Origin of the sequence: Nocardioides sp. LMS-CY (assembly GCF_018732145.1) — a bacterium.
Classification (GTDB): Bacteria; Actinomycetota; Actinomycetes; order Propionibacteriales; family Nocardioidaceae; genus Nocardioides; species Nocardioides soli.
Genome location: NZ_CP076104.1, coordinates 1,136,540 through 1,194,210, shown reverse-complemented (window position 1 = coordinate 1,194,210; position 57,671 = coordinate 1,136,540). Strand labels below are relative to the sequence as shown.

49 protein-coding genes (2 of these 49 running past the window's edge) are annotated in these 57,671 nt (G+C 71.5%); 12 read left to right on the top strand and 37 right to left on the bottom strand.

Features of this window, described 5'->3' with window-relative positions; genetic code table 11:
• The 3 genes from KM427_RS05745 to KM427_RS05735 all read right to left on the bottom strand — a co-directional run.
• On the bottom strand, positions 1-816 hold the 5' portion of the coding sequence (locus KM427_RS05745; protein ID WP_215526577.1) for a sugar ABC transporter ATP-binding protein. Its footprint begins 690 nt before the window's first position; the window shows 816 of its 1,506 coding nt (coding positions 1-816); its start codon is at positions 814-816; its stop codon lies off the left edge, out of view.
• Between the two features lie 37 nt (positions 817-853).
• Positions 854-1,918, bottom strand: coding sequence for a sugar ABC transporter substrate-binding protein (locus tag KM427_RS05740; protein ID WP_183593038.1), 1,065 nt, complete (start codon positions 1,916-1,918; stop codon positions 854-856).
• Positions 1,919-2,056: 138 nt separating this feature from the next.
• Entirely contained in the window at positions 2,057-3,484 is a 1,428-nt protein-coding gene (locus KM427_RS05735; protein WP_215526576.1) for a GMC family oxidoreductase, read from the bottom strand.
• 301 nt (positions 3,485-3,785) lie between these two features.
• On the opposite strand from KM427_RS05735, the gene KM427_RS05730 reads away from it, so the two are divergent.
• The gene (locus tag KM427_RS05730) at positions 3,786-4,691 is read left to right on the top strand and encodes a MurR/RpiR family transcriptional regulator (RefSeq protein ID WP_246390902.1); all 906 of its coding nucleotides are present in this window, start codon (positions 3,786-3,788) and stop codon (positions 4,689-4,691) included.
• Between the two features lie 369 nt (positions 4,692-5,060).
• Here KM427_RS05730 and pruA read toward each other — a convergent pair whose 3' ends face one another.
• The 16 genes from pruA to KM427_RS05650 form a co-directional block, all read right to left on the bottom strand.
• Positions 5,061-6,692 (bottom strand): L-glutamate gamma-semialdehyde dehydrogenase, encoded by a 1,632-nt coding sequence (gene pruA, locus KM427_RS05725; protein ID WP_215526575.1) that lies wholly within the window; start codon positions 6,690-6,692, stop codon positions 5,061-5,063.
• A gap of 2 nt (positions 6,693-6,694) precedes the next feature.
• Entirely contained in the window at positions 6,695-8,086 is a 1,392-nt protein-coding gene (locus tag KM427_RS05720) for an NAD(P)/FAD-dependent oxidoreductase (protein WP_183593034.1), read from the bottom strand.
• Positions 8,087-8,090: 4 nt separating this feature from the next.
• Entirely contained in the window at positions 8,091-9,401 is a 1,311-nt protein-coding gene (locus KM427_RS05715; protein WP_215526574.1) for a type I glutamate--ammonia ligase, read from the bottom strand.
• On the bottom strand, positions 9,398-10,609 hold the full coding sequence (locus KM427_RS05710; protein WP_215526573.1) for a M20 metallopeptidase family protein: 1,212 nt from the start codon (positions 10,607-10,609) through the stop codon (positions 9,398-9,400). The genes KM427_RS05715 and KM427_RS05710 overlap by 4 nt, the downstream gene beginning before the upstream one ends.
• Positions 10,602-11,735, bottom strand: a complete 1,134-nt coding sequence (locus tag KM427_RS05705; RefSeq protein ID WP_215526572.1) for an amidohydrolase family protein — start codon at positions 11,733-11,735, stop codon at positions 10,602-10,604. Before KM427_RS05705 ends, KM427_RS05710 begins: the two co-directional genes overlap by 8 nt.
• 303 nt (positions 11,736-12,038) lie before the next feature.
• Positions 12,039-13,400 carry an MFS transporter gene (locus tag KM427_RS05700; RefSeq protein WP_183593030.1) on the bottom strand — a complete coding sequence of 454 codons (1,362 nt, stop codon included), beginning with the start codon at positions 13,398-13,400 and terminating at the stop codon, positions 12,039-12,041.
• A 374-nt stretch (positions 13,401-13,774) separates the two neighbouring features.
• Positions 13,775-14,749, bottom strand: a complete 975-nt coding sequence (locus KM427_RS05695) for a carbon-nitrogen hydrolase family protein (RefSeq protein WP_215526570.1) — start codon at positions 14,747-14,749, stop codon at positions 13,775-13,777.
• The gene (locus KM427_RS05690; protein WP_215526569.1) at positions 14,749-16,146 is read right to left on the bottom strand and encodes a flavin monoamine oxidase family protein; all 1,398 of its coding nucleotides are present in this window, start codon (positions 16,144-16,146) and stop codon (positions 14,749-14,751) included. Before KM427_RS05690 ends, KM427_RS05695 begins: the two co-directional genes overlap by 1 nt.
• Positions 16,143-17,264 (bottom strand): histone deacetylase-like amidohydrolase, encoded by a 1,122-nt coding sequence (locus KM427_RS05685; RefSeq protein WP_183593027.1) that lies wholly within the window; start codon positions 17,262-17,264, stop codon positions 16,143-16,145. Before KM427_RS05685 ends, KM427_RS05690 begins: the two co-directional genes overlap by 4 nt.
• Positions 17,261-18,238, bottom strand: a complete 978-nt coding sequence (locus KM427_RS05680; protein WP_183593026.1) for an NAD(P)H-dependent flavin oxidoreductase — start codon at positions 18,236-18,238, stop codon at positions 17,261-17,263. Before KM427_RS05680 ends, KM427_RS05685 begins: the two co-directional genes overlap by 4 nt.
• A 29-nt stretch (positions 18,239-18,267) precedes the next feature.
• Positions 18,268-19,425 carry an acyl-CoA dehydrogenase family protein gene (locus tag KM427_RS05675; protein ID WP_215526568.1) on the bottom strand — a complete coding sequence of 386 codons (1,158 nt, stop codon included), beginning with the start codon at positions 19,423-19,425 and terminating at the stop codon, positions 18,268-18,270.
• A gap of 39 nt (positions 19,426-19,464) precedes the next feature.
• Positions 19,465-20,871: an aldehyde dehydrogenase family protein gene (locus KM427_RS05670; RefSeq protein WP_215526567.1), complete on the bottom strand. Its 1,407-nt coding sequence runs from the start codon at positions 20,869-20,871 to the stop codon at positions 19,465-19,467.
• On the bottom strand, positions 20,868-22,931 hold the full coding sequence (locus KM427_RS05665) for an acetate--CoA ligase family protein (protein WP_215526566.1): 2,064 nt from the start codon (positions 22,929-22,931) through the stop codon (positions 20,868-20,870). The genes KM427_RS05670 and KM427_RS05665 overlap by 4 nt, the downstream gene beginning before the upstream one ends.
• A gap of 122 nt (positions 22,932-23,053) precedes the next feature.
• Complete coding sequence (locus tag KM427_RS05660) at positions 23,054-24,490, bottom strand: cytosine permease (protein WP_215526565.1); 1,437 nt, start codon at positions 24,488-24,490, stop codon at positions 23,054-23,056.
• On the bottom strand, positions 24,487-24,657 hold the full coding sequence (locus KM427_RS05655) for a hypothetical protein (RefSeq protein WP_183593021.1): 171 nt from the start codon (positions 24,655-24,657) through the stop codon (positions 24,487-24,489). Before KM427_RS05655 ends, KM427_RS05660 begins: the two co-directional genes overlap by 4 nt.
• Before the next feature lie 50 nt (positions 24,658-24,707).
• Positions 24,708-25,811: an alcohol dehydrogenase catalytic domain-containing protein gene (locus tag KM427_RS05650; protein WP_215526564.1), complete on the bottom strand. Its 1,104-nt coding sequence runs from the start codon at positions 25,809-25,811 to the stop codon at positions 24,708-24,710.
• 218 nt (positions 25,812-26,029) lie between these two features.
• On the opposite strand from KM427_RS05650, the gene KM427_RS05645 reads away from it, so the two are divergent.
• On the top strand, positions 26,030-27,472 hold the full coding sequence (locus tag KM427_RS05645) for an amidase (protein ID WP_215526563.1): 1,443 nt from the start codon (positions 26,030-26,032) through the stop codon (positions 27,470-27,472).
• Here KM427_RS05645 and KM427_RS05640 read toward each other — a convergent pair.
• From KM427_RS05640 to KM427_RS05615, 6 genes are all read right to left on the bottom strand, one after another.
• Entirely contained in the window at positions 27,469-28,074 is a 606-nt protein-coding gene (locus tag KM427_RS05640) for a TetR/AcrR family transcriptional regulator (protein ID WP_215526562.1), read from the bottom strand. The two genes, KM427_RS05645 and KM427_RS05640, sit on opposite strands and share 4 nt — an antisense overlap.
• A gap of 85 nt (positions 28,075-28,159) precedes the next feature.
• A complete protein-coding gene (locus KM427_RS05635) occupies positions 28,160-28,501 on the bottom strand; it encodes a hypothetical protein (RefSeq protein ID WP_215526561.1) in 342 nt (113 codons plus the stop codon).
• Between the two features lie 34 nt (positions 28,502-28,535).
• Positions 28,536-28,706 carry a hypothetical protein gene (locus KM427_RS05630; protein ID WP_183593016.1) on the bottom strand — a complete coding sequence of 57 codons (171 nt, stop codon included), beginning with the start codon at positions 28,704-28,706 and terminating at the stop codon, positions 28,536-28,538.
• Positions 28,706-28,876: a hypothetical protein gene (locus tag KM427_RS05625; protein WP_183593015.1), complete on the bottom strand. Its 171-nt coding sequence runs from the start codon at positions 28,874-28,876 to the stop codon at positions 28,706-28,708. The genes KM427_RS05630 and KM427_RS05625 overlap by 1 nt, the downstream gene beginning before the upstream one ends.
• Positions 28,877-28,930: 54 nt before the next feature.
• Positions 28,931-29,950: a Rho termination factor N-terminal domain-containing protein gene (locus tag KM427_RS05620; protein ID WP_215526560.1), complete on the bottom strand. Its 1,020-nt coding sequence runs from the start codon at positions 29,948-29,950 to the stop codon at positions 28,931-28,933.
• 102 nt (positions 29,951-30,052) lie between these two features.
• Positions 30,053-30,940: a hypothetical protein gene (locus KM427_RS05615; RefSeq protein WP_215526559.1), complete on the bottom strand. Its 888-nt coding sequence runs from the start codon at positions 30,938-30,940 to the stop codon at positions 30,053-30,055.
• A gap of 258 nt (positions 30,941-31,198) precedes the next feature.
• On the opposite strand from KM427_RS05615, the gene KM427_RS05610 reads away from it, so the two are divergent.
• Complete coding sequence (locus tag KM427_RS05610; protein WP_215526558.1) at positions 31,199-35,155, top strand: SdrD B-like domain-containing protein; 3,957 nt, start codon at positions 31,199-31,201, stop codon at positions 35,153-35,155.
• A 193-nt stretch (positions 35,156-35,348) separates the two neighbouring features.
• On the opposite strand, the gene KM427_RS05605 is transcribed toward KM427_RS05610, so the two are convergent.
• Both KM427_RS05605 and KM427_RS05600 read right to left on the bottom strand, forming a co-directional pair.
• Entirely contained in the window at positions 35,349-36,947 is a 1,599-nt protein-coding gene (locus tag KM427_RS05605) for an IS1182 family transposase (protein WP_215526557.1), read from the bottom strand.
• A gap of 130 nt (positions 36,948-37,077) precedes the next feature.
• Entirely contained in the window at positions 37,078-37,797 is a 720-nt protein-coding gene (locus KM427_RS05600) for a VOC family protein (RefSeq protein ID WP_215526556.1), read from the bottom strand.
• Positions 37,798-37,876: 79 nt separating this feature from the next.
• Between KM427_RS05600 and KM427_RS05595 the strand changes: the two genes are divergently transcribed.
• The 4 genes from KM427_RS05595 to KM427_RS05580 all read left to right on the top strand — a co-directional run bounded on the left by KM427_RS05595 (position 37,877) and on the right by KM427_RS05580 (position 40,549).
• On the top strand, positions 37,877-38,749 hold the full coding sequence (locus KM427_RS05595; RefSeq protein ID WP_215526555.1) for a hypothetical protein: 873 nt from the start codon (positions 37,877-37,879) through the stop codon (positions 38,747-38,749).
• Between the two features lie 85 nt (positions 38,750-38,834).
• Positions 38,835-39,494, top strand: coding sequence for a Type 1 glutamine amidotransferase-like domain-containing protein (locus KM427_RS05590; protein ID WP_183593009.1), 660 nt, complete (start codon positions 38,835-38,837; stop codon positions 39,492-39,494).
• A gap of 65 nt (positions 39,495-39,559) precedes the next feature.
• A complete protein-coding gene (locus KM427_RS05585; protein ID WP_183593008.1) occupies positions 39,560-39,856 on the top strand; it encodes a DUF6980 family protein in 297 nt (98 codons plus the stop codon).
• A gap of 297 nt (positions 39,857-40,153) precedes the next feature.
• Positions 40,154-40,549 (top strand): ASCH domain-containing protein, encoded by a 396-nt coding sequence (locus KM427_RS05580; protein ID WP_215526554.1) that lies wholly within the window; start codon positions 40,154-40,156, stop codon positions 40,547-40,549.
• Here the strand turns inward: KM427_RS05580 and KM427_RS05575 are convergent.
• The 8 genes from KM427_RS05575 to KM427_RS05540 form a co-directional block, all read right to left on the bottom strand.
• Positions 40,543-41,022: an aminoacyl-tRNA deacylase gene (locus KM427_RS05575; RefSeq protein WP_215526553.1), complete on the bottom strand. Its 480-nt coding sequence runs from the start codon at positions 41,020-41,022 to the stop codon at positions 40,543-40,545. The two genes, KM427_RS05580 and KM427_RS05575, sit on opposite strands and share 7 nt — an antisense overlap.
• A 379-nt stretch (positions 41,023-41,401) precedes the next feature.
• A complete protein-coding gene (locus KM427_RS05570) occupies positions 41,402-43,699 on the bottom strand; it encodes a heavy metal translocating P-type ATPase (RefSeq protein ID WP_215526552.1) in 2,298 nt (765 codons plus the stop codon).
• A 32-nt stretch (positions 43,700-43,731) separates the two neighbouring features.
• A complete protein-coding gene (locus KM427_RS05565) occupies positions 43,732-44,682 on the bottom strand; it encodes a DUF8832 domain-containing protein (RefSeq protein ID WP_215526551.1) in 951 nt (316 codons plus the stop codon).
• Positions 44,679-44,954 (bottom strand): heavy-metal-associated domain-containing protein, encoded by a 276-nt coding sequence (locus tag KM427_RS25425; RefSeq protein ID WP_183593003.1) that lies wholly within the window; start codon positions 44,952-44,954, stop codon positions 44,679-44,681. Before KM427_RS25425 ends, KM427_RS05565 begins: the two co-directional genes overlap by 4 nt.
• A 367-nt stretch (positions 44,955-45,321) precedes the next feature.
• Positions 45,322-46,248: an ABC transporter permease gene (locus KM427_RS05555; protein WP_183593002.1), complete on the bottom strand. Its 927-nt coding sequence runs from the start codon at positions 46,246-46,248 to the stop codon at positions 45,322-45,324.
• Entirely contained in the window at positions 46,248-47,387 is a 1,140-nt protein-coding gene (locus tag KM427_RS05550; RefSeq protein ID WP_215526550.1) for an ABC transporter permease, read from the bottom strand. The genes KM427_RS05555 and KM427_RS05550 overlap by 1 nt, the downstream gene beginning before the upstream one ends.
• On the bottom strand, positions 47,368-48,972 hold the full coding sequence (locus KM427_RS05545; RefSeq protein WP_215526549.1) for an ABC transporter ATP-binding protein: 1,605 nt from the start codon (positions 48,970-48,972) through the stop codon (positions 47,368-47,370). The genes KM427_RS05550 and KM427_RS05545 overlap by 20 nt, the downstream gene beginning before the upstream one ends.
• 14 nt (positions 48,973-48,986) lie before the next feature.
• Positions 48,987-49,997, bottom strand: a complete 1,011-nt coding sequence (locus KM427_RS05540; RefSeq protein WP_183592999.1) for a BMP family protein — start codon at positions 49,995-49,997, stop codon at positions 48,987-48,989.
• 271 nt (positions 49,998-50,268) lie between these two features.
• On the opposite strand from KM427_RS05540, the gene KM427_RS05535 reads away from it, so the two are divergent.
• The 3 genes from KM427_RS05535 (at position 50,269) to KM427_RS05525 (ending at position 53,554) form a co-directional block, all read left to right on the top strand.
• Positions 50,269-51,633 carry an acetyl-CoA carboxylase biotin carboxylase subunit gene (locus tag KM427_RS05535; protein ID WP_215526548.1) on the top strand — a complete coding sequence of 455 codons (1,365 nt, stop codon included), beginning with the start codon at positions 50,269-50,271 and terminating at the stop codon, positions 51,631-51,633.
• 22 nt (positions 51,634-51,655) lie between these two features.
• Positions 51,656-51,862 (top strand): acyl-CoA carboxylase biotin carboxyl carrier protein subunit, encoded by a 207-nt coding sequence (locus KM427_RS05530; protein ID WP_215526547.1) that lies wholly within the window; start codon positions 51,656-51,658, stop codon positions 51,860-51,862.
• Positions 51,863-51,943: 81 nt separating this feature from the next.
• A complete protein-coding gene (locus KM427_RS05525) occupies positions 51,944-53,554 on the top strand; it encodes a purine-cytosine permease family protein (protein ID WP_215526546.1) in 1,611 nt (536 codons plus the stop codon).
• Positions 53,555-53,939: 385 nt separating this feature from the next.
• On the opposite strand, the gene npdG is transcribed toward KM427_RS05525, so the two are convergent.
• Together npdG and KM427_RS05515 are read right to left on the bottom strand one after the other, a co-directional pair.
• Complete coding sequence (gene npdG / locus KM427_RS05520; protein WP_215526545.1) at positions 53,940-54,638, bottom strand: NADPH-dependent F420 reductase; 699 nt, start codon at positions 54,636-54,638, stop codon at positions 53,940-53,942.
• 8 nt (positions 54,639-54,646) lie between these two features.
• Positions 54,647-56,122 (bottom strand): aldehyde dehydrogenase family protein, encoded by a 1,476-nt coding sequence (locus KM427_RS05515; protein ID WP_215526544.1) that lies wholly within the window; start codon positions 56,120-56,122, stop codon positions 54,647-54,649.
• A gap of 144 nt (positions 56,123-56,266) precedes the next feature.
• On the opposite strand from KM427_RS05515, the gene KM427_RS05510 reads away from it, so the two are divergent.
• Positions 56,267-57,316 (top strand): LacI family DNA-binding transcriptional regulator, encoded by a 1,050-nt coding sequence (locus tag KM427_RS05510; protein ID WP_215526543.1) that lies wholly within the window; start codon positions 56,267-56,269, stop codon positions 57,314-57,316.
• A gap of 94 nt (positions 57,317-57,410) precedes the next feature.
• Positions 57,411-57,671: the 5' end (the start) of a 5-oxoprolinase subunit C family protein gene (locus KM427_RS05505; RefSeq protein WP_215526542.1), read on the top strand. Its footprint extends 699 nt past the window's final position; 261 of the gene's 960 nt are visible here — the first part of the coding sequence; the start codon lies at positions 57,411-57,413; its stop codon lies beyond the right edge, outside the window.

The following is a 57,671-nucleotide window of genomic DNA, read 5'->3' as shown; positions in this document are numbered from 1 at the left end:
GTCGACGGCCTCCGTGCTGAGGCCGTCGACGACGAGCACCGGATCGGCCGACCGGTCGACGGCACTCCGGTCGGGGAACACCGCCCCGACCGGGCGACCGAGCATCGCCTCGACGAGGGCCGGCACCGTGAGCCGGTCACGGTCCGGGCAGGCGACGCGCCGGCCGTTGCGCAGCACGGTGACGTCGTCGGCGATCTCGAGCACCTCCTCGAGGAAGTGCGAGACGTAGACGACCGCCACCCCCTCACGACACAGCCCGCGTACGACGTCGTGGAGGACCTCCGTCTCGCGGACGCCGAGGGACGACGTGGGCTCGTCCATGACGATGACCCGTGCCTCCCGGGCGACGGCCCGCATGATCTCGATCTTCTGCTGGTCGGCGATCGACAGCGTGCTGACCAGGGCCTGGGGGTCGAGCGCGAACGGCAGCCGCGCCGCGAGCCGCTCGAAGCGCTCGCGGAGCCGGCGTCGGCTCACCACCCCGACGCTCGGCTGCTCCTGACCGAGGAACACGTTCTGCTCCACGGTGAGCGTGGCCACCAGGGTCGGCTCCTGCTGGATGACGACCAGCCCGCGTGCGAGTGCCTCCCGGGGCGAGCCCTGGTGCACCGACCGGCCGTCGACCTTGAGGGTCCCGGTGCTGTGCGGCACCTCGCCCCCGATGATCCGCCCGAGGGTGGACTTGCCCGCGCCGTTCTCCCCGACCAGGGCGTGCACGCGCCCGCGCCGGATCTCGACCGAGACGTCGTCGAGCACCCGGTTGGCCCCGTAGGTCTTGCCGATGCCGTCCAGCTCGACGATGACGTCGCCGCTCACAGCTTCTCCTCGATGTCCGATGGCGGATGCCCGGCGACTACTGGGTGCTGTACTGGCCGACGAAGTCGGGGTTCTCGGCCAGCGACTTCTCGCTGGCCATCACGCCGATGGGGCTCAGGCTGTTCTGCACGATGCTGCGCTCGTCGTCGGACGGCTCCTCGCCGCGGGCCGCGGCGATCGTCAGCTCGGTGACCTTGGCGGCCATGTCCTTCGGCACGAGGGCGAGCGACTCGAACCACCGGCCGGCGCGGATCGCCTCCACCCCGTCGGTGGTGGCGCCGTAGCCGATGATGGTGACCGACCCGGCCTTGTTGCCGAGGGTGCGCCCGCTCTCGGTGACGGCCCGCGCCGCTCCACCGGCCATCTGGTCGCCGACGGTCACGAACAGGTTGATGTCCGGGTTGGCCTGGAGCATGTCGGTGGCGAGGTTGAACCCGTCGACCTCGAGGTAGTTCGCGTCGCCCTCGGCGACCAGCTTGTTGGCCGGGTCGAGGTCGTCCTTGAACGCCGGGACCTTGACCGCGTCGGTGGGCAGCTTCCGCGAGCCCCACAGCATGGCGACCTGGCAGCCCTCGTAGACCTCGCAGGCCCGGTTGGCGGAGTCGGCGATCGACTCGGCGCCGAAGACGACGTCCTCGATGACCTGGGTGGTGAGGCCGTCGAGCTGGAGGTCCACACTCGCGGGGTCCTTGCCGATGGGGTACTCCAGGGACGAGACCTTGATGCCCGCGTCGATCGCCTGCTGCGCGAAGGGCAGGATGCTCGCGGAGTCGTTCGGCATGATGATGAAGGCGTCGTAGTTGCCCGAGGTGATCGCGTCCTGGACCTGGCGGGACTGGACGGAGGCGTCGAACTTGCCGTCGAAGAACTGCACCTTCGCGTCCATGCCCTGGGCCGTCTCCTCGGCCTGCTTGAACATCGACTGGGTGTAGGTGTTGTTGGCGGCGAGGCCGAAGAAGGCGATGTCGACGGTGCCGCTGACGGGGTCGGCCGCGGCCGCGCTGCCACCGCTCTTCTCGGTCGAGGAGCAGGCGGTGGCGGTCGCGAGGACGGCGGTCAGGGCCAGGGCGCTGACGCCGCGCGCGAGGGTGCTGCGGTTCATGGGTGGTCTCCATCTGAGGTGTACGAAGGATGTGTCGGGGTGCCGCGGGCGCTGGGGCGTCGCGGTGGGACGCCCGGCGAGGGCGGTCGTGTGTTCGTCCGAGACAGTCGGCTCCGGTCGGGCCTGTGGGCCCGCTCCTCAGCCGGACAGCTGATCTGCGACGTGTCGTGCGAGTCGCTTCGCCACCATCACGGTGGGCAGGTGGGTGTTGGCGGCCGGGATGTCGGGGAGCACGGAGGCGTCGATGACGCTGACGCCGTCGTACCCGATGACGCTGCCGTGCAGGTCCACGACGGCGCCGTCGTCGGCGGGGTCGCCCATGCGGCAGGTCCCCACGGGGTGGAGGTAGTTGCCGAGGCGGCCCTCGAGCCAGGTGTCGACGAACTCCTCGGACCGCAGTCGGTCGAAGGTGGCGCCGGTCCCGGCCTCGACGCGCTCGACGGTCTTCTCGAAGGCGGGCGTGGCGAGCACCTCTCCGAGGATCTGCAGGCCGGCGAGGAAGGCCTGCTTGTCGTCGTCGGTGCTGATCAGGTCCAGGTCGATCGCGAGCCGGCCGGTCGCGTCGTCGAGTCCGAGGCCGCCGCTCGACGTCGCGGTCATCAGCGACATCACGAGGACGCCGGCCGCGCCCTCCGGCGCCCCGGCCAGGCTGCCGTGCATGGGCAGCAGGTGGATGTCGCTGGGCGTGCGACCGGACGAGGTGCGCAGCACCGAGCCGATGGTCGGGATCGAGCGGTCCTCGGCGGGCGCGTCCGCGTGCAGCACGAGGTCGACGCGGATGGCGGCGTGGTCCTTCAGGTTGCGGCCCAGGCCGGGCCGGGAGATGCCGGAGCGCATCAGGATCTCCGGGCTCCCGAACGCGCCCGCGCACAGCACCACGTGGTCGGCGTCGATCCGCGAGCCGTCCGAGAGCCGGACGCCGGTCACCTGCGGGCCACGGCACTCGAGCGCGACCACCGTGGCGTCGTCGCGGACCGTGACGCGTCCGTCGGCCCGGGCGCCGTCGAGGAACTGCTCCGCGCTCGAGCTGCGGCCGGCGTCGTCGGCGGTCAGCCAGAGGCGACCGGCGCCGTCCTGCTCGTCGAAGCGGAGATCGACGTCGTCGGGGATGCCGAGGTCGGCGGCGGCGTCGCGCAGGGCGCGGTCGACCACGGTGAGCTCGTCCTCGCGGACCTGGCGCAGCGTGGGGAACAGCTCCGCGAAGGTCGGGGCGACGTCGTCCCAGCCCCAGCCGGTGCAGCCGTACCGGTCCCGCCAGCGGTCGTAGTCCGCGGCGATGCCCGGGAGGCCGATCATCGCGTTGACCGCGCCCGACCCGCCGATGCCACGACCGCGCAGGTAGTCACGGGGCGCCTCGCCCCGACGGAACGACGCGACGACTCCGCTCCAGAACGCCGCGGGCTCGTCGAGGGCGTCCATGTACGCGATCGATCGGAGCCGGGCCGGACGGCTCTCCGGCGTCCGGTCGCTGCCGGCCTCGACGAGGAGCACCTCGCAGCCACCACCGAGCTCGGCGGCGACGACGCACCCGGCAGACCCGGCACCGACGACTACTACCCGCTTCATCAGACCCCTCCGCTCCATGACGACCCTGTGACGTCGATCTCGCTATCGTGGAGATCACGAGGAAGTTACATTCATTTCAGGTCGTCTGCCAAGAGGCTTGACTGAAATATTTCGATCGAATCTGCTTCTCCCCTGCCCCCACCCCGTCGCGGCGCGCGATTCTCGCTCGATCACGGTCGCGGACGGGCGAGAGATCGCTCTTGGGCCCCGCGCGAGCGTTCTGAACTATCTGTTTCAGGCCAGCCCTGATCTCGGATTCCGCAAGATCGATGTCACTTCCTGTTACGATGCGCGAGTGACGATGCCGGACGCTGACACCACCCCGGCCGGCGGCGACGCAGACGGCCCTCCGGCCTCGGTCCGCCGGGCCGTGCAACAGTCGATGGAGCGGCTCAGCAACAGCGAGCGGAAGGTGGCGCGCGCCCTGCTGGCCGGCTACCCCGGCTCCGGTCTCACCACCGTCGCCGACCTGGCCGCCGCGGCCGGCGTCAGCCCGCCTACGGTGATCCGGTTCACCGCCCGGCTCGGGTACGACGGCTACCCCCAGCTGCAGCGCGCGATCGTGCACGAGGTCAACGAGGGCATGGGCTCGCCGCTGGCGCAGTACGGCGACACCCGCCGGTCCGAGGGCGAGGAGGTCCTCGACCACGCGGTGCGGACCATCCAGTCGAGCCTCGAGCGCTCGTTCTCCGAGCTGTCCAGCTGGGACTTCAAGCGCGTCGTCCGACTGCTCAGCGACGAGTCCCGTGAGATCCGGGTCGTGGGCGGCCGCTTCAGCCGCCTGCTGGCCGACTACCTCTCCTCCCACCTGCACCTCCTGCGCGGCCGGGTGCAGCTGATGAGCGAGCCCGGGCTCGAGCGCCTGGCCGCGATCGCGGACGCCGGCCCGAGCACCCTCCTGGTGGTGTTCGACTACCGCCGCTACGACGAGGCGGTCGGGCAGTTCGCCGTCGACATGAAGTCGCGGGGGTCGAGCGTCGTGCTGCTGACCGACAACTGGCTCTCGCCCGTCGCGAAGATCGCCGACGTCGTGCTCACCAGCCGGGTCGAGGCACCCTCCCCGTTCGACTCACTCGTCCCCGCGATGGCCCTCACCGAGGCGCTGATCGCGGCCCTCACCGATGCCGTCGGCGACCGGGGCCGCGAGCGACTCGAGCGGCTGGAGGCCTTCGACCCCCAGGCCCGGCACCTCGAGGACCAGGCCTGACCCTGGAACCACCGGTACCGCACGGCGGGGTGGTTTCGAGGTTCGGGCCTGGCGGCCCTCACACCTCAACCACCGGGCTCACGCCGGTTGAGGTGCGAAGGCGCTCAGCGCCTGAGCCTCGAAACCCGGCGAGTCTGGAGGCTCACGCTGGTTGAGGTGCGAAGGCGCTCTGCGCCTGAGCCTCGAAACCCGGCGAGCCTGGAGGCTCACGCTGGTTGAGGTGCGAAGGCGCTCTGCGCCTGAGCCTCGAAACCCGGCGAGTCTGGAGGCAGCCGGGACCACGGCCGCCGGCTGATGCGCTCGCCGGGCACTGTCGCGGCCAGCAGGCGTCGCAGACCGTGCCGCCCGGGCGGCGTCCCGGCGGACCCATCACAGACCCTGATGCGGGTGGCGGTGCTCACGCGGCGGGTCGAGGTTCTCCTTGATCGCGCGCACGGACGTCCAGCGACGGAGGTTGTCGGGGGCGCCGGCCTTGTCGTTGGTCCCGGAGGCGCGGGCACCGCCGAACGGCTGCTGCCCCACGACGGCGCCGGTCGGCTTGTCGTTGAGGTAGAAGTTGCCCGCCGCGTTGCGCAGCAGGACGGTGCCGCGGTGCAGCGCGACGCGATCGGTCGCGAAGACGGCGCCGGTGAGGGCGTACGTGCTGGTGTCGGCGATGTGCGTGGCCATCGCCTCGAACTCGTCGTCCTCGTAGACGTGCACGGCCAGGATCGGGCCGAAGTACTCCGTGTCGAACATCGCGTGCTCCGGGGTGTCGATCTCGACGATCGTGGGCCGGACGAACCAGCCGTCGGCGTCGTCGTACGTCCCACCGGCGAGCACCGTGCACGCGTCGTCGGCGTGTGCGGCGTCGATCGCGGCGGCGTGCTTGCGGTAGGCCCGCTCGTCGATGACCGCGCCCATGAAGTGGGAGGGGTCGGTGACGTCGCCCATCGTCAGGGACTCGACGGCGCTGCAGAGGTCGTCGCGGATCGCGCTCCACAGCGACCTGGGCAGGTAGGCCCGCGAGGCGGCCGAGCACTTCTGCCCCTGGTACTCGAAGGCCCCGCGGATCAGGGCGGTGCGCAGCGCCACCGGGTCCGCCGAGGGGTGCGCGAGGACGAACCCCTTGCCCCCGGTCTCGCCGACGATGCGGGGGTAGGCCGCGTAGCGGCCGAGGCCGCCGGCGACCTCCGCCCAGAGGTGGCGGAACGTGGCCGTCGATCCGGTGAAGTGGATGCCGGCGAGAGCACGGTGCCGGAGCGCGACGTCGCTGACCAGCCGGCCGTCGCCGGGGAGCATGTTGATGACGCCGGGCGGCAGCCCGGCCTCCTGGAGCAGCCGCATCGTGTGGTGTGCGGCGAGCTGCTGGGTGGGCGACGGCTTCCACAGCACGGTGTTGCCCATCAGCGCCGGCGCGGTGGGGAGGTTCCCGGCGATGGCGGTGAAGTTGAACGGCGTGATCGCGTACACGAAGCCCTCGAGAGGCCGGTACTCGAGCCGGTTCCAGGTCAGCGGCGAGTTGGCTGCCGGCTGGCCCGCGATGATCTCGCGGCCGAAGGCGACGTTGAACCGCCAGAAGTCGGCGAGCTCGCAGGCGGCGTCGATCTCGGCCTGCGCCACGGTCTTGGACTGCCCGAGCATCGTCGCGGCGTTCAGGGTGTCGCGCCACCGGCCGGACAGCAGGTCCGCGGCACGCAGGAAGACGGCGGCGCGCTCGTCGTAGGGCAGGGCGGCCCACCCGTCGGCCGCGGCGGCCGCGGCCGCGATGGCGCGCTCCGTCTGCTCCTCGGTCGCGTGGCGTGAGGTGCCGAGCACCGAACTGGTGCGGTGCGGCTCCCGGACCTCGAAGGGCACGCCGGTCCCGGCGTCCCACTCAGCGCCGATGACGGCGGGTAGGTCGAGGGGTGTGGCCCGCTGGGCATCGGCCTCGCGGAGGACGGCCGCCAGCTCCGGGCTCCCGGCGGCGTAGGTGTGGACCGGCTCGTTGACCGGGGTGGGCACGTTGGTGATGGCGTTCATGGTCAGGCCTTGTCCTCCAGGCCCGACGGCGCGAGCGCGCTCAGCGCCGTCGAGATCCGCCCCGGCTCGATGCCCAGGGCCTCGGCACGCTCCTTGCGGACGATCGCCTCGCGGACCAGGTGCGCTCCGACGTACCGGATCGGGTCCGGTGGGAAGTGCTTCGCGGGGGCGGACACCAGGCCGGCGTTGCTCCACTCGTCGTCGCGCCCGAGCACCATCGAGGCGAGCATCTTGCCGCCGACGACGCTGGGTCCGACGCCGTTGCCCGACCAGCCGACGCCGACGGCGATCGTCTTCTCCCGGTTGAGCCAGTCGATGATCGGGAGACTGTTGTAGGTGCGGTCGATCGGCCCGGCCCAGTCGTGGGTGATCGGCGCCTGCCGCAGCATCGGGTAGTAGCGGTGGAAGTCGCGGGTGACCATCCCGGCGCGGCCGGAGTGCCGCTCCATGGCCGGCGGCAGGTAGCCGCCGATGCCAATGGCCCAGCCGCCCTTGCCGAACACGACCCGGCCCGACTCGGTCGTCCGGTAGTAGCAGACGAGCGTCTGGGAGTCGGTGATCGCGGGGCCCTCGCGCCAGCCGATCTCGTCGAGCTCGTCCGGGATCGGCGCGGTCGCCACGATGTCGCTGGAGATCACGAACAGGCGCGTGTGCAGCTCGCGCAGGCCGGCGGCCCACGCATTGGTGGCCACCACGACCTTCTCGGCCGTGACGCTGCCCTGATCGGTGCGCACCACGGGCCGGCCGCGACGGCCGAGCTTCCGGACCTTGGTGTTCTCGTGGATCGTGACACCGAGCTCGAGCGCGCGCTCCCGCATCGCCCGCACCAGGTGACCCGGGTGCACGATCGCGCCCGAGGCCTCCAGTACGCCGGAGAGATGCGTCGGGCTGCCCGACTGCCGGGCGACCTCGGCCGGTGTCAGCGGCCGGAACGCACCGGGCTGGGCGTCGTCCGCCAGCCGGACGACGTCTCGCCAGGAGTCGTCGTGCGCCGGCGCGGTGGCGGTCCAGAGCCAGCCGCTGCGCCGGAACTCGGCCTCGGGTGCGTGGGCGCGGCAGAAGTCGCCGATCTCGTCGATGGCGTCCTCGGAGGCGCGGGCCAGGCGGAGCGCCTCCTCCTTGCCGAACAGCGCGACGAGCGAGGAGAACTTGGGCCACCAGGACAGCACGAAGCCGCCGTTGCGGCCGGAGGCGCCGCCGCCGCAGACGTCGGCCTCGAGGACGGTCACGTCGACGCCGGGGTCCACGGCCTTGATCCGCAGTGCGGTCCACAGCCCGACGTACCCGCCGCCGATGATGGCGATGTCGGTCGTGCGGTTGCCGACGAGGCGGTCGGTGGCGGGGCCGGTGCCGGCCTCCTGCAGCCACAGCGACCGGTGCTTGGCAGTGGGCATGTCGTCAGTACCTCCAACGGAGCAGGTCGATGCGCTCTTCGAGACCACGAGCGCCGTAGGTGTCGTCCTCGTAGCGATGCACGCCCACGAACGAGTCGATGAGCTCGTCGCCGAGCGCCTTGCGGAGCACGGCGTTGGACTCGAGGCGGTCGAGGCTCTCGGCGAGGGAGCCGGGCAGCCGGCCGACGCCGAGCCGGGTGCACTCGTCGTCGGTCAGGGAGGCGGGGTCGGTGTCGATCGGGTCGAGGATCGGCGCCCCGCTGGAGATCGCGTCCTGCGTCGTCGCCATCACGGCGGCGACGACGAGGTAGGGGTTGGCGGCCGGCTCGATGACCTTGACCTCGCAGTTGGCGGCGGACTGGCCGTGCCCGACGGTGCCCTTGATGAACCGGATTCCGGCCTCCCGGTTCTCCGGTCCCCAGCACACCCAGGCGCCGCTCCACATGCCGGGCAGGAGGCGGTCGGTGCTCAGGACGCTGGGCGCGAACAACGCGACGGTGTCCGGCAGGGTCCGAGCGAGCGCGGAGACCATGGCCAGGCCCGCCTCGGTCATGCCGCAGGTGCGGTCCCCGTCGGTGAACACGTTGCTGCCCTGGTGCATCGCCGACACGTGCAGGTGCGCGCCGTTGCCGATGCCGCTGGCCGCCGTGATCGGGGCGAACGACGCGCGCAGGCCGTGTCGCAGCGCGGTTCGGGACGCCACGATCCGGGTGAAGACCGAGTTGTCGGCGGCGGTGACCGGGTCGGTCGGCCCGATCGAGACCTCCACCTGCCCCTGGCCGTACTCGGGATGGATCTGCTCGACCTCGATGCCGGCGTCCGCCAGAGCGTCGGCAAGCTCGAGGATGAACGGCTCGAGCTGGAGGAACGGCGTCAGCCCGTAGCCGGGGCCGCGGTGCGCCAGCACCGCCTCGTCTCCCCCGTCTCCCTCGAAGAGGGTGAACTCGAACTCGAAGGCCATCTTGTACTCGTAGCCACGAGCGGCCGCGTCGTCCTGGAGTCGCTGCGCCGCCGAACGCGGACAGGTCGCCATCGGCTCGAGGCTCTGGTCGAGCTGGTTCACGGGCGCCCAGTCGAGCGTCGGGGAGATCCGCCGGCGCGCGGCCAGGTCGGGGACCAGCCGCATGTCGCCGACGGCCATGTCCGGCCGGAGCGGGATCACGTGGTCGTCGACGCACATGCCGGCGAAGGCGGGCGAGAGCCCCATGCCCTTGCGCGCGATGCTGTCGACCCGCGCGGGGGGCACCATCTTGGCCCGGGTCACGCCGGCGTTGTCGACGATGGTGACGAGGAGGTTGCTGGACGGTGGGTTCACGACATGCTCCATTCGGCGAGAGACCCCGATGAACGCTGGCTCAACACGTGCTCGGCGGCGACGAAACCGGCGAGCAGGACCCGCGCGACGTCCTCGATGGCCTCGTCGGGTGGGAGGAACTTGGGGCTGTGGAGCCCCGGGGAGGTCGGGGAGCCGTCGCCGGTGCCGACGAAGGCCATGACCGAGGGCAGAACGTCGCTGTAGTAGGCGAAGTCGTCGGCGCCGCACGAGCGGAGGTCCTGGCCGACGGTGAGCCGGTGGCCCTCGAGCAGCGGCCGCATGACCTCGACGATCGCGGGATCGTTGGTCAGCACCGGCTCCCCGCGGGTGATGGCGAAGCTCGCCGTACAGCCGTAGCCGGCGGCGACGTTCTGCGAGATCGACTCGACATCGCGCTCGACCTGCACCCGATGGCCGGAGTCGAAGGTCCGGATGGTGCCGAGGATGCGCACGTCGTTCGGGATGACGTTCGCCGACTGTCCGCCCTGGATCAGGCCGATGGAGACGACGGCGGGCTGCATCGGGTCGGTACGCCGGGAGACGATCTGCTGCAGTGCGGTGATCATCGCGGCCGCGGCGAGCACCGAGTCCTCGACCGTGTGGGGGTAGGCCGCGTGGCCGCCCACGCCGGAGATGACGATCTCGAACTCGTCGGACGCCGCGTTGACCGGGCCCGATGCCGCCGAGGTGGTCCCGTGCGCGATGCGGGGCTGCAGGTGCGCGCCGATCACGGCGCCGATCTCCGCGGTCCGCCACTCCTCGGCGGCCAGCATGTCGACCGCGCCGCAGGGGTAGGTCTCCTCGCGCGGTTGGAGCAGGGCGACGACCGGTACGTCGGGCATGGTGGTGCGGATCGACCAGACCGCGGCGTACAGCGCGGCCATGTGGACGTCGTGACCGCACGCATGCATCGCGCCGTTCGCGGACGCCCACGGCACGCCGGTGGCCTCGGTGATCGGGAGCGCGTCGAGCTCGGCGCGCAGCGCCACCGCCTGGCCGCCGCGCGGGCCGAACCGGAGGATGCGGCCGTCGGCGATCGACGGCTGCTGCGGCATGCCGAGGCGCTGGGCCAACAGCTCGGCGATCTCGTCCTCCTTGCCGCCGACGCGCGGGTCCCGATGGATCACGTGCCGCAGCTCGACGGCGCTCGGGAGGATGGTCTCGAGGGCCGCGTCGAACAGGTGGTGGCGGGAGCGGATGTCAGACATCGGCGTAGACGTTCTGGGCGTTGCCGGAGGCGATCAGGTCGAGGTAGCGGACGGCGTCGCCGGCGCCCATCTCGTCGGCGTCGACCCACGCGGAGAAGATCCGGGTCACGGCGCGGCGCCAGAGCAGCGAGCCGCACAGGTAGAGCTCGGGGAGTCCGTAGGCATCGGTCGAGAAGAGGACCTTGTTGAACGGCGCGAGCTCGAGGGACTCGCGGACCACCTGCGCCGAGCCGAAGCCGGTGTAGTTCACCGCCGCCCCCGTGTCGAGGTAGACGTGCGGATAGACCTGGGCGAGGAAGGCCGCCTCCCGCTGGAACGGGTAGCAGTGCAGCAGTGTGATCGCCGTTCCGGTGCCGACGGTGCGCCGGATGAACTCCGTCATCCGCGAGGGGTCGCAGCGGTACAGGTCGATGTCGGAGTCGCCGTAGCCGACGTGGAACTGGAGCGGCCGCCGGCGATCGACGGCCTCCCACAGCAGGTGCCGGATGATCGTCTCGTCGGTGAGGCGGACCCGCGCGCCGTCCGTACGGCGAGCGACTACGGCGTCCGCCGCGCGGCGGACGTCGGCGAGGCCGGGCCGGGCCGGGTCGAAGTCGAGGCCGTGCCGGTAGGCGACGACCGACTTGAAGCCGACGGCGACCGCGGCGGACTCGTCGAGGCGGTCGGTGAGCCGGGTGACGAACTCGTCCCCGCCGCCGACCTGCTCGAGCAGGCGCTCGGCGATCACCTCGAGCCGGTGCACCTCGCGGTGGGCGGCGCCCGTCGCCGCTCCGATCTCCGCGGCGCCGAGCAGCTCGGAGCCGCCGACGCCGGTCTCGATGATGTAGGTGTCGATGCCGGTCGCCCCGAGCAGCCGCCGGTTGACCTCCTCGGGACCGAGCTCCGACCGACGGGCGACGTACGCCGCACCGGAGCTGTGCTTGGGCAGGTCGAGGAGGGGTGCGCACAGGGCGCGCACGGCCACCCCGAACGGCGTGTCGAAGTTCGACCCGCCGAACGGCGAGGGCCAGGAGGACTCGGTGGCGAAGCCCTCGAACCCGGCCAGGTCCAGGTCGGCCGACACCACGCCGTGGCAGTGATGGTCGACGAGACCGAGGCCGTCGACGTACGCGGCGATGTCGCTCATGAACTGAATCCTCACTCTGCCGACTTCAGGGGTCTCACACCGTCTTGTACTTTTTGTTACAGGATGGCTGGACAAAAGTAGTGGCGTAACGAGTGATTCGCAAGGGCCGCGCCGGATGGGTCCTCCGAGCTTCGCCATCACTCCTGCGACAGCGCCACGTATCGCCGGTGCCGAGAGTCGCCACTCGCCGTAACACGTATTCCAGTTTGCGATTGACTCATATGGCTGTAACGGTTAGCACATGACGCCACGGTCTGCGGACGGGATCCGTCCGCAGCCGGCCGGTGGCTCGTCCTTGACCGATCAGTGAGCGGGGCCGGTCGGCGGGCCGGCCACCGGCTCGTCGGTGTCGATGAGGGAGGGCGGCCCCATCGCGATCCCCTCCTCGGCGTCCGGGGCCGAGGCCCGGGCGTCGGCCAGCACGTCGGCGGGGACGTGCTGCTCGAGGAAGCGCCGCGCCAGCTGGGTGGAGGGATGGATGGCGATCGTGGCCACCACGATGATGCCGGCGATCACCAGCCAGCCCGCTGCTCCCCAGCTCATCGCGAGGAAGGTGTAGAGCGCCGGGGCCCACACCCGGCCGAGGGTGCCGCTCAGCTCGGAGGCCCCCTGGTAGGCCCCGCGTTGGCGCGGGTCCATCAGCTCGGCCTCGAACGCCCAGCTCGCGGCCGAGAGGTAGAGCTCGGCGCCGGTGACCGTGACGTGTCCCAGCCACACCAGTGCGATCGTCGTCCAGCCGACGGTGTCGTGGGTGGCCAGCGTGATCAGGCACGAGACCACGAAGAACGTGGACGAGATCCGGACCGCCTTCAGTGCGGTCGGCACGTCCTCGACGCCACGCGCCGCCGCCATCGGCAGGAAGATGCACATCACCGTGTTGGTGCCGAACAGGAACGCCAGCAGCACGTGCGGGGCGTCGGTCTCCTCCACCAGCCACAGCGGGATCACGATGTTGAGCAGCACCTGGTTGGTCCAGAACACGCCGGTGAAGAAGGTCGTGAGCAGCCACCCCGGGTTGCGCAGCGGCCCCGGCCCGGGGATCTTGACCTTCCGCTCCTCGGGCGTGCGCTCGTCGTGCGACGCCTTCGGCAGCCTGCTGATCGCGGTCGCGTTGACCAGGAAGACCGCCGCGGTGAACCACGGCACCGCCCTGAGCAGGTCGTCGGAGTGGAAGGCCAGCGCGATGCCGCCCACCAGCGAGCCGAGGGTGAACCCCACGTTGAGCGCGGAGTACATATAGGCGCGCGACCTCACCCGCTCGTCGGCCGGCAGCACGTCGATGGTGTACGCGCCGTGCGCGGCGCCGCCGAGGGCACCGATGACCTCCATGCCGACGGCCATCAGGAGGTACCCCTGGAAGTCGGTGATGAACGGCCACACAGCGAACATCGCGGCCTGCCCGGTCGCGCTGACCGCCCACATCTTCTTCGGCCCGAAGCGGTCGACCAGCTTGCCCATCGGCAGCGCGGCCAGGAAGGCGGCGATGCCCGCGAGGGTCAGGCCGAGGCCCACCTGCGCCGCCGAGAGGCCCACGATCTGGGTGAAGAACACCGCCGACCCGGTCATGAAGGTGCCCTCGCCGAGCGCGAAGAGGAGCGACTGGACGGCGAGCCGGCCCGCCAGCGGAGACGGTGGGCGTGCGTGGCGCAGGATCGCAACGGACATCACCGAAGACTCTGCCCCGCCACCCGACCGATGTCGTGCGATTTTCCCCGGGCCAGCCCAGTGTGGGGATGGTGGTTTCGAGACAGGCGCCAGCGCGCCTTCCTCAACCACCGTGCCCCCCGACGACGGTGGTTGAGGAGGTTGCGCTAGCAACCGTCTCGAAACCCCGCAACCCGACAGGCAAACGCCACCACAGGCGCCGCCAGCGCGGTGGCTTCGAGACAGGCGCCAGCGCGCCTTCCTCAACCACCGTGACCGGCTCGCCCTCGTACCTCAACCACCGGGGACCGACGCCCCCACGACGGTGGTTGAGGTGCGAAGGCGCCCTGGCGCCTGAGCCTCGAAACCACCCAGGACCCGATCGGCCGGGTGGCTCAGCCGGGCTCGCTGCGGGACACCGCGCTGGTGGGGCGCCGGGTGGCGTCGACGGCGAGGTGGAAGAGGTCGGGGCGCTGGTAGTGCCCGGCGACATCGGCGGCGAAGCGCCACTCCCCCAGGGTCGCGGGGTCGATGTCCGCGATGACGAGGCCCGCACGCTCGCGGACCGGGCCGACGAGCCAGGCGCCGTCGGGGCCGATGACGCCCGAGCCGCCGTCGAAGAGGACGTCGGCGGCGGCGTCCTCGCGCGCGCCGTCGCCGAGCGCGAGGCCCTGGCGGAAGGCGGCCCGCATCTCCTCGGGAACGTCCTCGGTCCGCGCGATGTTCGCAGCGACGACCACATAGCAGCGACCCTCGATCGCATACGTGCGGCTCGCGAGCTCGTGCGCCTCGGCGAGGTCCGGCCACGACGCGACGTGGACGTCCTCGTGCCCGGCGTGCAGGACCTGGCGCGCCAGCGGGTTCCAGTGCTCCCAGCAGATCAGGCCGCCGACCCGGCCGGCCGCGGTCTCGACGACCCGCAGGCCGGCGGCGTCGCCGAAGGCCCACACGTTCTTCTCCGTGGACGTCGGCACCAGCTTGCGGTGGTGGTTGACCATCGTGCCGTCGGAGTCGATGACGACCTGGCTGTTGTAGACCGTCCCGGAGCCGGGTCCGGCGAGCTCGTTGAGCCCGAGCACGACCACCACGGATCCCTCGCGCGCCGCCTCCCGGACCGGCCCTAGCTGGTCGTCGGCGCCGCCGACGAGGACGCTCGATTCGAGGAGCCGGCGGTACAGGCGGCGGCCCAGCGGGTCGTCCCACGTGGCCGCGCCGAAGCACCAGGCGGGGTAGCCGCCCAGCCACGTCTCGGGGAACGCGACCAGGTCGGCCCCCGCGGCGGCCGCCTCGGCGACCAGCTCGGCGCAGCGCTCGACGCCGGCCACGCGGTCGCCGAACACGGAGGGGTACTGCACGGCGGCGACGCGCATCAGCGGTCCTCCTGTCCTCGGTTCGGTACGCCGAGCGCGTCGAGCACCTCGGCGGCGGCGCGGTCGCCGGAGCGGATCGCGCCGTCGATGTAGCCGTGCCACACGCCGGAGGTCTCGCTGCCGGCCCAGTGGATGCCCGCCCGCGGCGCGCGCCACCCGCGGTGGCCGTACTCGACCCACGCCCCCGGGGCCGGCACGGCGGCGTACGCGCCCCCGGCCCAGGGGTCCTCGACCCAGTCCTGGACGAGCAGGTCCACCGGCCGGGTGGCCTCGGCGCCGAAGAGCCGGCCGAGCGTGCCGAGCAGCGACGCGCGCCGCCGCTCGTCGTCGAGGGCCGCCCAGGTGCGCAGCCGGTCGCCGTACACGAAGGCGACGAGTACGCCGCAGCCACCGTCGACCGGGGAGTTGTCGAAGACGACGCCCGGCAGGTCGTCGGCGGTGAACAGTGACGCCTGGCCGGAGCGGCCCTCGTCGCGCCAGAACGGGCGCTCGTAGACGAGGTGGATCTTGGCGACGTCACCCATCACGCTGCGCTCCAGCCAGCGCCGCCGGGCCGCCGGGAGCGGCGGGTCGAAGGCGATGGCGCGAGCGGCCGGCGGCGTCGTGGTGACGACGACCCGGTCGGCGCGCACGGCCCCGCGGTCGGTCTCGAGCGTGTAGCCGGCGGGCCCGCCGCCGCGGATGGCGCGCACCGGCGTGCCCAGGTGCACCCGCGGGCCGAGGTGCGCGGTGACGGCGAGCGCGGGCGCCTGGGCGCCGTCGACGAACCGCTGGTCCTGGGCGTGGCCGCGAGTGAGCATCAGCTGGTCCCAGCCGCCCGCGGAGGCGACGTAGAAGGCCAGGTGGAGCAGCGAGAGGTCCCGCGGCTCGACGGCCCACACGCCCTGGACGGCCAGCGCGAGGCGCGGCCGGGCGGCCTCCGGCACGGTCGCCAACCAGGACGCGACGGTGGTCGAGTCCAGCCGCTCGGCGTCCGGGGTGGCCGCGGGGTCGTCGAGGTCGACCCGGGCGGCGAGGGCCTCCAGCTCCGCAACGGCCTGTCGGTACTCCTCGTGCCCCGGGGCAGCGGAGTCCTGCGCGGAGGTGCCCTCGTGGATCGAGCCGTCGGTCCAGAGCTCCAGGTGCACGCCGTCGTCGTACGTCGGGAAGCGCGGGCAGCCGAAGCGCTCGGCGAGCGCCAGCAGCCGGGTCTGCGTGGGACCCACCCACTGGCCACCGTGGTCGATCGCGTGCGCGCGGGGGTGCGGTGCCGACCAGACCCGCCCGCCGGGCCGGTCGGCGGCCTCGAGCACGACCACGTCGACTCCCGCGTCGGCGAGGGTCAGTGCCGTCGTGAGTCCGGCGTACCCGGCCCCGACGACGACCACCGACGCCCGGTCGGGCAGCCCGCCGCTCATCGCGCCCGGCTCGGGTCGAGGAGGGCGCGGGCGCTGTCGATCACCGCCTGCTGGTGGGGCTGGACGTCCTGTCCCGGCCAGCCGATCCAGTCGGGCTCGAACGGGTCGTCGATCCCGGTGTCGTGGCCGCTCAGCGCCTCGACGACCGCCAGCCCGCAGAAGGGCACGTAGATCGGGGAGTAGCCGCCCTCGTGGCTCATCACCAGCCGTCCCTCGCAGAGTCGCTCCGCCAGCGCCACCAGGCCCTCGGTCATGGTCCGGTACGTCGACGACGTGACCATCATGGTCGCCAGCGGGTCGGCGTTGCAGGCGTCGAAGCCGCAGGCGACCAGGATCAGCTCCGGCTCGAACGCCGAGATCGCCGGCACGACGACCTGCTCGAAGGCGGCCAGGTAGGCACCGTTGCCCGATCCGGGCGGCAGCGGCACGTTGACGACGGTGCCGAGCGCGTCGCCGCGGCCCCGCTCGTCGATCGCGCCCGTGTCGGCCGGGAAGTTGCCGTCCTGGTGCAGCGAGATCGTCAGCACGTCCGGGTCGTCGAGGAAGATCGACTCGGTCCCGTTGCCGTGGTGGACGTCCCAGTCGACGACCGCGAAGCGGCGCAGACCGTAGTGTGCGCGGGCATGCTCGATCGCGACGGCGACGTTGGCGAACATGCAGAAGCCCATTCCGCGCTCGGCGACGGCGTGGTGACCCGGCGGGCGCACCAGCGCGTAGGCGTTGTCGACGGTGCCGTCGAGCACCGCGCGGACGGCGCGGATCGTGCCGCCGGCGGCGAGGGCCGCGACCTCGTACCCGTTCCAGCCGAACGGCGAGGTGCCGTCGCCCATGTCGCCGCCCTCGCGGCGCCGGCTCTGCTCCTGCATCGAGCGCAGGTGCTCCTCGGTGTGCACCCGGAGGAGGTCCTCCTCGGCGGCCGCCCTCGGGCGCAGCTCGGTCAGCTCCTCGCGCAGGCCGCTGACCTCCACGAGCGAGGCGAACCGGGTCTTGGACTCCGCCGACTCGAAGTGCCCGAAGGGCTGCACCCCCGGCGCGCCGAGCACGTAGCCCGCCGCGCGGCCCGTGTCGTGCCAGCCGTAGAGCTCGTGCCAGACCCAGCCGGTACGCCGCGCGCTCACCGGACGAGCTCCGGCAGCGTGCTGCCGAGCAGCCGCTCCGCCTCGGCCATGATCGTGGCGACCACCTCGGCGACGGGTGCGACCTCGTGGATCAGGCCCTGGGACTGGCCCGCCCACCACATGCCGCCGTCGAGCTCGCCGTCGGCGAGGACCCGCTGCCGGCCACGGGCCCCCGAGGCCAGGTCGGCGACGTCCGCGAAGGTGGCGCCCGGCCGCGACCCGATCTCGCGGATGCTCTCGGAGACCTCGTTGCGCGCCACGCGCGCGGTGTTGCGGAACTCGCGGAACACCAGCACGGTGTCGCGCTCGTCGTTGGCGACCAGCTGCCGCTTGACGTTGTCGTGGATCGGCGCCTCGTCGGTCGCCATGAACCGGGTGCCCATGTTCGCGGCGCAGGCGCCCAGCGCGAGCGCCGCGACCAGGCCGGCCCCGGTCGCGAGTCCCCCGGAGGCGATGACCGGGATGTCGAGCGCCCGCGTCGCCGCCGGGATCAGCACCAGTCCGGGTACGTCGTCCTCGCCGGGATGACCGGCGCACTCGAAGCCGTCGATGCTGATCGCGTCGACGCCCTTGCGCTGGGCGGAGAGCGCGTGCCGGACACTGGTCGCCTTGTGGATCACCCGGATGTCGGCGGCCTTGAAGTCCGGCAGGTGGGGCTCGGGGCTGGATCCGGCGGTCTCCACGACGCGCACGCCGGACTCCACGATCGCCGCGCGGTACTCGTCGTACGGCACCGGGTCGCGGGTCGGGAGGATCGTCAGGTTCACCCCGAACGGCCGGTCGGTCAGCTCGCGGGTGCGGGCGATCTCCGCCGCGAGCGCCTCGGGCGTCGGCTGGGTCAGCGCCGTCAGGAAGCCCAGGGCGCCCGCCTCGGCGACCGGCGCGATGAGCTCGGCGGTGCCGAGGCCGGTCATGCCTCCGCACACGAGCGGGTGGTCGACACCGAACATCTCGGTGAAGGTGGTTCGGATCATCGGGCTTCTCCTCCGGGTCGTCGGGGTCGTCAGAGGTTGCGGGAGATGACCAGCCGCATGATGTCCGAGGTCCCCTCCTCGATCTCCTCGAGCTTGACGTCGCGCATCCACTGCTCGACCGGGTACTCGCGGGAGTAGCCCCAGCCGCCGAGGGTCTGCACGGCCGCGTGGGTCACGAACATGGCGGTCTCCGACGCCTGGAGCTTGGCCATCGCGGCGAGGCCGTTGACGTTGGCACCGGCGTCGAGCTGCCGGGCCGCGTGCAGGGTCATCAGCCACGCCGACTCGATCCGGGTCGCCATGTCGGCGAGCCGGAAGGCGACGGCCTGGTGCTCGATGATCGGCTTGCCGAACTGGGTCCGGCTGCGCGCGTAGTCGAGGGCGAACTCGTACGCCGCGCGCGCGGAGCCGGTCGCGGCGGCGGCCAGCACCACCCGGGAGACGTCGAAGGTCTTCATCAGGCCGGTGAAGCCCTGGCCCTCGTCGCCGAGCCGGTTCTCCTCCGGCACGAACGCCTTGTCGAAGAAGATCTCGCGGCACACGATCGCGCGCTGGCCCATCTTCTTCATCGGCTCGCCGAAGGTCATGCCCGGCGTGTCCTTGGGCAGCAGGAAGGCGCTGACACCGCGGGAGCGCTGGGTGAGGTCGGTCTTGGCGAACACGACGTACTGGTCGGCCAGTCCGGCGTTGGAGATCCACGCCTTCTGGCCGCTGATCTCGTAGCCGCCCGGCACCTTGTCGGCGCGGGTGACGATCGAGGCCGCGTCGGAGCCCGAGCCGGGCTCGGTCGTCGCGAGCGCGGTGTAGAGCGGGCTGTCGCCGGTGAGCGGGCGCAGCCACCGCTCCTTCTGCTCCTCGCTGCCGAGCGCCAGCAGCGGGTCGGCGAAGAAGCCGTTGGAGCAGACGAAGTTGCCGATGCCCGGGTCGCCCCAGCACAGCACCTCCTGCACGAGGCACTGGGTGAACACGTCGGTGAACCCGCCCCCGCCGTACTCCTCGGGCAGCATGAAGTCGGTGATCCCGACCTTGGCCGCCTTCTGGAAGATGCCGACCGGCGACACGACGTCGGCCTCGTCCACCTCGCGACCGCGGGGCCGGATCTCCTCGGCGGCGAACTTCGTGCAGAGCTCGACGATGTCGCGCTGCTCCTGGGTCAGCGGCCAGTACTCGACGTTGGGCTGGGGCATTGCTTCTCCTGGGTTGCGTGGTGGTGCGGTGGTCGTGGGTCAGAGATGGACGGCGGTCAGCTCGGTGAACTCGACGAGGCCCTCGACGCCGAACTCGCGTCCGAAGCCGGAGTGCTTCCAGCCGCCGAAGGGGGCCTCGACGTTGTAGTCGGCCTCGTTGACGAAGACCTGGCCGGCGTCGATGCGGCTCGCCAGCGCCCGGGCGCGGTCCCGGTCGCGTGACCAGACGGCACCGGCGAGGCCGTACGCCGTGCCGTTGGCGATGCGCACCGCCTCCTCCTCGTCGCGGTAGGGATGGACGACGAGGACCGGCCCGAAGATCTCCTGCTGGCTCGCCGGGTCGTCCGCGGGCAGTCCGGCGAGCACGATCGGCCGCATGAAGTGGCCGGTCGCGGGCGTGGTCGTCTCGCTGGTGGCCCGTCGCGCTCCGCGGGCCAGGGCACCCTCGACGATCGCCGACACCCGGGCGTGCTGAGCGCCGCTGGTCAGCGGGCCGAGCTCGGTGGCCGGGTCGGTCGGGTCGCCGACCACCATCTCGTCGGCGCGGGCGGCGGCGACGGCGACCGCCTCGTCGAGTCGGTGCGCGGGGACCAGCAGGCGGGTCCAGGCGCTGCAGGTCTGTCCGGTGTTGAGCATGCAGGCGTCGACCGACCACCGCACCGCGGCGACCAGGTCGGCGTCGTCGCACACGATGCTCGCCGACTTGCCGCCCAGCTCGAGCGTCACCCGCGCGAGGTGGTCGACCGCCGCCGCGGCGACCTGCCGGCCGACCTCGGTGGATCCGGTGAACGAGACCACGTCGACCTCGTGGTGGGCGACCAGGGGCGCGCCGACCTCGGGACCCGTGCCGGGCACCAGGTTGAACACGCCGTCGGGCAGGCCGGCCCGGAGCGCCGCCTCGGCGAAGGCGTACGCCGAGAGCGGGGTGAGCTCGGAGGGCTTGTGCACCACCGTGCAGCCCGCCGCGAGGGCGGATCCGACCTTGGCCGCGAGCTGGTAGAGCGGGTAGTTCCACGGCGTCACGAGCGCGGCGACACCGGCGGAGCGCCGGTGCAGCACGAGGTCGCCGTGCTCCTGCACGAAGGGATAGGTGCGGGCGTGGCGGGCCGCCGAGGCGAGGATGTCGAACGAGACGTCGACGTGCCACGCCGTGGCGACCGTCACCGGCGCGCCGACCTCGGCGACCGTCATCTCGACCAGCTCGTCGCGGCAGCCGCGCAGCTCCGCGAGGAGCGCGTCGAGGTGGTCGGCACGCCGCACCGCCGGGAGCGCTGACCACTCGGCGTGCGCGGCGCGCGCCGCGGCGGCCGCCTGATCCACCTCGGCCGCGCCCGCCCGGGCGCCGGAGCCGACGGTGGCGCCGGTCGCCGGGTTCTCGACGTCGATCGTGCGGTCGGCGCGGACCCAGCGATCGCCGACGAGCGCGTCGTCGCGGAACCAGCTCATCGGCCCGCCTCCTCGTCCGTCGCGACCACGAGAGCGTCGACCGCCAGCGCTCCGGCCGGCGAGACCCGCACCGGGTTGATCTCCAGCTCGGCGACCGCGGGGTCGGCGGCGACCGCCTCCGAGGCGGCCACGATCACCTCGACCAGCGCGGCGACGTCGACCGGAGGCCGCCCCCGCCAGCCGGCCAGCAGCGCACGGCTGCGCAGCGCGTCCACCATGGCGGTGGCGGTCGCCCGGTCGACCGGCGCCAGCTCGGTGCGTACGTCGCGCCAGAGCTCCGCCTCGGTGCCACCGGCGCCGACCGTGACGAGCGGCCCGAAGTCCCGGTCGCGCCGGGCGCCGACGAGCAGCTCGACGACGTCGGGACTGCGGTCCTGCTCCTCCACGACGTACTCGCCGTCGCCGAGCCGGCCGTGCATCCGGGCGAAGGCGTCCGCCAGCTCCGCGGCCGTGCGCAGGCCGAGCACGACGCCGCCGTGCTCGCTCTTGTGCGCCAGCCAGCCGGCCTTGAGCACGTACGGGCCGCGGAGCGTCTCGGCCACGGCACGGGCCTCGTCGACCGTGCTCACCCGGACCCCGGGTGGCAGGGCGACGCCGATGCTCTGCAGCAGGTCGCGCGCGGCCCAGTAGCCCGGACCCGTGCCGAGGCGACGGGGCTCCGGCGCGTCGGTGGCGCGGCCGGGGTGCGCAGACAGGTGGGCGGCCCGGGCCACGGCGCGCAGCGCCGACTCGACCGCGGGGTAGGTCGGGATGCCGTGCTCCCACATCCGGGACACCGCGGCCGAGCCCGCGCTCATCGTGTGGACCACGAGCGGCACGTGGGCGTCCTGGGCCAGGCGGGCGAGCCGGTCGACGACCTCGAGTTCCTGGTCGACCAAGGCGGGCGAGTCCTCGCCGTAGCAGCCGAGATAGCCCGAGAGTAGGACGGCGTCCACCTCGCCGGACTCGACCAGCCGCTCGCAGAGGGCCGCATAGGTCATCAGGTCGGCCTCCCCCGCTCCGGCGAGGTCGATCGGGTTCGCGACCGACGCGCCCGCGGGCAGCAGCGCGCCCAGCGCGCCCTGGAGCTCCTCGGAGAACACCGGCGTGCCGAGGCCGACGGCGCTCGCGACGTCCGCGGCCACGCCGCCCTGGCCGCCGCTGTCGCTGACCACGGCGACCCGCGGGCCGGCCGGGACTGCGGCGACCGAGAGGAACCGGGCGAGCTCGACCAGCTCGGTCGGCGTCGCGACCCGCACCGCGCCGGCCGCCCGGCAGGCGGCGTCGACCACGTCGATGGCGGAGGTCATGGAGCCGGTGTGGCTGGCCGCCAGCCGCTTGCTGCCCTCGCTGGCACCGGTCGCGAGGACGAGGGTGTGCTTCCCGGCCGCCCGGAGCCGGCGCAGGATGCGGACCAGGTCGGCCCCGCCGGCGAAGCTCTCCAGGTAGAGCGCGACGATGCGCGTCTCGTCGTGGTCGATGAGGTCCTCGAGCAGCTCCGCGGCGCGGACGTCGTACTGGTTGCCGACCGAGACGAACCGGGAGACGCCGAGGCCGGCGCGCGCCGCCAGGGTGGCGATCTCGGAGCCGAGCTGGCCGCTCTGGGAGACGATGCCGATCCGGCCCGGTGTGAAGTGGCCCCAGGCCAACTGCAGGTCGGCGGCGGCGTCGAAGACGCCGAGGCTGTTGGGGCCGACCAGCCTCGCCCCGGCCGCGGCGAGGCGCTCGCGGAGGCCGTCGTCGTCCGCGACCCCGGCGGTGATCGCGAGGAATGCGCGCACCCCGCGGTCGAGGGACTCCGTCACGACCGCCTCGACGTGCGCCGCCGGGACGCACAGGACGACGAGCTCGGGGGTCTCGGGCAGCGCGGCGACCGACGGGTGGGCCGGGTGGCCCTGGACCTGCCGGGCGCCGCGATTGACCAGCCAGACCGTGCGCCGATGGGCGCCACGGAGCGCACCCTGGGCGATCCAGTAGCCCCACTTGGCATGGTCGTCGGAGGCGCCGACGACGGCGACCGAGCGCGGGTCACGGAACGATCGGAGGTCGCCTGCGCGGGTCCGGTCGGAGGGGCTGAGCACGGTTCTCCCTTTTTGATTGATGCGTCAGTTAAATATAGAGGGACGCCGATCCGGCGGTCAACGATCGGCGCAGCCGTCGTGGTGGGGAGCGCACCGGGCGCTCCCCACCACGACGGCTCGGGTCAGCGGGACCGCTCGGTCGCGTAGCCGCCGCGACCGGTCCGGCGGACCACCAGCAGGGTGCCGAACCAGTGCACGACCCCGGCCACGACCAGCGCCGGGATCGAGGCGCCGACGTACTGGAAGCCGCTGTTGGGCTCGTAGTTGACCGGGTGCAGCAGCGCCACGTAGGTCAGCGCGCCGAGCCCGACGGCCACGAAGGCCACCCAGTTCCAGCCGGCCCAGAAGCCGTACGCCGACTGCTGCGGCGGCAGGTAGAGGTCGCGCAGGCTGAGCCGGGCCCGGCGTAGCACGAAGTAGTCGACCACCTGGACGCCGCACATCGGCGCCACCACGATCGCCACCCAGCTCAGGAACCGGCCGTAGTTGTTGTAGACCGACTCGGGGAACAGGCAGATCACCACGACCGGCACGAGGAAGAGGGCGCTGAGCACGGGCCAGGCGATCTTGCGGAGCCTGTCGCTGGCGCCGGTGATGGCGGAGATGCCCGAGTAGGCCTCGGCGACCATGCTGGTGAGATTGGCGAACGCGATGAACGCGAGCACCGCGACACCGAGGACGGCGCCGCCGAGCGGGATCATCCACACGGTCGGGTCGTCCGACCCGAGCGCCAGGGCGGCGAAGACGCCGACCACCGCAGCCACCGACGAGGCGGCGAACAGCCCGAAGGCGTTGGGCCAGAAGGACGCCCGGGGCGTGTCGGTCAGGCGCGCGAGGTTGCCGATCATCGGGTACCACGCCAGGCCGCCGGCGACGTTGAGCTCGATGGAGAGCATGAAGGCGAGGTGCTGGTCCTCCATCGGGTACAGCGGCGCGGCGGACGCGATCTCCGACCACGAGGCACGGTCGAAGATCAGCACCAGCATGCCGAGGGTGATCACGACCATCACCGGAGCGGCGATGTTGCCGACCTTGCCGACGCGCTGCGGTCCGCCGACCAGCAGCACCCAGGCGAGGACGACCGCCAGGAGCGCGGCCACGGAGATGGCCACCCCGGAGGTCGCGAAGCTGCTGTCGACGATCTCGTCCATCACGTTGGCGAGGGCATGCCCGACCATGATCGCGAGGAGCGCGGTCCAGGCGGCCATCACGAGCACGGTCATCACGATCATGACGACCTTCGCGCCCACGACGCCGAAGACGCTGCGCAGCCCGGTGTACATCTCCACGCCGTACTTGGCGGTCGGGACGCACGGAGCGAGCGCGACCAGCAGGACGGCGATGCCGTAGCCGATCACGATCGAGGCGATGGCGCCCTTGGCGCCGACGTACAGCGCGACGGCGCCGCCCTGGAGGAACGCCCAGGTCGCGATGGCCAGGGTGACGTTCATGCCCGAGAACCTGCGGAAGGACCAGATCCGCTCCGAGCGGAGCAGGGGGAGGTCGCTCTCGGTCGCGCCCGCGTCGGCGGCGTGGGAGGTGGCCTGTGGTGCGGTCATCGCGGGTACCCCCAGAGCAGCAGGACGACGGTGAGCACGACCAGGCCGAGCGCGGCGAGCAGCACGTCGCGGGCGGGCAGGTCGTCGAGGATCCGGTCGCTCGACGCGGGGTCCTCGAGAAGGTGGAGACGGCGCTCCAGCTCCTCGTCGAAGGTTGGGTCCGGCATGTGCGGGTTCCTCTCTTGCAGGGCAGCGGCCGCAGTGGCCGCGGCCGGAATCAGTCGAAGACGACGACGGCGCGACCGCCGCGGGCGTGGCGCATGTCCTCGAAGGCGTCGATCGCGCCGGCCAGCGAGATCTCGGAGCCGACGAGCACGTCGAGCGGCAGGTCGCCCGCGAGATAGCGCTCGGCCAGCGCCGGGAAGTCGCGGCTCGCGATGCTGGAGCCGTAGTTGCAGCCCAGCAGGCGCTTGCCCTCGGCGGCGAGGGTGTAGGCGTCGAGCGGCACCCGCGCGTCGAGGGAGGTCAGGCCCTCGAGCACAACGGCGCCTCCCGGGTTCACCAGGTCGAGGGCCTGGTTGATCGTCTCGACCCGGCCGATCGCCTCGAAGACGTAGTCGAGGCCGTCGGGGGCCGCGGCCGCGATCTGCGCGGCCAGGTCCGGCGCGTTCCCGGCGACCGCGTGGGTCGCACCGACCGCGCGGGCCAGCTCGAGCCGGTCCGCGGCGAGGTCGATGGCGACGATCGGGTGGGCTCCGGCCAGCACCAGCCCGGCGATCGTCGCCTGGCCGACACCGCCGCAGCCGATCACGGCGGCCGCCTGGCCGGGTCGGACCTGGGCGGTGTTGAGCACCGCGCCCACGCCCGTCGCCACGCTGCAGCCGATGAGCGCGCCGATGGTGAAGGGCAGCGCGTCGGGCACCTTGACCGCCGCGGTCTCGGGGACGACGACGTACTCCGCGAGGGCGCCGACGCCGATGAACGGATAGACCTCCGCGCCGTCCTGGCTGAGCGCGGTGCTCCCGTCGGGCAGGCGGTGCTCGTTGCACATGTTGCCGGTGCACAGCCACTGCTCCCCGCGCTTGCAGGCCGCGCAGCGGTGGCAGGGCGGGAACCAGGAGAGCACGACGTGGTCGCCGACGGCGAGGTCGGCGACCCCCTCCCCCACGGACTCCACGACGCCGGCGGCCTCGTGCCCCGGGACCAGCCGCTCGCCGGAGGGCCAGTCACCGTCGATCAGGTGGAGGTCGGAGTGGCAGACCCCGGACGCCATCACCTTCACCCGGACCTCGGACCCGCGGGGTGCCCGGAGGTCAAGCTCGTGGACGGCCAGGCCGTCGGTCGGCGAGTGCGCCAGGGCTTGGATGGACAGCGACGTCATCGGTTCCTCACGTTCGGCCGGGCTCGGGGGCGGTCACGGCTGGGTTTCTCGGGGTTTCTCGGGGTTTCTCGGGGTTTCTCGGGGTTTCTCGGGGGTGTCTCGGGAGTGTTTCCTGGCGCTGCGCGACGCGGCGTACGTCGTCGGCAACACGTCAGCGGTCGAGTGACCTGGAGCACGTTATTATTAACTGGACGATCAGTCAATAGGAGATTCCATCCATGCTCGCAGCACTGGCCGACGGCGTACGACGAGGACGGACGACCGCCGAGGACCTGGTCCTGGAGGCTGCCGCCCGGATCGAGTCGGCCGAGCCCGACCTCGGCGCCGTGACCTCGATCGACGTGGCCGCGGCCCTGAAGCGGGCGCGGGCGATCGACGCGTCGGGCGCGGAGCACGCCGGGCCGCTGCTCGGCCTGCCGCTCCTGGTCAAGGACATCGAGAACGTCGCGGGCCGCGTTACGACGTACGGCTCCGTGCCGTTCGCCGACGCGCCGCCGGCCGCTGCCGACTCCCCCGTCGTCGCCCGCCTCACCGCCGCCGGCGCCGTGGTCCTCGGGCGCACGAACACCTGCGAGTTCGCCCACGAGGGCTACACCGCCAACCGGCTCCACGGCGCCACCCACAACCCGTGGCGGCCCGAGTGGTCGCCCGGCGGCTCCAGTGGCGGGTCCGCCGCCGCGCTCGCGGCCGGACTGGTGCCGCTCGCGACCGCCAGCGACGGCGGCGGGTCGGTCCGGATCCCGGCCTCGCTGTGCGGGCTGCTCGGGCTCAAGCCCACCACCGGGGTGATCGGCTCCGAGCCGACGCCGGCCTGGCTCGACGTCCACACCGACGCCGTGCTCGCCACCTGCAGCGCCGACCTCGCCCTGCTCCTCGACGTGATGGCCGGCCCCGTCGCCGGCTCCACCGCCCCCGGGCCGGTCGCACTGGCGCCCGCGACGCCGGTGCACCAGGTGCTCGCCGTGCCCCGCATCCACGGGAGCGGCGAGCTCGGCAGCACGCTCGGCGCGGATCTGCGGGACGCGACCCACCGGCTGGCCGCGGCGCTCGGCGAGGCCCAGGGCCGGGAGGTGCGGGTCGTCGACACCTCGATCGCGGAGCTCTTCGCCGCCGACGACGTACGCGACCTCGTCGAGCGGTGGGAGCCGGACTGGTACACCGTGACCTCGGCCGAGCAGGCCCAGCTCCTCGGCGAAGACGTCGTCCGACGCTTCGCCGACGCGTGGGACCCATCGTTCGCGGCGGCGATGGAGCACGGCCTGCGCGTGACGGCCGCGGAGTACCTCGCGGTCCGGCGCCGGTGCGCCCACGCCCGGCGGGTGCTCGACCTCGCCCTCCCGCCCGGCACCCTGCTGGCGACCTGCGTCCTCGACGGCCCCGGCTACCGGCCCGACGGCCGCGCCCCGGGCCACGCGGACCCGGGCAGCCCCTACGGGCTGACCCAGACCGTCCTGGCGAACCTAACCGGCCATCCCGCGATCTCGCTGCCCGCGGGGGTCTCCGGGCTCGGCCTGCCCTGGGGTCTGCAGGTCCTCGCCGGGCGGTGGCAGGACCGCACGCTGCTGGCGGCCGCGGACGCCTGGGAGCGGAGCCACCCCTGGCCCCGGACGGCCCCCGGCTTCGCGCCGTTCGACCTCGCGTCGGTGACCGAGCGCTCCTAGGCCGAGCTCGTCGACACCGCCACGGAGTCGACGAAGGCACGGCAGGTCGCCTGCATGTCCTCGATGCTGATCGCCTCCGCGCCGGCGAGGACCTGGATCGCCAGGCCGTCCATCATCGAGACGTACATGTTCGCCACCAGCGCGGGGTCGCCGACATCGAGCAGCCCCTGCTCCTGGCCCTCCACGATGGCGTCGAGCACCGCCTGCCGCCACTCGCCGTAGTAGACGTCGTTCACCTGGCCCATCGACGGATCGCGCAGCGCGCTGATCCACAGCTCCATCCAGACCCGCCAGGAGCGCACCGACTGCGGCGAGGACGGAAGGTAGGCGTCGGCCAACGCCCGGAGCCGGGCCACCGGGTCCAGCCCGGGGGTCACCACCCGCTCGCGTCGCAGCCGCGACTCCTCGTACTCGAAGCGGAACGCCTCCCGGAGCAGCTCCTCCTTGGAGTCGAAGTAGTAGTGCACGGTTCCGGTGCTGTAGCCCGCCTTGCGGGCCACGTCCACAATGCGCAGGTCGCGGAAGCCTCGCTCGGAGACCACCGCGCAGGTCGCCTCGAGGATCTCGCGGCGACGCTCGGCCACGGCGCTGGGACGGGCCATGTCTCTCCTCCGCGATCGTTGACTGACCAGTCAGGACACTGGTGGAGATGACCCTATCGTCTGTCCGTCCGACCTCGCTGGTCGCTCACCGGACCTCGACCCGGTCGGCGAGGAGCGCGTCCGCCTCCGCGAGCAGTCGACGCGCGTCGCCGAGGTGCCCGGCGTCCGCTGCCTCGTCGTCGCGGGGCGGGCCGACGTCGAGAGCCCAGCGGGCGCTCGAGCGCGTTCGTCGCCCCGGCGGAGCCGGCGCCTCGACTGGTACGTCGGTCGCGGCCTCCCTGCCGGGGGCGGCTCGCGCGGGCGGCCCCGCGGGGGCGAGCACGATGTCGGCCTCGAGCCTCAGCAGCCGCAGCCCCAGCAGGCGGGCCAGGACGTCGGCGCGGACGACCGCGCCGGTCCCGAGCGAGGCGTCCCCGTCGACGGCCACGCTCGTGAGTACGACGTCCGGGGCCGAGGCCCGGTCAGGTCCGGCCCGGCGACGACGGCGCGAACCAGTGGCCCGTGACCTGGTCGAGCTGCCCGAGCTGATCGGCGACCTTCTTCGCGACGTCCTCGATCTGCGCATACCGTTCCCGTCCCGCCTTCGCCCCGAGTACGTACCCGGCACCGAACAGCACGAGTGCCTTGAGCATCACGCCCTCCTCTCCCTGGCCCGCAGGGACGAGACGACGGCGCTGGCCGCGGTGACCGCGCCCATCACCGCCAACGCGGTCGCCCCGGAGGCGACCATCGTCTTCACGTCCGCGTGCTCGACCTTGCTCACCACCTGCTCCGGCGCCGACTTCTTCCCCAGCAGCCTCATCACGTTCACTCCTCCGACCTGCCTCGTCGTTTCCCCGGCCCGACCCGCGACGGGTCAGGAGCGCCCTCGCGCGCTCGTGCTCGCGGCCTTCTTGGCCGCCGCCTGCTTCCTGGGAGCCTGCTTCCTGGGCGCCTGCTTCGTCTGCTTCGCGCCGGTCCGGGCGGCCGCGCTCCGACCACCCTGGCGGGAACGCGCGCGGCCGATCGCGGCGACGAGCTGGTCGTGCCGCATCCGCGAACGGCCCTCGATACCGAGGCCGGCCGCGATCGGCAGCAGCTCGGCGATGGTCCGATCGCGAAGGGGGCCGGCAACGTCGGTGACGCCGTCGTCCCGCTCGAGCGCGGACATCGCCGTCGCGGTCTCGCTCCGCAGCGCCCGCGCGGCCTGGACCCGGTCGTCGACCTCGGCCGCCTGAGCCTGCGCGTGCGCGGCCATCTCCTCGGCCGCGTGGTGCGCGTCCCTGGCCGCTGCCAGCGCCGCCTCGGCCGCCTCGTCGGAGATCTGGCGGGCCGCGGCCATCTGCTCCTCGGCGGCTGCGATGTCCTCCCGCGCCTCGGCCTGGGCCGCCTCCGCCTTCTCCTCGATCTGCTGCCGCTCGGCTGTGAGCTCCTCCTCGAGCGAGTGGAGCCTGTCGCCCTCCTCGGCCTCCGCGGTCGCACGCTCGGCCTCCACCATCTCGTCGGCCCGACGACGCGCCTCCGCGACCCGGGCCTGGACCGCCTCGTCCCGCTCGCGGGCGGCCGCTTCCAACCGCTCACGATGCTGGGCGTCGACCTCTCGAACCCGCTCGGCGAGCTGGCGCGCCCGCTCCGCCTTCGCGACGGCCTCGCGCTCCGCATCCTGTGCGCGCTTGACCGCCCGCCGTGCCTGGTCGAGCCGATCGTCCACTCCGCCACCTCCCGGCAACGACGTGCGGGCGGCCGATGCCGCAGCACCGATTCCGTCGGTCACCGCGTCGACCGCGGTGGCCGGTGGGCCGAGCGCCTTCGAGGCCATCCAGGCCGCATTCCGCGGCAGGTCGACTACTCCGGTCTTGGTCTTCTCCGCCAGCCAGGCGGCGGGATTGCGTGTCACGATGGTTCCCTCCCCAGGTCTCCTATCCCGCCTGGGTACCCACGTGTGATCCAGGTGACACGCAGCCACGGGTCACCGCTCGTGTCGCCGCGACGAGATGGTTCAGACGTGGTCGTCCCAGAACCAGCGGAGGCCGACGGTGCCCGGGCCGAAGCCGGTGATCGTGCGATGGACGCTGTGGCCGTAGGTCGTGACCTCCTCCGACTCCTCCCGTCCGTCGACCACGGTGAACGCCTCGCAGCGCGCGGGCACCTTGTCGGGATGGAAGCGGACCCAGAGGCTCACCGACCTCAGCCGCGGCCAGGCCCAGTAGCGGAGCTCGTTGTCGTGCTCGGCGGCGTCGATCTCCACCTGCTGCTCGAGGATCGCCGTCTCGCCGACCGCCAGCTCCTCGTCGAGCAGCATCTCCGCGACCGTCACCATCGACGCCGCGTCGCGGAGCACCCGGCCGAGCCGGTAGCCGCCGAGCGCGGTGAACGTCGGCGGTGGCTCGTCCGGGTTCTCGCCCGCGGTCACCAGGGCGAAGCGGCGAGCGCCGTTGACGACGGCCTCCACCAGTGAGATGTGGGTGAGGCGTACGGCGCGGCCCCGCGCATCGAGGTCGTACTTACCGGTGACCTCCCGCTCGATGACCTCGTCGTAGGGGTTGACCATCCCCAGCTCGTCCAGGAGCCGACCCATCGCCTGCTGCCGGTCGGGGTAGACGGCGAAGGGATCGGACCGTGGCAACCGGCGGCGCCGGCCCGGCGACGCCAGCGACTCGAGCTCGCCGGGGAACAGCCCCAGGATCTCCTCGATGGCCGTCACCGCCCGCATCGACTGCTCCTGCTCAGGTTGGCGCAGCCCCGCCCGCCAGTAGCTGAGCGAGGCCAGGCTCACCGGCGTACCGCGCGCCGCCAGCTCGTCGCGGAGCCCGCCCAGGCTGATCGCCCGCTGGTCGAGGGCCTCGGCGAACACATCGGCGAACGTACGGCGCCCGCCGGCACTCATGCGACGGCTCCGCGCGACCGAACCACCGCAGGCAGGGGCGGGCGTCCGGCGCCCCAACCCCAGCTCACGGCACGAAGATACCTCCGACCCGCCCGGCGTGGCCCCGGCGGCCGCCTTCACACCAGAGGCGGGGAGGTGTGAAAGCCGGCTTCCTACGGTGACCGCGAACTTGCACTGCTCGCCTGATCGGGCCAGCTGGACGGCGCCCGCGCGCCACCAGTCTCGGAGGTCGGTCGAGTCGACCTCTGGGAGACCCTCTTGTCCTACCTCGCACCCGCCTTCGCACGCCCACCCGGCTCGCTGCCGCGGCGAGCGCTCATCGTCTGCCTCGCGCTGCTGCTCGCGATCGCCTCCGCGGTCGGCCTGACCCAGCCCGCCCGCGCCGCGACGCCCGGCATCACGTCCAACATCCTGCTCAACGGCGCGACGTACGACGGGACGTCCGTCGTCGACGAGGGCGACACCCTGACCCTGCGGGTCCAGTACAGCGACGACGTGACGCCCGGCTCGACGGTGGTGTTCGAGTTCGGCGACAACGTCACCCTGACGGGCATCCCGGCCTCGAACACGGCGGTCCAGTCGTTCGTCCAGGACGGGAACAAGGTGTCGATCACGTTCAAGGACCCGTGGCCGGCGAACGTGAACCAGGGCGTCTTCGACCTCGAGTTCAAGGTCGACGCCGTCGACGCCAGCGCCCAGGACCGGCTCACCTGGAAGGTCGACGGCGACGAGCACTCGATCGACGTGATCATCCGCAACCAGGGCGACCAGTTCGCCAACGTGTCGGAGGGCTACGCGAAGAGCGCCACGCCCGGCAACCTGGACAGCTTCGTGACCGTCGTCGGCGGCGAGGTCAAGCTCAAGCCGGAGATCGTCGACCAGCAGCTGAGCTACACGCTGCGGCTCGACTCGCCCGAGGCCAGGAGCGGCTACCCCGTCGCCGACCAGCTGCCCGCCGGCCTGGGCTACGTCACCGGCTCCTTCGCCGGCCAGCTCACGAGCTGGGACGCCGACGGGCTCAACCGCACCACCGGGCCCTTCGCCTTCACCCCGACCGTCGCCGGCGGCTCGTTCACCGGCTCGGTCGACGTGCCCGGACCGTCGATCCTGACGATCACCTACCAGGCCGAGGTCACCGACGTGGCCGCGCTCGAGGCCCTGCTGCAGGCCAGGTACGACGCGCTGGGCGGTGCCACGGGCAGCTTCGAGATCCAGCTGACCAACACCGCGACCTTCGGCACCACCGACCGGACCGCCTCGGTGCGACTGCGCGGCAACGTGCCCGGGGTCAACATCGGCCAGGCCTTCACGAAGACCGCCGACTGGAGCACCCGGAACGTCGTCACCGACGCCGACGGCAACCTGACGCCGCCGGCCGACATCACCTACATGCTCAAAGCCGACCTGCGCCAGTGGACCGGCGGCCCGAACTTCACCCTGGACCGCAACGTGGTCATCAGCGACGACCTGCCCGCCCAGGCCACCTGGAACACCACGGCCGCCGACTTCGTCACGGCCAGCGGCATCACCCTGACCCAGGCCGCGACCTGCCCGGCCGACGCTGCCGCCTTCGCCGGCGACGTCTTCGTCGGCCAGTACTGCGTGAGCGGTCAGCGGCTGCTGATCAACGTCGGCAAGGACAACACCACGAACGCCTCCATCGCGGTCAAGGCGCAGCTCACCACCGTCGCCGGCCTCGAGCAGACCGGCACCACGACCGTCGAGGACGCGACGCCGTACCGCCTGCGGAACGTCGCGGCCTTCCACTACCGCGACGGCGCGCCGTACAACGCGCAGCGCGACGTGACCGTCGTGACCCTCCCCGACTCCAGCGGCGGCATCAACGACTCGAGCGTGTTCACCAAGTCCGGGCAGGCCGAGGACACGACCATCGACCCGGGCGAGACCGTGACGGTCGACTACACGTTCAAGGTCGCCGCCGGCAAGGGCATCGACGCGCGGACCAGCACGATCGTGGACTACGTCGACACCGACGTCTTCGACCTCGACGACCCCTCCTCCGTGGCGGTGTCCGGGACCTACGACGGCCAGGCGCTGACCGCCTCGCACTTCGACCTCGGCACCGACGCCGACGGGAACCTCGTCATCGAGCTGAGCAGCACCGGCAAGGCGGTCGTCGACGCCCGCGGCGCCGACAAGGCCTACGAGGTCCGGATCTCGCTGACCACGACGCCGTTCGTGGGCAAGGAGACCAGGACGATCACGAACAAGGCCACCCTGTTCGGCTCGGACGGTGACCCGCTGTACTGGTCCGAGACCGAGGCCGAGGCCACGTCGTACGGCGACGAGGCCGAGGTACGCAAGCGGGTCTTCGACCGCTCGAGCCAGGAGTGGGTCGAGACCCTCGAGGCGCGGATGGACGGCCACGGGAACCTGGTGCAGGACACCTACGTCTACCGGATCGAGTTCATCCCGCGCGGCAGCTACGACAACGTGGCGATCATTCCCGTCGACGACGTGCTCCCGAACGCGGCGGAGTTCCTCGGCTTCGTGACCGAGGCCGACGCCGCCACCGGCGCCAACCCGACCGGCGGGCCGGTCGACATCGGTGGCAACCTCGAGGCCACCCACGACGCCGCCAGCGGCACCGTCACCATCGAGCAGAAGAGCGGGACGCTCCTGGACGCCGGCGCACCCATCGCCGCGTACGTCGCGGTGCGGATCACCGACGCCTCGGCGCCGGTCGTCAACCGGATCGGCAGCACCTTCGCCGAGATCGTCCCGCTCAAGTCGGTGTCGGTGGGCGACTACGTGTGGGTCGACACCGACCGCGACGGTCGTCAGAATCCGGGCGAGCCCGGCATCCCGGGCGTCGTGCTGACCATCGTCGGCCCCGACGGCGGACCCGTGACCGACGTCGACGGCAACCCGGTGGGTCCGGTCACCACGGGCCCGAACGGCGAGTACACCTTCGACAACCTGCCCGCCCTGTCCGGCAACGAGACCTACACGGTTCGCATCGACCGGGAGGCGTCGGCCGGACCGCTCAAGCCCTACGTGCCGACCAGACCGGGCCAGGGCGACCGGCCGGGCGACTCCTCGACGTGGGAGGCCTCGACCGAGCCCGGCGACCTGCACGACGACGGCGACCGCGACCCGACGCTGGACTTCGGGTTCGTGAGCAAGACGTACGCGATCGGCGACGTGGTCTGGATCGACGCCGACAAGGACGGCGTCCAGGACGTGGGTGAGGCACCGCTCTCCGGCGTCAAGGTCGAGCTGCTCCGCGACGGCAAGGTGATCGCCACCACGACCACCGACGTCCACGGGCGCTACGTCTTCGACAACCTGCCCGCCGGCACCTACCAGGTGCGCTTCACCCTGACCGACGAGCAGAAGGAGACCTACGAGTTCACCACGCGCGACTCGGGGTCCGGCGACGCGGCGGACTCCGACGCGAACCCGGCCGACGGGCTCACGACCACGATCGTCCTCGACGACTCGAACCCGGCGCTCACCGGGAGCTACGGGTACCGCGAGATCGGCGCGACCCAGGGCATCGACCCGACGTGGGACGCCGGGGTGGTCGTCAAGGACGTGGCCAAGACCTACGCGATCGGCGACGTGGTCTGGATCGACGCCGACAAGGACGGCGTCCAGGACAAGGGAGAGAAGCCGCTCTCCGGCGTCAAGGTCGACCTGCTCCGCGACGGCAAGGTGATCGCGACCACGACCACCGACGCCCACGGGCGCTACGTCTTCGACAACCTGCCCGCCGGCACCTACCAGGTGCGCTTCACCCTGACCGACAAGCAGCGGAAGAAGTACGAGTTCACCACGCGCGACTCCCGCTCCGACGACGCACGCGACTCCGACGCGAACCGCTCCGACGGTCTCACCCGGACGATCGTGCTCGACGACTCGAACCCGGCGCTCACCCGGAGCTACGACCACCGCAAGATCGGCGCCACCCAAGGCATCGACCCGACGTGGGACGCCGGCGTGATCCTCACGGAGGCGGTCGGCGGGGACGGGGACTCCGCTGACGACCCGGCCGACGACCCGGCCGGCGACGCGGCGGACGACGCGGCCTCCGGCGAGCCCGACGAGCAGCCCACGGGGTACCTGCCGAACACCGGCACCACGATCGGTCTCGGGATCGTCGCGGCGATGCTCGCGCTTCTGGGCGCCGGCGGCTCGCTGCTGCTGATCGGCCGGCGCCGGAAGGGCGACCCGATGAGCGAGGTCCTCTAGGAGACTGCTGAAGAAGGCGTCATCTTGGCGTGGTTGATGGTTGGCGGCGGGCGGAGCGCCACCAATACGGCCGTCGAGCGGCATTTCTGGTCAGCACTCTGGGTGCGACAACGGGGATCGGTCCGCCCGCCTGTGGCCATCCTGCGGGATCGTCAGTGCTGGAGCAAGGGCCTTGCTGGGTCCCGGGCGGGGGTCAGGCCAGGGTCCAGGCTCCGTTGTCGATGGTGAGTCCCAGGGCCAGGAGCCGGCGCAGGTTGAGGGCCGCGACGCGGTGGTGGAGCCAATTGTTGTTCTTCTCGACCCCTCGGTACGGGACGCGGCGAGCACCACGGACCAGCCAGGCGATGGAGCGTTCGACCATCGGTCGGTGTTGGCGGTAGACGGCTTGGAATCCTTCGTCGGCGGCTCGCTGGCGGTGCTCGCGCTGGAGCAGGTCGTGTTCGCCGACGACGAGTTTGCGACCGCGTGCGGAGTTGGTGCAGCGCGTAGCGAGTGGACAGTCGCGGCAGGCGATTCCGTAGGTCACGTTGCCCTTGCTGGTGATCTGGCGGGTGACCCCGGCCGGACAGGTCGCGGTGCTGGCTTCGTGGTCGACGACGAAGTCGTCGATGGTGAACCCGCCCGCGACGGCCGGCTGGATCGGCCACGGCTTGACCAGCGCAGCCCACTGTCTTCTGGCCAGGGCGGCCAGCATCGTGCCACTGGCGTAAGCGGAGTCACCGAGCACCTCGACCGGCTCGCCGTCGGTGACGGTGGGATCGGCGGCCACGAGCTCGGCGCCCACGTTCGCGTCGGAGTTCTCACTGCCGCTGGTCTTGGTCAGCCTCACCACAGGCATCAGGCCGGTGTCGGGCTCGACCACGACATGAGCCTTGTAGCCGTCCTGGCGGCGTTCGCGGGTCTTGTGGGCGTGCCGGGTGTCGGGATCGACCGTCGAGATCACCCGGTCCGGCGCCGTCTTCTGAGCGATGCGCCACCGGCCATCGGTGCCATCGGAATCCTCGGCCGGCTCCACGTCCTGGCCGGCGACCAGGGCCAGCAGCGCGACCGCCTCAGCCGGCCTCCCACCGCTCTTGGTGATCGCCTCAACATCCAACGCGGCGAGCAGAGCCAGTGCGTCACCGACCAGCGCGGACACCAGCTCATCACGGGCGGCTGGGTCGTCCCACGCGATCGGCGGCTTCCCGGTGCTCCCTGGCCCGGTGTAGTCCTGCCCGGTCAGTGCCGCCAGCCGGGTGCACTCGGTGGCGATCAGATTCTTGGCTCCGGCCACTTCGCGGCCGACCCGGCGGATCTGGGCGATCAACTGGGTCACGGTGTCCTGGCGGGCGACCGCGTCGTCGAGGACCGTGGAGTCCAACGCACGACGCGTCTTCCCCTTCACCGCGCCGGTCTGCTCGATGACCTCGCGGACCACCTCGAAGATCCGCTGCGGCCGGTCGCTGGCCGCCAGCCGCTTGCGCCAATACGTCAACGTCGAGGAGTCGAAGCCCCTCGCGTCGATCGCGTACCCACACGCCGCCTTCCACCGCAGGTCGAACGTCAACGCGTCGACCGCCTCACGGTCGGAGTGCCCATACAGCGCCTGCAGCACGATCACCGAGGCGATCACCTCGCCCGGAATCGAGGGCCGACCACGCCCCGAAGGGAACAGGTCGGCGAACAACTCGGCCGGGAACAACCGGCCACGATGCTCGGCCAGCAACGCGAACACGCTGCCCGACTCGAGCAGATGCCCAGCAACCGACTCCACATCCAGCAGCTCACGCTGCCGATCCGCCTCGCCCTGCATACCAACAGGATTTCAGACCGCCCCGACCAACACGAGAGGCGCACCCTTGTTCAGCAGTCTCCTAGGTCGCCCGCGAGGTGGGGCCGGAACTCCCGTCCGGCCCCACCTCCGCCCGTCGGGCGACTGTCTCTCAGCCGCGCGACGGCAGCACGCAGAACTCGTTGCCGGACGGGTCCGCGAAGTGCCGCCACGGCAGCTCGCCCCATCCGAGGTCGAGCTCGCGGCCGCCGCGATCGGCGATCCCCCGCGCCACCGCGTCGGCGTCGTCGCCCGGCTCCAGCCGGAGGTCGAGGTGGATCCGGTTCTTCGCAGGCCCCTTCGGCTCCGTCTCCGGACACAGCTCGAGCAGGGGGCCGCGGCGCGACGCGTGCTGCAGGCTGGGCAGCCCGGCCCCCTCGATCGGCACCCACCCGGACAGCCACGACCAGAAGCCGCGCTCGCGGTCGGGGTCGGCCACGTCGAGCGGCAGCGCCGCGATGGGCCCGGTGCCGTCGTACGCCGCGCGCTGCTCCATCACGCAGAATGCGTTGCCCTCCGGGTCGGCGAGCACCACCCACGGCACCTGCCCCTGACCGATGTCCGCGCGTCCGGCGCCCGAGGCGAGCAGTCGCTCGACGACCGCCTCCTGCTCCTCGGCGCCCCGGAGGTCGAGGTGCAGGCGCTGGGGCCCCGCCGGGGGCTCCGGCACCCGCTGGAAGCACAGGTCGAGCACCGGCCCCTCCGCGACGGCCAGCCTGGTCTCGAACCCGGCGAGCTCGTCGGTCAGTCTCTCGGTGCCCAGCGCGGCCTCCCAGAACCGGCCGAGCGCCTGCGGGTCGGTGGCGTCGAAGACGACGTTCTCCAGGAACACGACCCCACCGTAGGCAGATGCCGGCCTCCGCCGTCCAGCGACGGGAGCACCGCACGCCGGCTCCGGCAGGATGGCGACCATGGCAGGCATCGCAGGCGGACGCGACTGGATCTCGGCACTCCCACCGCGGCTCGACGGTCAGCGACGGGCGCTCGCCGGACTGCTCGACTTCTGCGAGAGCGCCCCAACGGTGACCTCGCTGTCGGTGGGCTGCTCGCTGGGTCGGGGCGCCGCCGACGAGCTCTCCGACGTCGACGCCGCGATCGGCGTCGGTGCCGAGCGGGGTGCTGGCGGCGCCGAGCGGGTGCGCGAGGTCGAGGAGTCACTGGTCGAGCGACTGAGCGGTTGGGGGTTGATCGACCTCCTCCGCGACGAGTCGTCGACCGGCGAGCTCTTCATCCGGCGGGTCTTCGCCCAGCTCACCGACGGCGTGCAGCTCGATCTGGCCGTCATCGCGGAGGCGGAGGTGCGACGCGGCGACGCGGCGCCGGACTTCGTCTCGCTGTACCGCGCGGGCGACGTCGGGGACGACACGGCCATGCCCTCGGCGTACGACGTGGCCGGGGACCGGGTCCGCACCTGGGCCTTCCTGGGCTGGCGGGCGCTGCTCGACGCGGACAAGTACCTGCGCCGCGAGTCCCCGTGGGAGGCGCACCAGCGTCTCGAGGAGGCCCGGCGGCACATCTGGGCGCTCTGGGCGGCGACCCAGGGCACGAGCTACCCGTGGCACGGCCTGTCGCAGGTCCTCGACCACGACCCGTCCTCGCTGCCGGTGGGCATCGAGGCGACCGTGGCGGGCCTCGACCTCGCCGAGCTGCGGGCCGCCCTGATCGCCAGCGCGTCGGTGCTCGACGAGGTCAGCGCCGCCGCGGCCCGACGATGCCCCACGAGCCTGCCGACGGGCCTCGCCCAGTTCACCCGTGGGGTGCTGGCCGGGTCGCGGCGGCGATGAGTTTCGCCGCTGCCTGCGGTCTTCCCATGCACCGCGCTCCTCACCTCGAGGAGCGCGAGACCACCGCTCTGCAGAGGAGGCGATCGTGAGGCTGCTGCTCACGTCCGCGGGAGTCACGAACCCGAGCATCCACGACGCGCTGGTCGGCCTGCTGGACAAACCGATCGCGGAGGCCCGCGCCCTCTGCATCCCCACCGCGCAGTACGGCCATCCCATGTGTGGGCCGGACTCGGCGTGGCGCTTCGTCAGCGGCCGCAGCCACCTGCCGATGTGCGACCTGGGCTGGCGGTCGCTCGGCGTGCTCGAGCTGACGGCGCTGCCGAGCATCGACGAGGAGCGGTGGGTCCCCTGGGTCCGCGACGCCGACGTCCTGCTGGTGGCCGGTGGCGAGGCGACATACCTGTGCCACTGGATGCGGCAGTCCGGGCTCGCCGACCTCCTGCCGTCGCTGCGGGACACCGTCTGGGTGGGGCTGAGCGCCGGCAGCATGGTGCTCACCCCGCGGATCGGCGCCGACTTCGTCGAGTGGCCCTCCGCGCCGGACGACCGGACGCTCGGGGTCGTCGACTTCTCGATCTTCCCGCACCTCGACGAGGTGCCGGAGAACACCCTGGCCGAGGCCGAGCGATGGGCGCGCGAGATCGCGGGGCCGGCGTACGCCATCGACGACCAGACGGCCATCGCGGTGACCGACGGCACCGTCGAGGTCGTCTCCGAGGGGCACTGGAAGGTGCTCCGCTCGTAGCCGAGCATCGGCCTCACGGCTCGCCCTTGTGTCGAGCACCGCCGACCAAGCGGCAGACTTGCGCCATGCCCGGGTACCTGCCGCACGACTGTCCTCAGATGCGGACGTTCATCGAGGACAGCCGACTGCCGATCGGCTACACCGATCGCTTCCGGGAGTACTGGATCGAGCTCGTCGCCGGCCATCGCGCGCTCCAGGTCATCGAGTTCTGTCCCTGGTGTGGCGCTGAGCTCCCCCGCTCACTGCGCGACGAGTACTTCGACGCACTCGAGCCACTGGAGGTGGACATCGGAACCGCCGTCGACGAGCTACCCGCCGAGTACCGCGACGACACCTGGTGGCGACGGCTCGAATCGCCGTGAGTCGGCCTGGTTGCTGACGGTGGCCTCGGGAGAGCGATGCCGTTCAGGACGGGAGGCGCGTCTCGGTCGGCACGCGAGTGATGCCGCGGACCTCGACCGGGACCGATCGGAATCGAGGAGCACACAGCCGCGATCCGTGCGGAGACGCACGGCGACGTGCGGTGACATGCATGCTCATCTAACACATCGACCGAACATGTTAAGTCTCGCCGATACTCTTAACATGTTCGAGAGCCGCGCCAAGCGACACCGCCACGGCATGCAACCGCGCCGTCGGGCCGACTCGGGCGGGTCCCGATGACCTGGCCCAGGGTCGGTGGCCTCCGCGCCCTCGAGCTCGGGACGCCGAGCGACCTGCGCGCGCGACTCAACGCTCTCGTGCTGGACGGGCGCAAGCAGGCGACGGCCGGCCTGCGGAGCGAGTACGAGGAGGAAGGCGAGCCGATCGAGCATGTCGGCGAACGTCTTGCCCTCCTCGACGATGACGGCCAGCAGGTCGGCACGGTCGAGGTGACCGGGGTCGAGGTGCTGGCCTTCGGCGACGTCCCGTGGGCGTTCGCCATGGCAGAAGGGGAGGGCGACGCCGACCTGGAGGAGTGGCGGGCGGGCCACCGTCGCCACTGGGAGGGCCTGGGCACCCCGGTCGAGGTCGACACTCCCATCGTCTGCCTGAGGTTCGTCCTCAGTCACTGAGCAGCGGCCGGGTCGGTCACGTCGGCGACCTCCGCACCCAGGACTCGGATCAGGTCGGCGGCGGACACGGTCGCGGAGACCCCGTGGGCGCCACCGCCGATGGACACCGTGCCGTCGACCCGCGCGTCCGCGACGACCGCCCACGGGCGGAGCGAGCCGAAGGGCGTGATGGTGCCGCGCTCGTAGCCGGTCACCTCGCGGGCCTTCTCGGCGTCGGGCATCGAGAGGCGGTTCACCCCGAGGAGGGTGCGCAGCTTGGGCCAGGAGATCTGCCGGTCACCAGGGACCAGGACGAAGAGGTAGTCGTCCGCGCCGCGTCGTACGACCAGGGTCTTGATGACCCGGTCGGGAGTGACCCCTCGCGCCTGAGCCGCCTCCTCCAACGACCTCACGGGGCCGTGTCGCACGATCGTGTGGTCGATGCCCGCGGCCGTGAGAGCAACCGCGGCCCGTGCCTCACCCGGGCTGGTCATCGCTCTCCTCCTCGCCGGCCGGCCGTCGCGTGCGGATGTCGGTCAGCGACGCGGTCGCGACGGCGTCGATCGCACACCGTGCCCAGCAGACTAGTGCCCAGGAGACCGCCCGCGAGGTGCGCGTGGAGCAGCGCCGACTCATCGCCGACCCGTGGAGCCGCTCGCCGGTGTCAGGCAGACCGAGTGCGACACGCCGTCGTTCCCCGGCGTGTCGCACTCGCATTCCCTGACCACCCCGGCCGGGCGCCGGCGTGTCTCGTCGTTTCCCCGGGCAGCCGGTGAATCGGTGAAGGCCGTGGACACCCGGCGTCGGCCGACCCAGCCCGGCGATTCCACAGGTCACCCCGCGTGTCCTCCCGGGGTGCCGCGCCGTGCGTCCTCAACCCACCAGCGAGCTGCGGAACCGCTTGAGCCGCAGGCTGTTGCCCACCACCGACACCGAGGAGAAGGCCATGGCCGCACCGGCAAGCATCGGGTTGAGCAGGCCGGCGGCGGCGATCGGGATGGCGGCGGTGTTGTAGCCGAAGGCCCAGAAGAGGTTGCTCTTGATGATGCCGAGCGTCCTGCGGGAGAGCCGGATGGCGTCGACCGCGACCCGCAGGTCGCCCCGCACCAGGGTGAGGTCGCTGGCCTCGATCGCGACGTCGGTGCCGGTGCCCATGGCGAGGCCGAGGTCGGCCTGAGCCAGGGCGGCGGCGTCGTTGACGCCGTCGCCGACCATGGCGACGACCCGCCCCTCGGCCTGGAGCCGCTTGACGACGTCGACCTTGTCGCCGGGCAGGACCTCGGCGAAGACGTCCTTGGCGTCGATCCCGACCTGGGCGGCGACGGTACGGGCGACCCGCTGGTTGTCGCCGGTGAGCAGGATCGGCCGGAGGCCGAGCCCGCGCAGCTCTCGGATGGCCTCGGCCGAGGTGTCCTTGACCTGATCGGCGACGACCAGCACCGCGCGGGCCCGGCCGTCCCAGCCCACGGCCACGGCCGTGAGGCCCCGGTCGGAGGCGCCGTCGAAGGCGCCCTGGAGATCTTCCGTCAGGTGCTGGGACCACTCGGCGAGCAGCTGCGGACGACCCACCAGGACGGCGTGACCGTCGACGATGCCCTGCACACCGAGCCCTTCGACGTTGGCGAAGTCCTCCACCTGCCCGAGGTCGCCTGCCTCGCGGGCCGCGTCGGCGATGGCGCGGGCGATCGGGTGCTCGGAGGCATCTTCCAGCGCACCGGCGAGGCGCAGCACCTCGGCGACGTCCTCACCGACCGCCACGTGGGTCTCGGCCAGGCTCATCTCGCCGGTGGTGACGGTGCCGGTCTTGTCGAGGACGACCGTGTCGACCTTGCGGGTCTGCTCCAGGACCTCGGGCCCCTTGATGAGGATGCCGAGCTGGGCGCCGCGGCCGGTGCCGACCATGAGCGCGGTCGGGGTCGCGAGGCCGAGCGCGCACGGGCAGGCCACGATCAGCACGGCGACCATCGCGGTCAGCGCGCCCGCGACGCCGGCGTCGCTGCCCAGCCAGAACCCGAAGGTGCCGACGGCGACCGCGATCACGACCGGGACGAAGATGCCGGAGATCCGGTCGGCCAGCCGCTGGACGGCGGCCTTGCCGGTCTGGGCGTCCTCGACCAGCCTGGCCATCTGGGCCAGCTGCGTGTCGGCGCCGACCCGGGTCGCCTTCACGACGAGGCGGCCCGAGGCGTTGACGGTCGCGCCGACCACGGAGTCGCCCGCGCCGACCTCGATCGGCACGGACTCGCCGGTGAGCATCGACTCGTCGACCGCGGAGCGACCCTCCTCGACCACGCCGTCGGTGGCGATCTTCTCCCCCGGCCGGACGACGAACAGGTCGCCCACCACGAGCTGCGCCACCGGCACGCGCTGCTCCACGCCGTCACGCAGGACGCTGACGTCTCGTGCGCCCATGTCGAGCAGGGCACGCAGGGCCGCGCCGGCGTTGCGCTTGGACCGGTGCTCGATGTAGCGGCCCAACAGGATGAAGGTGATGATGCCGGCCGCGGCCTCGAGATAGATGTTCGAGGTTCCGCTGGTGCGCTCGATCGTCAGCTCGAACGGGTGGGTCATCCCCGACACCCCGGCGTCGCCCCAGAACAGCGCGTAGACCGACCACCCGAAGGCGGCCGTCGTACCCGTCGAGACCAGCGTGTCCATGGTCGCGGTGCCATGCTTGAGATTGGCCCAGGCCGCCTGGTGGAACGGGAGGGCACCCCAGATCACGACCGGCGCGGCCAGGGTGAGGGAGAGCCACTGCCAGTTGGTGAACTGCAGCGCCGGCGCCATCGCCATCGCGATCACCGGGACGCTCAGCAGCGCGGAGACGACGAGCCGGTTGCGCAGCGCCCGCAGAGCGCGGTCGGCCTCGTCGTCGACGGAGCCGCCCGCCCGGGAGGCGCCGTCGTCGGCCGCGCTGGGCGGCTCGGGCAGCCTCGCGCCGTACCCCGCCGATTCGACCGCCGCCACCAGGTCGTCGGTGGTCACGCCGTCGGCAACGGTGACCTTCGCCTTCTCGGTGGCGTAGTTGACGGTGGCGGTGACGCCGTCGAGTTTGTTGAGCCTGCGCTCGATGCGGTTGGCGCACGAGGCGCAGGTCATCCCGGTCAACAGCAGCTCGACATCGGTCCCTGCGGGGGCTGCGGTGCCGACGGTGTCGGCGATCGTGCTCATCTGGTGCTCCTCGTGCCTCTCGTGGTGATGGCTCAGTGCCGGTGGTCGCTCAAGTGGGCCGGCTCGCCGGCGCCCTTGGCGGCGTCGGCCGCGGTGGACTCGGCGTCCAGGGTGAGCGGTGCGGTGTGGACGACTCCGTCGACCTTGAAGTCGAGGAAGAGGTGGTAGCGACCGGAGCTGGGCACCTCGGCCCCGAAGTCGACAGTCGGGCCGGGCGAGGTGACCCCGTCGCCGGGCTCGCCGCCTGGGTGGACGTGCAGGTAGGCGAGGTCGCCCTCCCGAAGCGCGACGAGGTGGCCGTAGGCACCCAGGTACGGCTCCAGGTCGGTGACCGGCTCCCCGCCCTTGCTGATCTCGAAGTCGAGCGCGGAGTGCTCGCCCGTCACGAGGTCACCGGCCACGGTGACGGTGAAGCCGCCGACGGTCGCCGTGCGGGTCGGCTCGGGAAGGCGCTGCGCACCCGCGTCGCCGGCGACGGCGAGGTCGGCCCCGAGGGTCAGGCCCTCGCCCCCGGCCGGGACGAAGTCGGCGAAGACCCGCCACGCCCCGGGACTCAGGTCCAGTTCCACCGACCAGGTGCCGGTTGCGGCATCGAAGGACGGGTGGACGTGCTGGAAGCCGGAGAAGTCGCGGCGGACAGCGATCAGGTGCAGGTCCTTCTCGTGGGACCTCTCGTACTCGGTGACGGGCTCTCCGTCCGGGCCGGTGATCCGAAAGCCGACCTCCCGCCGGCCGGCGCGGTACCCGGTCGGCGCAAGGTCGAGGGTGTACCCGCTCGCGGAGACCTGCAGTCCCCCGGGCAGTTCCTCGGTGGTGGCCATGGGTTCCATTGCTGCTCCCTTCTGAGAACTGCTGTGTGTCGAGTGGCTCGCGACCGCCGGCTCGACCTCGCCCAGGTCGGTGCGCTCACCGACGAGCCAGCCGCCGGTGAGCACGACCGCGAGTCCCACGCCGTACGCCGCGAGCCGGGTCGGGGCGTTCATGCGAGCCGGTAGCCGGCCTCGCGCACCGCGGCGTCGACCGCGGCGCGAGGGATGGGCTGGTCGGAGCCGAAGGTCAGGGCACCGGAGGCCAGATCGACGACGACGTCACGGACACCGTCGATCGAGCCGACCTCGTCGGTGACCGAGGAGACGCAGTGTCCGCAAGTCATCCCGGCCACGGTGTACGACGCTTCCGCGGCGGGCCGTGTCGACGTACGGGTGTCCTCGATCTCGACGGCCTGGTGGGTGTTGGTACTGCAGCAACCGGACATGGCGCTCTCCTCTGGTCGTGGCCCATATACCCCTATGGGGTATATGGGCCAGACTAGTGGGTACCCCCTAGGGGTAATCAAGACAGAGTGACGCGGCTCACCCGAACGGCAACGATGCGCGGGCGATCGACGCACCCGACCCGGAGGGTGTCGGTGCGCGGTCCAGGCCTCGCCGGTGCGACGAGGCCTCTCTTCGCAACACGACCTAGATGAGTAATTCCAAGGGATCGTGCAAGCGAGCGGCGCTCAGCGCCGCGCTGGCCAGGCGCCCGGCGCGACGACAGACTGGATGTCTCTCGAGCGCTGGCAACGCAGCCAGCGTGGATGCTGAGCGTCGCGTAGCGTGCGAGACCTTGGAATTAGTCATCTAGGCGAGCAGCGGGACTCCGAGATCCGACGGGGCACGCGAGCGCTTGCCCATCACGACCCAGGCGGCCAGGGCCAGGAGGTAGGGCGCCATCAGGAAGACCGCGGTCGGCACGTGGCCGCCGAAGGTCGCCTGGGCGATGAACTGCAGCGCGTCGGCGGCGCCGAACAGGACCGCCCCGAGCGCGACCCAGCCGGGGTGCCAGCGAGCGAACATCGTCAGCGCGAGCACGAGGTAGCCGCGTCCGTCGACCAGGTTGTCGACGAAGACGCCCCCGGCGTTGACCAGGACCAGGGTCGCACCCGCAGCACCGGCAAGCGTTCCGTTGACGACCATGACCCACATCCGGATCCGCGGGACCCGGATGCCGGCCGCCGACGACGCCAGGGCGCCGTCGCCGACCGCACGGACGAGCAGCCCCACCCGGGTACGGAAGAGCAGGAACACGCCGAAGGGCGTGAGGACATAGAGGGCGTAGACGATCGGGCTCTGGTCGAAGAGGACCTCGCCGATCCACGGAAGGTCTCCGAGCAGCGGCAGCTCGTGCCGGTCCAGCGCCGAGGTGCTCGGGACCTCCATTCCGGTCGGGAACAATCCGCGTCGCAGCATGCTCGTCGCGCCCAGCACGATCAGGTTGAACCCGATGCCCACGACGACCTGGTCCGCACGGAAGAGCACGACAGCGACCCCGTAGAGCGCGCCGAGCACGGCGCCGGCGAGGGCGGCACCGGCGAAGCCGACGATCACGTCGCCCGACCAGGATGCGACGGCCGCGGCACCGAAGGCGCCACTGAGCATCAGGCCCTCGATCCCGATGGTGAACACGCCGGCACGCTGCGCGAAGGTCTCACCGAGCGCGGCCAGCAGGATCGGCGCGGCCAGCGCGATCGCACTGGCCCAGAAGAAGGACTCGACGAGGTTGTGCATCAGGCGATGCCCTTTCGCTGTGCCCGAAGCGCCTGCGCCCCGGCGGCGCAGGCCAGCAGCACGATCGGCAGGCCCTCGACCACGTAGGCCAGGGACGCGGTCACGCCGAGCTCCTGCTGGAGTCGGGTCGCCGTACTGAAGATGCCACCGAAGATGAGGGCGATGACCAGCGCCCGCCCCGGGCGCAGGCTGGCCAGGAAGGCGATCGCCAGGCCCTCGAAGCCGAACCCGGACGAGAATCCCTGGATCAGGCGGAACTGGACGCCGAGCGTCTCCCCTGCGCCGGCGAGCGCGCAGACGGCGCCCGAGATCAGCATCGCGGCGACGGTGAGCCGGCCGACCCGCAGCTGCTGATAGCGGCTCGCGACCGGGTTGTAGCCGACGCTGCGCAGGCGCAGGCCCAGGGCCGTTCGGTCGAGCAGGAACCAGACGAGGACGACGCAGGCGACCGCGATGACGATGCCGTAGTGCAGCCGCGTGAACCCGAACCGCGGCAGCTCCGCGACGGCGATGACCCGCTTGGACTGGTTGAAGGTGCTGGACGGGTCCTTCATCGCCCCCTGCACCATCAGCTGGACCAGATAGATCGCGATGAAGTTCAGCAGCAGTGTCGTGATCAGCTCGTCGCAGCCGCGCCAGACCTTGAGGACGGCCGCGAGGCCCGCCCACAGGGCGCCGAAGACCATGGCGAGCAGGAGGGAGACCGGCAGTGCGAGGGGGCCCGGGATCGAGGGGGCGAGGAACGCACCGCCGAGGGCGGCCCCGATGGCGCCGACCTGGAGCTGGCCCTCCGCCCCCAGGTTGAACTGCCCGCTGCGCAGGGCCACGATGACGCCGACCGCGACCAGGAGCCTCGGAGTCGTGTAGACGAGCGAGTCGATCATCCCCTGCTGGGAGCCGACGGTGGACCGGTAGGCGACGTCGACGGCCTCCGCCGCCGTACCGCCCGCGAGGACGACGAGGAGCAGGCCGATGCCCAGACTCACCACGAAGGCGGCGATGATCGAGGGCCACGGACGGTCGAAGAGCCGAGCCAGCCGTTCGACGCTGCGCGTCCGGTCGCCCCCGCGAACGGGATCCGGAGCCCTGCTGGGCTCGACCTCGGTCCCGCTACGGGTGTCAGTCTCGCGCTGGGTCACGGTCCGCCCCCACCATCAGGCCGGCGAGGACGTCCCGGCTCGCGTCCGGATCGGCACTCTCACCGACGATTCGGCCTCCGTACATGACCACAGCTCGGTCCGCGATCTCGACGACCTCGTCCAGGTCGCTGCCGATGAAGACGACTGCTGTCCCGGCGTTCGCCGCGTCGCGAAGGCGCCGCAGGACCTCGGCGGTGGCCCCCGGGTCGAGACCGCGGGTCGCCTGGCTCACCACCAGGACCTCCGGCGACTGGGCCAGCGCTCGGGCCAGGACGAGCTTCTGCTGGTTGCCACCCGACATCGATCGCGTCGGCGCGGTCGCCGAGGCGGTGACGACGGCGTAGTCCTCGATCACGGCATGGGTGTCGGCGCGCATGCGGCTGCGACTGAGCAGCCCTGCCGAGCTGTACCTGTCCAGCATCGGGAGCACGAGGTTCTCCTCGCTCGACAGATCCAGCACGAGGGCCTCGCGGTGCCGGTCCTCGGGCACGACCGCCGTGTGCGGCGCCAGCCTGCCGCGTGTCTGCGGCTCGCCGCAGGCCACCACGTGGCCACCGTCCGCGATCCGGATGCCGGCGAGCACCTCCACGAGCTCGTGCTGGCCGTTGCCCTCGACACCGATGACCCCCAGGATCTCTCCCTGCCTCGCGGTCAGGGACAGTCCGCACAGGCCCGTGGTGCCGGGGGCGGGAGCCACTTCGAGCGCGTCGACGACCAGGGCGTCCGGGCCCGGCGTCGCCCGCCCCGGCCGGAGGTGGGCGGCGACCAGGTTCAGGTCGCCTTCCGCGCTGTCGACGTCCCCGATCTCCGCGACGCCCGGGGCGCTGGAGGTCTCCGCGAGCCGGTGCCGCTGCGGAATGACGAGATCGAGCACCTGGTTCGGGTCGGTGGCACTCGTGGCGAGCGTCGCGACGAGCTCGCCCTTCCGCATCACCGAGATGGCGTCGCTGACGGCGAAGACCTCCCGCATCCGGTGGGTGATCAGGATGATGGCCCGGCCGTCGTCGGCGAGCCCCCGCAGGAGGTCGAACAGCGGCTCGACCTCGGTCGGCGCGAGCACGGCGGTCGGCTCGTCGAGGATGATGATCTGGGAGTCGCGGTCGATCGCGGAGATGATCTCGAGCCGCTGGCGGTCTCCCAGGGAGAGCTCCCCCACCCGGGCTTCGGGGTCGAGCTCGAGCTCGAGCCTGCTGGCGAGCCGGGTCACCTGCAGCGCCGCGCTCCTCCGGTCGTAGCGCCAGGGGGTGTTCCGCGACGCCAGCGCGATCGACTCCGCGACGGTCAGCGACGGGATCAGCTGGTGGTGCTGGTGCACCATCGAGATGCCCCGCTCGAGTGCCTGCCGTGGGGACTCGATGCGGACCGGCTCGCCGCCGATGGCGATCGTGCCCCGGTCGGCGGGATGCACCCCGTAGACGACGTTCATCAGGGTCGACTTGCCGGCGCCGTTCTCGCCCAGGAGGGCGTGCACGGTGCCGGCCACGACGTCGAAGTCGACCTCGCGCACGGCCTTCGTCGTGCCGAACGACCGGCAGACGCCGCGCAGGCTCAGGAGCGCGGCGTCGCCGTCGTTCGGACCCGACACGTCCTCGCCCCCTCTCACACGGAGGGGACCTTCGTCGAGCCGTCGCTCAGGCCGTCGAGCACCTTCCGGGCGGCGGTCTCCACCTCGGCGTCGACGTTGTGGAACGGGGCGAAGTCGAACGCACCGCTCTGCGCGTCCATCTGGACGATCTGACCCTCGAGCTCGCCGTTCGTGTACGCCGCCCCGATCTGGTCGTAGGCGCCGGCCATGTCGACGGTGATGCTCGTGACGATCGCCTGGGGGTACTTGGAGTTCTCGTCCATGTACTCGCCCAGGCTCAGGGCGCCGGCGGCCTCCGCCGCCTGGTGCACACCCTGGCCGGCGAGGTCCGCCATCGGGATGACGAAGTCCGCGCCGCCGTCGATGGCCTGCGCGGCGACCTGCTTGGCCTTGGCCACGTCGACGAACGTGCCGGTCCACACGCGGGAGACCTTCGCCTGGGGGTTCACCGACTGGGCGCCCTTCTCGGCAAGGGCCATCGCGCGCTCGGTGGACGGGATCTGCTCGCCGCCGACGATCGAGATGTTGCCGGCCTTGCTCGACAGCCCGGCGATGACGCCCTGGAGGTAGCCGGCCTGGTCCCAGTCGACCGACCAGGCGCTGAAGTTCTTCAGGCCCCCGGTGTCGGTGGCGTAGGAGAACAGCACGAACTGGGTGTTCGGGAACTCCGGCGCCACTTCCTGGATCGCGGCCGCGTAGCCGCTGGAGTGGGTGATGACCATGGCGTAGCCGTCCTGGGCGTACTGCCGGAGCAGGGCCGGGGCGCGCTCGTAGCTCGCCTCCTCGACGTAGTCACAGTCGAAGTCGTACGTCGAGCACATGTCCTCGTACGCCTGGTAGCCGGTGACGTCCCAGTTGCCCTGGTCGACGAACTGCGTGAACAGTGCGGCGACCTTCGGCTGGCCGCCGTCGGACTGCTCACCACTGCCCTCCTTCTCCTTCTGGTCCGCTGACGTCGTTCCGCACGCCGCGAGCGCGAGGAGACAGAGCAGGACGACGAACGGAAGGGCCAAGATCCGCTTCATCAGGACTCCCGGAGGCTTTGAGATCTCGCATCTTGCATGCGGAATAGAATGTGACAAAGCACGATACGGACGCGCCGGGACGAGGTCAACGCCCATCCTCGAGACATCTCCCCCAGGCGACGCTGCCGCTGCGAGCGACGACGGCGCCGAGGCCGCCCTCGGCGCCGGCGAGCTATCCCCGAGGAAACTGGCTCTTGCGCTCGGACGGGCTTCTTCCTAATCTTCCTTCCTAGTCGTCGGGAATCGATTCCAGAATGAGAGAGGCAGGTCGATGGACCTCGGACCGGTGCTGGTGGCCAATCGTGGCGAGATCGCAACCAGGGTGATACGAGCCTGTCGGGACCTCGGGGTTCCGTCGGTGGCGGTCTACTCGGATGCCGACGCGAACGCCCCGCACGTAGGACTGGCCGACGAGGCAGTCTTGCTCGGCGGCGGCCCTCCCGCGGAGAGCTACCTGGACGCCGACAGGGTTCTGGCGGCGGCCGTCGCCACGGGCGCTCGAGCGGTCCATCCCGGATACGGGTTCTTGGCGGAGAACGCAGAGTTCGCGCGGCGTTGCCGCGAGGCCGGCCTGACCTTCGTGGGGCCGTCGGTCGATGCGATCCACGGCATGGGGTCGAAGGTCGAGTCTCGTCGACGGATGGAGGCGGCCGGCATTCCAGTGGTCCCCGGCGGCTTCGACCCGCTCCCGGACCAGGACGCAGCGCGGGCGGCGGCGGACTCCATCGGATACCCCGTGGCCTTCAAGGCCAGCGGGGGCGGCGGCGGACGGGGCTTCCGAGTCGCCACGAGCCCCGCAGAGGTCGCCTCCGCCTTCACAGGTGCGCGCAGCGAGGGAGAGCGCTTCTTCGCAGATGGAACCGTCTACGCCGAGCGCTACATTCCCGACCCGCGTCACGTCGAGGTCCAGATACTCGGCGACTCCCACGGGAACGTCATCCACCTGGGCGAGCGCGATTGCAGCGTGCAACGAAGGCACCAGAAGCTGATCGAGGAGTCCCCCGGCCCCACCGTGGACGCGGCCATGCGCAAGCACATCGGCGACGTGGCCGTGGCGGCCGCCCGGGCCATCGGGTACGAGTCGGCCGGCACCGTCGAGGGCCTCCTGGTGGGCGCTGACTTCTACTTCCTGGAGATGAACACCAGGTTGCAGGTCGAGCACCCCGTCACCGAGATGGTGACAGGCGTCGACATCGTGCGAGAGCAGCTCCGGATCGCAGCAGGCGAGGCCCTGTCGTTCAACCAGGACGACATCACCCTGAAGGGCTGGGCCATCGAATGCCGCATCAATGCGGAGTCCGCGGCCAAGGGATTCCTCCCGTCCCCGGGTGAGATCACCGCGTGGACCGAGCCGGCCGGCCCGGGAGTTCGCGTCGACTCCGGGGTGCGCGTCGGCGATGTCGTCACGGCGTTCTACGACCCGCTCCTTGCCAAGCTCATCGTCTGGGACGTCGATCGTGCCGCCGCGACGGCCCGCATGCTGCGCGCCCTGCGCGAGTTCGAGGTGGCCGGCCCCAGCACCCTCATCCCCTTCCACCAACGACTGCTCTCCAGCGCCGAGTGGCGCGACGCCAGTACCTGCCGGGACCTGGTGACCGACCGCGAGTGGCTCAGGGCCACCTCGCCGACCGCGTGAGGATCGAGTGATGATCGAAGTAGTGACCGAGCTGGCCGCCAATGTCTGGCAGCTGCGCTGTTCCGTGGGTGACGAGCTCGCCGAGGGCGACGAGATCGCCGTCCTCGAGTCGATGAAGATGGAGATACCCATCACCGCACCGCAGGCCTGCCGGGTCGCAGAGCTGCTCGTCGCGCCCAACGACGCCGTCGACGAAGGCGCCGTGGTGGCGCGTATCGAGCCGCGCTGACCGGGCTCGTCGCCACTTCGGCGCCCGCCGATCTCGGATTCTTATCACTAGTAGGGAATCGATTCCAGAAGAAGGTGGAACATGAGTACGAGCAAGTCGCCCCCCTCAGGGCTGGACGGAGAATCCGCAACTCCTGCGCTGCAGGTCTCAACGCAGGATGACCCCGAAGTGGTCCGGCGCGCGGCTTCCGAGGACTACGCCAACCACGTCGTGCCCCTCACGTGGCGCAGCGGTCGTTGGTCTCTCGGCATGGCCTGGGGCGCCATGGCGAGCGCCATGTTCTGGCTGGTGGCTGCCGCGACCGTCGCCGCCGCCGTGGGCACACGCGCCGCCCTGGTCGGAATCGTGCTGGCGGTGGCGACCCACGGCGCCGTCAACTACTACCTCAGCGCGTACGCGGGCCGTACCGGCCTGACCGTTGCGCTGTTCTCTCGACGACTGTTCGGCCATCGGGGCGCGATCATCGCCCCACTCATCTTCGGTGCGACCGCCATCTACTACTCGGTGTTCGAGGGTTCGGTGATCGCCGTCGCCCTGCACCACTACTTCGGCGGCCTCGATCTGAAGGTCTACTACCTGATCGTCGTCGTCTACAGCGTTCCGCTCGTCTTCGGCGGCGTCCGGACCTGGCTCGACAAGTTCAACGGCTTCCTCCTGCCGTTCTATCTCGTCGGTCTCGTCGTGGCGATCGTATGGGCCTGCGCCGAGTACGGGGCCAGCAGCGACTGGCTTACGGCTCCCGCTGCCGTGGACATGGCCGTTCCGGGGTGGCTGTTCTCCTACGTCACCTACATGGGCATGTGGATCATGATGATGTACACGTTCGACTTCGCCCGCTTCGGGAGGCGCGAAGACGCCAAGTTCCACGGAGTGGTGACGTTCGGACCGGTCTTCTACTCGTTCATCTTCCTCGTCAGCGGACTCGTCGGCATCTTCCTGGCCAATACGGTCCCGACCAGCGGTCCTCTGTCGGAGGTCTCGGTGGTCTACGCCATCGTCAACCTGATGGGCATCTGGGGCGTGATCCTGATCTGGGTCTCGCAGACCCGCATCAACACCGCGAACTTCTACCTCGCCTCCTCCAATCTCGAGACCGTGATGGCCCAGATCTTCGGACTCAAGCTGCCACGCACGGTCTGGGCCGTGGTCACCGGAGGCATCGTCTACCTGCTGATGCTCACCGATGTGCTGACCTACCTGCTGACGGCGCTGGCGTGGCAGAGCGTGTTCATCGTCGCCTGGGTCGGCATCGCACTCGTCCACATGGCTGTCGATACGCGCGACCGGGTCGGCCAGCCTGAGTCCCGGCCCGGGCGAGTGCGCCGAGTGACGCCGGGCGCGGCGGTCTGGCTGGTCGCGGCGGGCGTGGGGATCTCCATGGTCGAGTGGGGCGGCCCACGGGAGACCTCCTGGGCCCCCATCGTGACCCTGGCGATCGCTGTCCTGGGCTACCTGTTGGTCCACCGCCTGCCGTCGCAGATGCCGGTGCGCCGCCCCCACGACCCGCAGCTCGAGGTGGATGACGTCTGGGAGGCGAGGATCCGCTGCGCGACCTGCGGTCACTCGTACATCGCACTCGAGATGGATCGGAATCCGGCCCAGGGACACGCGGCCATCTGCGCCTCGTGCGCCGAGGCCAGCCCCACCTTCCACGCATCCGCGATGCAGGAGGCCGCCGGGCGAGGACTCTAGGCCGTGTTGATCACGTAGGCGCCGTCGCGAGCAGGCGCGGAATTGATCAGCACGGCCGAGGGGAAGTCTCGACGGCTACGCGGCCGGTGCCCTTCGAGGGCACCGGCCGCTGCGCGAGTCCCACATGAAGCCCTCCCCGCATGGCACGCCTCGAGCGCGCCACCAAGGTCCCAGACCTCGGCGGCGCGCTCGGCCACCTTCGAGGCCGCGGCAGCGGTGGCTTCGAGCGCGCGAAGCCGTCATCTGTCGCCAGGGCCACCACGTGGGCGGAGACCCGGGAGTCGAGCCACGGCTCGCACGGACGAACGCACGGTGGACCTGCTGGACATGGGCAACCGGATCGACGTCATGCCGTCGATTTGGTTGCCATGTCAGGATCGGCGGCTCATCCGCTCGCCGCTCCCGGAAGGCCGCTGATGCGGATACCGGAGTGGCAGGAGTAGCGCCGGTTGATGGTGATCAGGTTCGCGGTCAGCGCCTCCACCTGTGCCGCGTTGTCGAGCGACCCCGCGAGGACCCCCCTGACTCCCGGGATGGTCTCGGCCAACTGCTGCACCGCCATGACGGCGTCGGCATCGTCGCCGAGGACGAGGACGTCGGTGTCGACCTCCTGCACCTCCGGATCCGCCAGCAACACGGCACTGACGTTGTGGAACGCGCCGACGACGGACGCATCGGGCAGAAGGCGGGCGGCCTGTTGTGCCGCCGATCCCTCCGGCACGGGCGCTGCGGTCACGCACCCTCGACGGAAGGCGAGCGGATTGACGCAGTCGACCACGATCTTGCCCGACAACGCCGGCGCCACCTCGGCCAGTGTCGCCTCGTGACCCGACCAGGGCACCGCGACCACCACGATGTCCGACGCTTCCGCGACCGCCAGGTTGTCGGCCCCGCACAACCGCCCCGTCTCACCGAGGCCCAGGTCCGCGGCCATCTCGATGGCGGTCCTTGCCGCCCGCGCCGCATCGCGACTCCCGAGCAGCACGGTCAGCCCGGCCGTCGCGAATCGACGGGCCAGTCCGCGCCCCTGAGGTCCCGTTCCCCCGAGTACGCCGATGGTCCGCTCGCGCAGTGGGATCGACATCTGCACACTCACCTTCTCGTCGCCCCTACCGTCTCCGCGGCGTGCTCGGCCGGCTGGCCGATGTTGATCGTCACCGTCTTGGTCTGGACGTAGTGGTGGACCGCCTCCAGTCCCTTCTCACGCCCGTAGCCGCTGTCCTTGAAACCGCCGAACGGCGTCTCCACCCCGCCGGCGAAGTACTGGTTGACGAAGACCTGTCCGGCCTCCAAGGCCGCCGCGACCCGGTGGGCCTTCCCGAGGTCGTTGGTCCAGACGCCCGCCGCAAGGCCGTAGTCGGAGTCGTTGGCCATGGCCACTGCCTCCGCCTCGGACTCGAAGGTGAGCACCACCAGCACGGGGCCGAAGATCTCCTCGCGGGCCACGCGCATCGTCGGCCCGACGTCGGTCAGCAGCACCGGCGGCCGGAACTGCCCGTTGTTCTGGAGGCCGGCCGGAACCTCGCCGCGATAGGCCACGCGACAGCCCTCCGCCCTCGCAAGTTCCTCGTACGCCTCGACGGTGCGTGCCTGGCTGGTCGTGGTCAACGGCCCGAGTGCCGGATCCTCCAGTCCGGGTCCGAGCTGCATCCGCTCCAACCGCGAGATCATGCGGTCGACGAACTCGTCATGGACATCCCGGTCGACCAACAGTCGCGAACCCGCGGAGCAGATCTGGCCGCTGTTGAGGAACGCAGCGGTGATCGACGAGGCGGCGGCGGCATCGAGGTCGGCGTCGGCGAACACGATGTTGGGCGACTTCCCGCCGAGCTCGAGCGTCGCGGGGATGAGCTTCTCGGCGGCGAGGTGCGCGACTCGGCGCCCGGTGGCGACGGATCCGGTGAACACCACCTTCCGGACTGCTCGATGGCTGATCAGGGCCTCCCCGACCGTCGAGCCCGGCCCGGGGATGACGTTCAGCACCCCGTGCGGCAGGCCGGCCTTGGCGGCCAGCGCCCCCAACTCCAGGCAGGTCAGCGGCGTCTCCTGCGCGGGCTTGACCACTGCCGAGTTTCCGGCGACGAGGGCCGGAGCGATCCCTCTCGCGGCCTGTTGCAGCGGCGCATTCCACGGAACGATGTGCCCGGTGACGCCGAACGGCTCGGACCTCGTGTACGAGACGTAGCCCTCCCCGAGCGGGATCGTCTCGCCCTGCAGCTTGTCGGCGAAGCCGCCGTAGTACTCGAAGTACCGGGCGGCAAGCTCCACGTCGGCGCGGGCCTGGCTCACCGGCTTGCCGTTGTCCCGCGTCTCGAGCTCGGCCAACCGCTCGGCGTCTGCGCGGATGACGCGAGCGATCGAGAGCATCACGCGGCCGCGCTCTGCGGGCTTCATGGCCGCCCACGCGCGCTGGCCACGCCGGCTCGAGTCGACGGCGACCTCGACGTCCGCGGGTCCCGCCTCGCTGACCACCGCGATCACCTCACCGGTCGCGGGATCGCGCGTCTCGAATGTCCCACCATCGAGCGCGTCGACCCATGCGCCGTCGATGAAGAGCTGCTTCAGCATGTCGCCTCCTATTTCTGGAATCGATTCCCTAGACTAGGGGCTGCACTGCGATCGAAGCAACGACCCTCAGCCGGGAAGACCGGGGCGAGGTCTGGGTACGCTCGCCGTGCTCGAGGGTGCGGATCTCGACGAGGAGGTACGGGGATGGTTGCAGGCTCGCGCAGCGGCAGAGGGTCGGAGGGCCATGCCCGGCCGGTGATCAAGGACGTCGCCGAGCATGCCGGCGTTGCCCAGTCCTCGGTCTCTCGCGTGCTGACCAACCACCCGTCCGTCAGCGCCAGTCTCCGGGAGAAGGTGATGGCCTCGGTTCGAGCGGTCGGGTACTCGCCCGATCTGGTCGCACAGGGGTTGCGGAGCAAACGCACCGGGACCGTCGGGTTCGTCGTCTCGGACATCTCGAACCCCCTGATCTCACAGATCGTCTCGGGAGCCGAGCAGCGCCTGCGGAGCTCAGGCTACTCGATGCTGTTGACGAACTCCGAGGGCGATCCGGGTCGCGACGCCGAGCACATCGACCTCCTGGAGCGCCGACGGGTCGACGGCCTGCTCCTCTCCCTCTCCAGCGAGCAGGACAAGGCCACTCTGCAGGCACTGCGGCGCCGAACAGGCCCCGCGGTCCTGATCGACCGCCAGGTCGGAGGCCGATTCCAGCCGGCGGCGGTGTTGAGCGATCACGAGAAGGGCATGTCGGAGGCCGCGGACTGCCTGATCTCCCTCGGACACCGGCGGATCGGGTTGCTGCTCGGGATGGACGTTCGGCCGGCCAAGGAGCGGGCGCGCGTGCTCGCAGCGGCGTGCGAACGAGCTGGCAAGGAGTTCGAGTGCGTGGTGGAGACCAACCTCTTGTCGGACCACGCCCACGCGCGGACCACGGTACGACGTCTGCTGACCGGTCGGCAGCGGTGCACGGCTCTCGTCGTCGGCTCCAACCAACTGCTGCCCCTGGCCCTCAACGTGATGGACGAGCTCGGGCTGCGCCTGGGCGCGGACCTCGCGATGGTGGTGTGCGACCGAACGGCGGTCACGGACGTCGTTCACCCCGAGCTCGGCGCCGTCTACCGGGACAACGAGGCGCTCGGCTACCAGGCCGCCGACCTGTTGCTCACGCAGATCGAGCGGGAGGAGACCAAGCCGGTGCGAGTGGTGCTGCCGACGTCCTTCTCGCGGGGCCTCACCTGCACGGCCCCGGCCTGAGGCCACCGATGGCGACAGCGCCATTCCATGACGAACCCTATTGACGACGAACCGAGTTCTCCGTAGATTGTGGAATCGATTCCAAGGAGGTGGCATGGCGGCACGGATGCAGGTGATCAAACCCGGGCCCTTGACGTCGGTGCAGGACGCCGGACGCCCCGGATACCTGGGCAAGGGCATCCCACCCGCAGGAGCGCTCGACAACGGAGCCTTTCGCGTGGCGAACCAGTTGGCCGGCAACGACCCCGGCGGGGCCGTGCTGTCGACCGGCTCGCGAGGAGCGGCGGTTCTGGAGTGCACCATGAGCGGGCCACAGGTCGTCTTCGACGAGGACGTGAACATCGCCGTGACGGGC

Coding starts and splice junctions, on each gene's coding strand:
- KM427_RS05740 (WP_183593038.1), bottom strand. CDS start 1,918: ATGAACCGCAGCACCCTCGCGCGCGGCGTCAGCGCCCTGGCCCTGACC.
- KM427_RS05735 (WP_215526576.1), bottom strand. CDS start 3,484: ATGAAGCGGGTAGTAGTCGTCGGTGCCGGGTCTGCCGGGTGCGTCGTC.
- KM427_RS05730 (WP_246390902.1), top strand. CDS start 3,786: ATGCCGGACGCTGACACCACCCCGGCCGGCGGCGACGCAGACGGCCCT.
- pruA (WP_215526575.1), bottom strand. CDS start 6,692: ATGAACGCCATCACCAACGTGCCCACCCCGGTCAACGAGCCGGTCCAC.
- KM427_RS05720 (WP_183593034.1), bottom strand. CDS start 8,086: ATGCCCACTGCCAAGCACCGGTCGCTGTGGCTGCAGGAGGCCGGCACC.
- KM427_RS05710 (WP_215526573.1), bottom strand. CDS start 10,609: ATGTCTGACATCCGCTCCCGCCACCACCTGTTCGACGCGGCCCTCGAG.
- KM427_RS05705 (WP_215526572.1), bottom strand. CDS start 11,735: ATGAGCGACATCGCCGCGTACGTCGACGGCCTCGGTCTCGTCGACCAT.
- KM427_RS05700 (WP_183593030.1), bottom strand. CDS start 13,400: ATGTCCGTTGCGATCCTGCGCCACGCACGCCCACCGTCTCCGCTGGCG.
- KM427_RS05695 (WP_215526570.1), bottom strand. CDS start 14,749: ATGCGCGTCGCCGCCGTGCAGTACCCCTCCGTGTTCGGCGACCGCGTG.
- KM427_RS05690 (WP_215526569.1), bottom strand. CDS start 16,146: ATGAGCGGCGGGCTGCCCGACCGGGCGTCGGTGGTCGTCGTCGGGGCC.
- KM427_RS05680 (WP_183593026.1), bottom strand. CDS start 18,238: ATGATCCGAACCACCTTCACCGAGATGTTCGGTGTCGACCACCCGCTC.
- KM427_RS05675 (WP_215526568.1), bottom strand. CDS start 19,425: ATGCCCCAGCCCAACGTCGAGTACTGGCCGCTGACCCAGGAGCAGCGC.
- KM427_RS05670 (WP_215526567.1), bottom strand. CDS start 20,871: ATGAGCTGGTTCCGCGACGACGCGCTCGTCGGCGATCGCTGGGTCCGC.
- KM427_RS05660 (WP_215526565.1), bottom strand. CDS start 24,490: ATGACCGCACCACAGGCCACCTCCCACGCCGCCGACGCGGGCGCGACC.
- KM427_RS05655 (WP_183593021.1), bottom strand. CDS start 24,657: ATGCCGGACCCAACCTTCGACGAGGAGCTGGAGCGCCGTCTCCACCTT.
- KM427_RS05650 (WP_215526564.1), bottom strand. CDS start 25,811: ATGACGTCGCTGTCCATCCAAGCCCTGGCGCACTCGCCGACCGACGGC.
- KM427_RS05645 (WP_215526563.1), top strand. CDS start 26,030: ATGCTCGCAGCACTGGCCGACGGCGTACGACGAGGACGGACGACCGCC.
- KM427_RS05640 (WP_215526562.1), bottom strand. CDS start 28,074: ATGGCCCGTCCCAGCGCCGTGGCCGAGCGTCGCCGCGAGATCCTCGAG.
- KM427_RS05630 (WP_183593016.1), bottom strand. CDS start 28,706: ATGCTCAAGGCACTCGTGCTGTTCGGTGCCGGGTACGTACTCGGGGCG.
- KM427_RS05625 (WP_183593015.1), bottom strand. CDS start 28,876: ATGAGGCTGCTGGGGAAGAAGTCGGCGCCGGAGCAGGTGGTGAGCAAG.
- KM427_RS05615 (WP_215526559.1), bottom strand. CDS start 30,940: ATGAGTGCCGGCGGGCGCCGTACGTTCGCCGATGTGTTCGCCGAGGCC.
- KM427_RS05605 (WP_215526557.1), bottom strand. CDS start 36,947: ATGCAGGGCGAGGCGGATCGGCAGCGTGAGCTGCTGGATGTGGAGTCG.
- KM427_RS05595 (WP_215526555.1), top strand. CDS start 37,877: ATGGCAGGCATCGCAGGCGGACGCGACTGGATCTCGGCACTCCCACCG.
- KM427_RS05585 (WP_183593008.1), top strand. CDS start 39,560: ATGCCCGGGTACCTGCCGCACGACTGTCCTCAGATGCGGACGTTCATC.
- KM427_RS05580 (WP_215526554.1), top strand. CDS start 40,154: ATGACCTGGCCCAGGGTCGGTGGCCTCCGCGCCCTCGAGCTCGGGACG.
- KM427_RS05575 (WP_215526553.1), bottom strand. CDS start 41,022: ATGACCAGCCCGGGTGAGGCACGGGCCGCGGTTGCTCTCACGGCCGCG.
- KM427_RS05570 (WP_215526552.1), bottom strand. CDS start 43,699: ATGAGCACGATCGCCGACACCGTCGGCACCGCAGCCCCCGCAGGGACC.
- KM427_RS05565 (WP_215526551.1), bottom strand. CDS start 44,682: ATGAACGCCCCGACCCGGCTCGCGGCGTACGGCGTGGGACTCGCGGTC.
- KM427_RS25425 (WP_183593003.1), bottom strand. CDS start 44,954: ATGTCCGGTTGCTGCAGTACCAACACCCACCAGGCCGTCGAGATCGAG.
- KM427_RS05555 (WP_183593002.1), bottom strand. CDS start 46,248: ATGCACAACCTCGTCGAGTCCTTCTTCTGGGCCAGTGCGATCGCGCTG.
- KM427_RS05540 (WP_183592999.1), bottom strand. CDS start 49,997: ATGAAGCGGATCTTGGCCCTTCCGTTCGTCGTCCTGCTCTGTCTCCTC.
- KM427_RS05535 (WP_215526548.1), top strand. CDS start 50,269: ATGGACCTCGGACCGGTGCTGGTGGCCAATCGTGGCGAGATCGCAACC.
- KM427_RS05525 (WP_215526546.1), top strand. CDS start 51,944: ATGAGTACGAGCAAGTCGCCCCCCTCAGGGCTGGACGGAGAATCCGCA.
- npdG (WP_215526545.1), bottom strand. CDS start 54,638: ATGTCGATCCCACTGCGCGAGCGGACCATCGGCGTACTCGGGGGAACG.
- KM427_RS05515 (WP_215526544.1), bottom strand. CDS start 56,122: ATGCTGAAGCAGCTCTTCATCGACGGCGCATGGGTCGACGCGCTCGAT.
- KM427_RS05510 (WP_215526543.1), top strand. CDS start 56,267: ATGGTTGCAGGCTCGCGCAGCGGCAGAGGGTCGGAGGGCCATGCCCGG.